This is a genomic window from Providencia sp. 6390 (assembly GCF_058148425.1).
In genome coordinates, this window is record NZ_JBYVYL010000003.1 from 115,344 (window position 1) to 173,014 (window position 57,671).

A 57,671-nucleotide genomic window follows, 5' to 3' on the forward strand; every position below is an offset into this window, starting at 1 on the left:
CCACGGCTCCCATCACAACCACCGACTAAAAATACGTGGCGTAGTTTTTTCTGTGAAACTAAATCAATAACAGTATCAGCTGCACTTAATAATGTTTGGCGGCCAAAACCAACTGTAATTTTGTGCTCTATTTCTGTGTATGGAAAACCATTCATTGATAACGCTTGAGCAATCATTTCAGAGAAATTATCTCCAGTTAAATGTTTTGCTCCAGGCCAACCAACAATGCTACGGGTCCAAATACGATCTTTATACTGCCCAACATCAGGGTCAATAATGCAGTTTGATGTCATAAGTACAGGGCCTGGAAATTTAGCAAACTCCACTTGCTGATTTTGCCAACCGCTACCGTAGTTCCCTACAAGGTGAGAATACTTTTTAAGTTCAGGGTAACCATGTGCAGGTAGCATTTCACCGTGTGTATAAATATTGATCCCAGTTCCTTCTGTCTGCTCTAGTAGCATTTTCAGATCTTTTAGATCATGTCCTGAAATAAGAATACATTTGCCTGCAACAGGACGCACATTCACTTCTGTAGGTACAGGATGACCAAATTCTCCCGTTTCACCTGCATCCAAAATTTCCATAACTTTGAAATTCATCATGCCAATCGCCATCGCGTTATCAAGCAGCTCATTCATATCTGCAGGTAATGTTCCGAGCCATGCCATTACTTGGTGGTACTGCGTATAAATTTCATTGTTATATTGTCCTAAAACATGAGCATGCTCCATATAAGCGGCAGCACCTTTTAGTCCATATAAACAAAGCATACGTAAACCATGGATATCCTCACCAACCTGCTCTTTATCAATATCTAATGAAAACTCCTCAGCTTGATTTTGCAGTGTTGCAATATCATTTCCCTTTAATTGAAGATTAATCAATGGGTGATTAAATACGATTGCCCCATTTTTAGCTTGGCATTGCTTAATTAATTTATCACGTAGATAAATAGCCTCTCGTGCATAACCAATAATGCGTTCCGAATCAAAGTTAACATTGGTTAGTGTCGAGAAAAATGCACGAGGAGCAAAACTATCTACATCATGATCGATAATCTCCAATTCACGTGCTACCACCGCGCTAGCGGATAAACTTTGTAGTACAGCAACTAATAAATCTTGCAGGTCAGATGTTTCAGCTGTTTTACCGCACATACCCTGCGCGTATGCACAGCCATTACCAGCTGGAGTTCTAATTGTTTGTTCACATTGCACACAGTACATGTTTATCGCCTCATAAGTTGCATTTGAAATACAACATTAAGATTAAACCTTTTTGATTAATAAGGAAGTGAGATTACAGACTATCAGCAGATTTATTGATCTAAATTAATATTCTCTTTTAATGAGAATCATTCACAGTTATCTACTTAATAAAATTAGATAAATTACTTTTATCAGCGTGCATTTAAAAATATCGACACAACCAGTCATCAAATTAATACTTGCATAATTTGATTTATTGAATTGATAATACCAACGCGCAACTTATTTAGCCGCGCAAAACATCACTTATTTAGTCAATAGTTTCAAGGATTTCTCATTATGAAGCGCAATATCCTTACAGTTACAATTCCAGTATTAATAGCTTCTGCCACCGCAAACGCAGCTGAAGTTTATAATAAGGACGGAAACAAATTTGATGTATATGGGCAAATTGATGTTCGACATTATTTTGCAGATGCCAAAAGCGGTGAAGATGGTGATGACTCAAGAGTTCGCCTTGGTTTTAAAGGTGACACACAAATTACAGATCAATTAATTGGCTTTGGGCGATTTGAGAGGGAAACGCCTACAAATAAATCAGAGAGTGATAACGAAACACAAAATCGTCTAGCCTACGCAGGTTTAAAATTTGCAGATTATGGTTCAATTGATTATGGCCGTAACTATGGTGTGATCTACGATACCAATGCTTGGACCGATGTATTACCGCTTTGGGGCGCTGATACCATGGATCAAGAAGATACCTTTATGATGGGGCGCAACCGAAATTTATTAACTTATCGAAATAATAATGCATTTGGCTATCTTGATGGGCTCAGTTTTACCTTGCAGTACCAAGGGAAAAATGGTGATCAAAATAAATCAACGGGTGAAAGTGTATTAGATAATAATGGGGATGGTTATGGCTTTTCAACAGCCTATGACCTTGGTTGGGGTATTTCGATCGGTGGCGGCTATGCAAACTCATCCCGTACACCAAGTCAAAATAACTCAACAACAGGCGCTACAGGCAAACGAGCTGAAGCATGGAACGTTGGCAGTAAATTAGAGCTTGATGATCTCTACTTGGCAGCAATGTACGGCCAAACTCTGAATACCACTCGCTTTGGTGATGATGACCATGAAACTACAGCCAATAAAACAGAGAACCTTGAATTAGTGGCGCTCTATTCATTCGATATAGGTTTAACTCCCTCTATTGGATATAACCAATCTAAAGGTAAAAACTTAGCTCGTTACGGTAGCAATGATTTAGTGAAATATGTTGCTGTAGGTGCAGCTTATGACTTTAATAAAAATATGTCTGCCGTTATCGATTACAAGATAAACTTGTTAAAAGATAATGAATTTACTCGTGATTACGGCATCAACACAGATAATGTGCTTGGTTTAGGTTTAATTTACCAATTCTAAAATAAATCATACATTCACCTCATTATAGAAATATGATGAGGTGAAATAAATTTACTTATAGGCGATAAGACATTATTACTGAACCATCACAATAAGCTTTGTTATCCTGCGATAACGGAATTAGCCAAGCTAAATTTGGAATAATATTTTTAGGTAATTGATCCACTGAGAACAAACGCACAACTTCTTTTTCAACTGTCTTTACCTGACTAAAATTTTCACTATAGGTGCAAAACATATACACACGATAGTTATTGGGGTTAGTTAAAATAAAAAAGCATCTCCAGTCTGTCAATTTCGTTATTACACCTGTTTCTTCAAGAAACTCTCGGCTCATAGCATGGCTAGCACTTTCCCGAGGCTCAATTTTCCCCCCCACGCCATTAAATTTTCCCTTTTGCCAATCAGGTTTATTTTTTTTTATCAGTACTACCTGCGAACCATCAGGTGAATACATAAAGCCTGTTACATAATTGATCATATTACTCACTCAATTCAGTCACAAATAATCGTTTTTTCTCTATCTGCACCATATGAAATATAACGAATTTTTTTATTTGTTTGCTCTTCAATAAAAGATAAAAAAACATTTAATGATTTTGGAAGTTGTGTTCTACTTTGATAGTATTCATTTAATAGGGGCCAGCCTGAAAATTTACGATATATTGGTTTCACTTCATCAAGGTTTAATAATGCAGTCTCACAGGAAACTGATTGGCCTTCTACCATATAGTCTACCGCAATATAGACATCCTCAAAGCCTGCCAATACGTCGACATTTGTTATTGCTAGTTCTGTAACACCATTAAGTTCTACCGCTTGTTTGACTAAATTTAAATCTAGCCAACCACATCGCCGTGGGCGCTTAGAAACTGTACCATATTCGTGCCCTTTTTCACGGAGTGTATCTGCAATTTCATTATGCAACTCCGTTGGAAATGGCCCATTTCCCACTCTTATCATATAAGCTTTCATAACACCTAGAATATGAATAGGAGAAATAGGGATCCCAATAACTGAAAAACAACTTTGAACTAATGTTTGATAAGCGACTGTATAAGGATAAGAACCGAATGCATTATCTAAAAATGTTGCCTGTGAGGTCTCAAGTAATACATCTTGGTTTTGATTGACTAGCTGACGAATTTTCCTATCAGTAAAAGATAGGAAAGGTTTTATATACTGACATTGTTCATACAGCAATTCAACCGTTTCTTCAAAATTTAAAGTTATCTTACCACTAAAGACATATTTGATTTGTCTTTCTCGTAATTGCCATAAAAAAGCTAATTTTTCTCTTAAACGATCTTTATCAAGCGCATCACATAGCCGGATTCCATGACGATTGGATTTATCTTCAAAACAAGCACCTATACCAACCCCAACTGATCCTATTTTTCTTTTACCTTTAAAATATTCAGATGCATGATTTAATGATGCATGAATAGGTAAAACAATATGACATCGATAGTCAATGAAAATAGAAGCATCCTGATATTTTCTTTTAACGCGTTCTATTTCACTAATTAAAATTTCAGGACTAATAAGTGCACCTTGGCAAACAAATAGATTACGATGATGCAAAGTAGCTGGCAGCTGAGAAAACGACTGACGTTGATTTTTAACTTGAACACTGTGCCCTGCATTTGCTCCACCATTGAACCTAGCAATATTGTTTATTTTTGTAGAAAGATAATCAACAAACTTGCCTTTTCCCTCATCTCCGAATTGTAATCCTATAACCGCATGTAACATATCCCCCCCTATTCAAATAATTTTCTCTGCTAATACTGCAGCTTCTACTAATGAATTAACAACATATGCACCTGTTGTTAATAGTTTTTCTTCACTATGTGTCCCTCCGGTATAAAGAATTGACTTAGCTCCAACATCAAATGCTGATAGTGCGTCATCAATAGCATCACCAATGACAATACAATCTAAAGGGGATATATTTAGTTTTTCAATATGCAATTCTAATTGCTTTGATTTCCCTGATTTCAATAATTTAGAGCATCTTCCATCAATTAAATTAAAATATTCACCTACCTGAGTATCATGTACACTTAAATCAAGATCATCTTGCTCCATTAGTGAGCAAACTGATTGAGTTAAATTTCTTTTTTTCTGATACTGTAAAGCATTGATAGCATCTTTACATAGTTTAGCTTTTTTGATTCCTGGTTTATAATAATAATTAAATATATTTCCAATATTCGTCCATTCATATTTTGTTGGGGTTCGCCCTAAGACACTACGATAAAAATCTTGAATTGGAATTGAATAATGTTGTCTATATTCATATAAAGTTAGTGGCTTAACACCTAAATGAATAAATACTTGATTGGCAGCAAAAAGCGAAACATTTACATCATCTAAAAGGGTACCATTCCAATCCCATATAATATGTGTATTTTTCATAATTCCTCTTTTATTTCGATAACTCTCTAAGTAAGATAAATTTTTCTAGCAATGCTAAAAAAACCTTCTCTTCTGGGAATACTTTATGCAATATTGATATGATCCCTGATGAATAGTCAACCCAATCTTTTGTTGAGATTCCAGAAATATTCAAACCGTTCTTTTCTTTGTTTTTTAATATATTAATAAATTCAAAATGCCTAAAGCACCATGGTGTTAATTCAGTGACATCATTTAGGCTAAATATTTTATCTTGATGCTTATATACCTGACATCTGAAAAATTTTTCCCAATGTAACTCCGTTGCATACGTTGAGACAGAACAATCAGTCACTGAATTTAAATATTGCTTGGCTTTATTTAGGGTCATTCCACTACCACAATTATCGTCAATCAATAATATATTCCCTGAATCTCCCCAATTTTTATATAGTGGTATTGGTTTATCTATATTTTTTTCATCATAATAAGAAACCTTTATTATACTAAGTGGTTTATTTAAATAACAACTTGCTATTGCTGCGCAACTAATTCCCCCCAATGCAATACCTACAACATAGTCATACTTATTCTTTAAACAACTTACTGATGTTAGAGAGATAAAATGGTTATCTGCTTCAATCTGTTCTCTTGGATATTTCACTCCTAAGCTAAATTCAATCGCAATACCCTCTAACTCATCTGTATATTTAGGCAAAGCATTTCCATGAAAAAAGTTTATAATTGTACTAGCACACCAATTAATGGCTTTAATATAGTTAGAAACAATATTATCAAAGCCATTATTAACCCCTATGATAAAATCCACTAAACGAACTAACTTAGAAAATATATGATCAACAATAACATATTTTATAACTCTTTCCGCTTCTACATAAGGAACCATCAAATATTTATTTTTCAATATTTTTATTTGATGAACAATTTGATTACAATTTAATTTATGATAATAGTTCTTCCCCCGGCTATTAAGCATACCGTTCTTATAATAAAACAACTCAGGTAAATATCTATATGCTTTATAAAATAGCTCATTATCTACAGGATAATATAATGCGCCTAATAGGCTTATATTTTCCATTTTAATAGAAAATAATTTTTCCATAAGTGCACTCTTAGTCAAGAATTAATCAAATTATCGCTAATACACTAGGTATATTTATTATTTCAATATGAAGTGCTTGCCCAAGTATAACCCCTTCAATACCTAGATTACGCATGCAAGATAACGTTCGAATATCGTCTAAAGATGAAACACCACCACCTGCAATAATGGGACTATCAGTTTTAGCGCAAACTTCTGTTAATAACTCAAAATTAGGTGTACTAAGCATCCCACCCTTTTCAACGTCAGTGACGACATAACGTAAACAACCTAACTGATTTAGTTTATCTAAAACGGGCCACAATACACTACCATTTTGTCCCCATCCTCGGCTTGTTAGATGGTAATCTCCATTAATTTGTTTAACATCTAAAGCTATCGCTATTTTATCGCCATATTCTTTAATCACCTTTTCACACCACGCCATATTTTCTAATATAGCAGTACCTATATTGACTCTCTCACATCCTAAATTCAATGCTCGTTCAAGCGTTCTGTCATCCCGTATACCACCGCACACTTGAGCATGAACTTGTGAGCTTAATATTGCCTCTTTCACTACTTGATAATTATCACCTTTACCTGCTGCAGCGTCTAAATCAACAATGTGTATCTTTTTTGCACCATCATCCTGCCACTTTTTAATGACTTCCGCTGGAGTTCCAAGAATGGACTTACTTATGTTAGATTGGTCACAAGCCTTTCCTAGCGTCATTTTTATCGCCGTTTGTGAAACCATCGCAAAACCAGATACGATATCAATTGATGGGTAAATATCGAGTGGAGTGCTCATGCTTACTCCTTATTGAAGCTAAATATAGGCATTAGATATTAAACACTGATTATTTAGCTTACAAACTCAATAAAGATCATTTTCTATTCATTATTATCGCTATTGAAATAACTTATACCCCATATACAAATAATTAGGCTTATCTGTGGCAGCACTTTAAAATAAAAATCATATTTCAATAGTTACAAAGTGCCTAAGTTTAATTTTCAATTCATTTTACTTCTTAAATAAAGTACCTATTTATATTTTTATGGTATGGTTTGCCTTATTCTTTGCTATGCTAGAATTATTGCCGTTTATCGTTAATCAAAAATAGAGAGTCATAAAGAGATGTCTGAACAAAGCCCTATTAGTCAATCCGCGATGAAGTACCGTTTCGGAATACTCAGACGATTAAAAGAATCCAATAAAACTCCGCTTGCAATCCTATTATTGGCCGCTTTGATTGGCGCATTTGTTGGTCTTGTAGGTTCTCTCTTTGAATTAGGTACGACATGGGTCAGTAACTATCGTAGTACTACAGTCAGTCAATATGTCACTGATCAATGGCTAATCATTCCAGCAATGTTTGCTGTATCGGCAATACTCGCCATGATCGGTTATTATCTGGTTAAAAAAATATCACCTGAGTCAGGTGGTTCTGGAATACCTGAAATTGAAGGTGCTTTACAAGATTTACGACCAGTGCGTTGGTGGCGAGTGATCCCTGTAAAGTTTTTTGGTGGGTTGGGCGCTTTAGGCTCAGGCATGGTACTTGGTCGTGAAGGACCAACTGTCCAGCTAGGGGCTAACATCAGTCAGATGTTTTATGATATTTTCCGCGTTAAAAATAATGAGTCGCGACATACCTTACTTGCTGCTGGCGCAGCAGCGGGTCTATCAACCGCCTTTAATGCGCCTCTTGCTGGTATTTTATTTGTTATCGAAGAAATGCGCCCTCAATTCAAATATAGTCTTGTTTCCATTAAAGCTGTGTTTATTGGCTCCATCACTTCAACCATCGTGTATCAATTAATCAGTGGCCAAGCAGCGATCTTAAATGTGGGTCATTTTTCATCTGCACCATTGAATACCCTCTGGCTCTATCTGATTTTAGGCATGTTATTTGGCGTTATCGGTATTTGTTTTAATAATTTCCTACTTTACTTACAGACCAAATTTCTCGCCTTCTATAAAGATAAAGTTTATAGATTTGTTTTAATGGGTGGGTTAATTGGTGGTTGTTGTGGAGCGATTGGTGTTTATATGCCAGAAATTGTGGGCGGCGGATTTTCAGTAATTCACCAAATGATGGCAGGAAGTTTTACTGTCACTATCCTACTGCTATTTTTTGCTCTGCGTTTTTTAACTTCGACAATTAGCTTTAGTTCTGGTGCACCGGGTGGAATTTTTTCACCTCTTCTCGCATTAGGTACGCTTTTTGGTGGAATTTATGGTTACTGCATACAAGAAATATTCCCTGACTATTCTATTGAAATCGGCACTTTCGCCATTGCAGGTATGGGGGCTTTATTTGCTGCAACAGTCCGAGCACCGCTAACAGGTTTAGTTTTAGTACTTGAAATGACTAGTAATTATCAACTGATTTTGCCAATGATTATTACTTGTTTAGGTGCGACTATGGTTGCACAGCTACTCGGCGGTAGACCGCTCTATTCAGTTTTATTAGAGAGAACGCTACAAAGAAGCGCACAACAAAAATCAAGTGACCAAGCAAAAGCAACAAACCAAGCTTAGCGATTAATTAACGGGATACTCACGTATCCCGCAATGATTTTATTTTTTCTTCGCAATCAACGTCGCAAAGTTAAGTTTGATACGGTTGCCATTCGCATCTGTTCGATGTAAATGCCCTGGATCTTCGTTGTATTTTAAGATATCCCAATCTTGATAATACTCTTTCAGCTCACCAGCTTTAAGAAAACATTTGAATGGGATCAAATCAAGTGGCGCATCAGCTGTTTCAACGGGGCAAACGATTAAATTAATACCACCAGCTAATGTATGCGCCTGCATATCAGCAATAACATTAGCAATGTTCTCTCGTTGTAAAAACATGAGCACAACCGTTGATATAATCAGATCATATTCACCTTTTATTTGATGACTATTGATATCATAAACAGCTGTCTTGATATTTTCGATCTCTGCTTGTTTTTTTACGAAATCGATAGCTTGAATATGTTGTGGATTGATATCTACAGCGGTTACATCATAACCTTTCAGCGCAAGATAAAAACTATTGCGACCTCGGCCTGAACCTAGATCAAGCGTTTTACCTGGTTGAGATAAGTTATTTTCACATAAAAATCTTACTTCCGAATGTGGAACGGTCAAACCATATTCTTTATAAAATTTAATATCTGGGTGACATAAAAAAGAAAGCTGACATTGCATATCATCACTACAGGCTGCAATACGATGCCAAACTTGTGGGGCAATAAGTGGCGGCTGATTATTCACATCAAATGTAAATTTTTGCTCACTACCATCATCAGCAAAAATGACAAAATCAAGTGTTCCTTTTAAAACACGAAGCTGAGCATAGGTATCTTCCTTCGTGTTATGTCTGTCTTGAAACATCAACGGGAGAGATACTTTATCCCATACTGGCATTGTTTTATAACAAACTAACTCATTCATACCATCACCTTTAAGTTGCATACTAAATGCATCTTATAGTTTTATTTAATACGCTGCAAAGATTTCATGATGTGATAAATACTGATTTGATTAAAATCAACCTTCTAGCAACCTAGAAGGTTGATCTAAAGAATTTAATAGCCTAGCTGCTTTGCAGATAGACCTAAAAAATCAAATGGCTTGCTATCAACATAGTCTTTGGTGGCGTCACCTGAAAAAATATGATCTTGCTCTACACCTAAATCTAATTTTTTAACTTTCCCAGTCTCTACTGAGAAATCAATTTTTTTCAGATCAGTCCAAAAAATGTTTGGTGTTAGCGCTGATTCAAAAAAGTAGAGTTGACGCTTGTGATCAACAAGAGTCCGCCAACGCGTTGATGAAATTTCAGGGGAATTTTCTGTTGTTAAACCATATGGAACTGAGACATTACGGATAACACCAAACACACTGGCTACAGCTTTATTTGGTGTTGTATGTTGTGGAATGGCATTAATATAGAACTGGGCTCGAGCAAACCTATCTGCTGAACGATTAGTCCCCGGTAACATGACAGTTCCACCAATTCCTTGCCAATATTCTTGCATTGCTAGCTGTTTTTCATAAATCGGCGAGTTTGTCATCACCTGATATTTACGGTTGTGGTGAATAACTTGCTTACCATCAATATATTCAATAATCGCACTATCACCGCTCGCATCAGATAATGATAAATGTAATGTCGCTAAACGGTCTTGCCCTGGCACGTTATCGGTCATGACGACTAAAGGCGTTTTCTCAAGTGCTTCTACAGCCTCAGCAACAGAAGCATAATTATCAAGCATATATTGTGCCCACAAAGAAATAGATAATGCAGGCTGCTTATTATCGGCTTGTGGATACTTAGATTCTGCTAACCATAAAAGATTCGCAACTAAGCCTTTTTCGTTAACACCATCGGTTGTAGAAATATCATAGCCAGAAGCAATCACACTGCCATACTTCGACTTCCACTTAAGGGAATTAGGCCCAGCAACACCATCTCTTTCCATACCGCGTGGAAATATCCATAAATTAGTCCCGATATCATATTTCCAGTCCATCGTTCTTGCTGTCATTGTTTGCTGATCATCACCTAAATAAACCACTCGGGTACAAGCTTGAGTGACGACAGAAGGAATATATACCGCGGCTGCTGTTAGCAGAGCAACCATACTTTTCTTAACAAATGACATCCTACCTCCTCAAGAAAATTCAAATTTATCATAATATTATAAAGATAAACTAATACAATATGTTAATTTTAATCAATTAAGAGACTTATCAGCTTACCCATAGAATTTAACACTGAAAGTATAGAAGAATTACTTAGCTTGCAAAGCGACTTGAAACATTCAATAACAATAAAACACTATTTTGACATCAAATGAGAGGAAGGAATAACCTGAGACCTATTAAAAATGGAGCCTTAGACTGCTGGCAAACGTATTATATACGACAACCACCGTTACGTTTTTTTGAAATGGCCTAGAAAAATCAATCTATTAGATTTCGGCTGATAACTCATGGAGGAGGAAACTACGCTTGTATCCCGCTCAGCCAACAATAGCAGGCCCCATTAAAAATGGAGCCTGCTATTTGCAACTATTGATTGGCACTTGAAAATAAGGATCTTAAAAAAGCTGCTTTTTGTTTATTATCAGGCATGGCAAGAATGTGGTCATAGAAACTAATAGAAATACGGCAAGTCAATGCAGGTTTTTGTTTCGCTTGCTCTAAATTTGCCAGTAATTGAGTTTCATTACCGTACTGTGTAGCCAGTTTCTCTTGCAGACTAGCTAAAATCGCCATCCGTTCTTCATTGGTTAGCATTGGCTGTTTTATATTCGCTTCGCTTGAAATAAGCAAGTCATTGGTTGCAGCTAATTGCTTAAGCAACATTGCATGGCTTTTCTGTGGTGGGATAACAGCCGCAGAATCACGTAAATAAGGAAATAGAGAGTAGAAACAAGTTTGCCCTGTCGGATCCGCATCTAATAACACTTTCAGATAGTCATTCACTTTATTTGTGAAGTTAATCACTGAATCATCCGTGGCATAAGGCATACGTTCAAGCACTAACTTCATAACGCTAGCAACGACTTGATCGAACATTTGTCGAGTCAGTAGCTCATTTGAAGGGTCATACTCACGCACAATTTGTTCAAGACTCTGATAAGCTTCAGGGCTCATTTTTTTAATCGTTTCAATAACAGGCATCTGCTTTTCTAATTTCGACAATGCTTCTGCTTGAGTCACGCTCAATGGTGCCGCTAAAATGTCTTCTTGAACTTCAGCATTTGTCTGTGTTGATAATGTATTATCATCTTTGCCTAACCAATAGAATCCGATAGCAAATGCAATAAAAATAACAACAACGATAAGTGCTGTTTTGCGTGAGTTTTTTGTCTCCAAGGGAATTACCTTTATAGCTAGATATCTGTCAATTTTTCAATTAGCACACTTCAATAAATTTAATTTATAGAAGCCATTTGATTTTAGACTCATTCTACCTTGTTATAAAGTTCTCAAGCTATAGGAAAAAGGGAAATTAATACCAATAAATACAAAAAGCCCTAATACACAATGTATTAGGGCTTATATCAATGAATAACGATTATTTGTCTTGAACGCCTTCAACGGAAATCAGCAATTCTGCTTCTTGTGATTTTGGCCCAAGATCAGATTTGATATTAAAATCTTTCAGCTTAATATTACCTTGGGCTTCAAAACCTGCACGGTAGCCGCCCCATGGATCTTTACCTTCACCCATTAGTTTTGCATCTAAAGTAATTGGTTTTGTGACACCATTTAAAGTGAAATCACCAGTGATCTTGTAAATTTCACCTTCTTTTTTCACTTCGGTTGACACAAATTTCGCTTCTGGGAATTTTGCTGCATTCAGGAAGTCACCGCTGCGCAAGTGTTTGTCACGCTCTGCATGGTTAGTATCAATACTGCCAGTTTTAATAGTGACTTCAACTTTATCTTTTGCAGGATCTTTTGCATCATAGGTAAAGCTACCATCAAAATCTTTAAAGCTACCGTAGACCCAGCTATAACCTAAATGTTGGATACGGAATTCGATAAATGCGTGCTGACCTTGTTTATCAAATTTATAGGTTTCTGCTAAAGCGGAACCTGCGGTTAAAAATAATGCTCCAGCAGCCAAACCAAGAACTGTTTTCTTAAACATATCTATCTCCACGTTTATTTATCAGGATTAAAACCCAACATTCTTTTTAAAGTAATATCACCATCAAAGAAGTGATGTTTAAATGCCGCAAAGGCATGCAAAATTGATAACAAAACAACGGCCCAAGCTAAGTACAGATGAATATCACCTGCGGTATCAGCCTGCGTTGCTGCACCAGTAAATAAAGCAGGTACTTCGAACCACCCAAAGACACTAATTGGCTGGCCATCAGCAGTTGAAATTAAATATCCACTGATCAAAATACTAAATAAGATGATGTAAATGAGAATTTGTGCAATTGCTGAACTTAATTTAGTTAAGCGGCTATAACTCTCAAGAGGTTTAGGGGGTGGCGAAATTAAACGCCAAACCACACGAAAGACCATAACGATAAATAATAAAATACCTATACTTTTATGAATTTCGGGAGCTTGGTGATACCAGCTATCATAATAACCAAGTGTCACCATCCATAAACCTAATGCGAACATTCCATATACGACGATCGCAACCAACCAATGTACGAGCAGAGAAATATGCCCATAACGTGTGGCACTGTTTTTCCATTGCATATAAATAACCTTATAAATTAAAAGGTAATTGAGTGTTTTAATAAACTACTGCAATCATAAGGGTAATCGATAATTATTCCTATCCCTAACTTAAACAAATATTTTGTTGAAGATATTCAAATACAATCACTGTTTTCAAGATTTTATATAAATAATGATTTGTCGAGCTTAAAATATTCAATATTAATAAAAGTATCTTCAGTTTTTGTAAGTAAACGAAACTATTTATTTTTATTACTCTTACTACAATTAATATTTTGGTTATATCTTATAATTAAAAAATATAGACTATTAATCATTCTTTTGTAAAAAAAACATTTGTAGACCCACTAAAACACCTTTAGATTGTTAAATTCGTATCACTTTTGTTCTCGTTTCTCATTCTCAGACCTATCACGCTACGGAGCATGTGACTATGTACAAACTTTGGATAGCCAATAAAAATTACTCCTCTTGGTCTTTACGTCCTTGGATCCTACTGAAAGCACTTAATATTCCTTTTGATGAAAATATCTGCTATTTCGAGGTGGGAATTGGAAAAAGTAGCCATGACAAATTTAAAAACTTTTCTCCATCTGGCTTAGTTCCCTGTTTAGTCGATGGAAAACAAACCATTTGGGATTCTCTAGCGATTAGCGAATATTTATATGAAGAGCACCCACAAGTTTGGCCTACAAATAAAAGTGCACGTGCTTGGGCCAGATGCGCTAGCGCAGAAATGCATTCTGGTTTTTCGACGCTTCGCCAAACCTGCCCAATGGATCTCACTCGACAAGCCCCTCTTGAAAAAATATCAAGGGAATTACAGGCTGACCTTAATCGTCTTCAACAATTATGGCAGGAAGGTTTTACCACTTTTGGCGGACCTTGGCTGGCCGGAGCACAATTTACTGCTGTCGATGCATTCTTCGCACCGGTTGCATTTAGAATTCGTAGCTATCAATTACCTGTGAGTAATGCAGCTCAACAATGGGTTGATCGCATGATCGCTCTACCTGCCATGCAAGAGTGGTATCGCTCAGCGCTCGAAGAACCGTTAGTCGAACACATTTAATGATTTCGATTTGCTAGCAAAGCGGAATAAAATCACTTGATTCTCCCCCGCTTTGTTAGCGATTGTGATATGAAAAAATCACCTGCACGTGCATCAAAATTATTTTTAAGCAATTTGACTAAGTTTGCAGCATTCCCAATTATAAATTAGCATCCCATGGATCAGCAGTTATCACATCGCCTTGTGGTGTATGTAAAGTCACTTTATCGTTTTTAAACCACTCCGCCAGTGAAAAGCCGCCTTTTGGTGTTTCTACATGAATATCAATACGGCATAACGGTGTATTCGCTTTAATCGCAAACTCAGCAAAATCTTCTTTTTTATGCGCTGTTGGACAACGAATAACAACATCCAAATCGCCATCTGATAGCATACTTTGAATATCAGTCACCAATGTATAAGCGCAACTCCCTGTCACCGCCCATTTCCATGGCCAATTATGTTGTGAAAGCAATAGCAGAACTTGTACTGGCGGTAGTACAATAAACATTGAACGCTGTAGCTCGCGCGAATTGCTGACAAGGGACTCAACATCCATAATATGTGTGATGGATGATTTATCAATCTGCGTAACAAAACGTTGTGTTGGCTTAATACCTCGGATCCCAACCGCAAGCTTATTTTCTGTGGTAGCATCTCGACGCACAACTAATGGCAATTGTTTATTCCATTGTGAGATCACCCACTCAGGTAATGTTTCCACAGGTAAATCATCAAGGCTATTGATCCAAACAAAATCATGTGGCTGCACTTGCATTATATGTTCCTTGTTTTCAATCTAATTGCATGCTCTAGGCTAAGCTTATTATGCATTTTTAGGTCACAAAAAAATACCATTCAACACATTTACGCAAAAGCGATGACTTATTGTTTATTTTCAAGCGATTTGATTGATTCTGAACGATAATTTTATAATTATGTTAGTATAAAATCATCTTAATAAATAATAACTTATAAAACCTATTGCGAGCATCTTTTTATGAGGAAAATTCCAGCAATCAATGACGGGCTCATGTTTAGTGGCTGTATGCTGCTAAGTGCTTTAGTCGCATTTGCCATCATGGATGTACAAGCTTCTATGTGGGCGGCGTTCTCAACTTTATATGCATTTAACCTATTTAATGCAGCTAAAGAATACAAAAATTATTTTTATACTGCTTTTTGGCTTGCCATGATCCTCGTGGCTATTTTTATCGGTGACACTCTACGCTTAGGTACAGCCTTCTATATTTACCTTGCAGTCTTTTCTTTTGTTTATTATCAGCTTTACGGTACTGACCCTGTTATGGATCTGACAATGAAATTTATGATTATCATGTCAACCATTGGCACTATCTTGCCTGATATTTCTAAAAGCTTAGCATTTGGGTTTATTATTGGCAGCAGTGTTACCTTAATGGCCTGTTACCTTCTGAGTAAAAAAATGCACCGCCGCTCCATTATTACGGGAAGTCTAGTTGAGCAAAATTTATTTACTTTGCGTAAGCACATCATTCCCCGTGCAATGACCTATGCTATTGGACTGATGCTGTCATTAACCATCCCACTGATGCTTGGCTTAGGACATTTCTATTGGACACTGCTTACCTTTGTATTTGTATTGCATCCAAAGTCACAGAGTATTATTCAAATCACCTTACAGCGTGTTGCCGGAAGCTTACTCTCTGTTTTACTACTTTATTTCCTCTTTAATACCCCTTTGATGCCTTATATCGGGTTAGCAGCAATTGTTGTCTTCGCATTTCTCATGCCAATGAGCTTCCATCATGGTTATACCTTTATGACATTTATTGTCACGAGTTTGATTCTCTCAGTGCTTGAACAAGTTATTTATTGGCGACATCCCGCCTATGTATTGTTATTCGATAGAGTGTTAGAAACTGCATTGGGTGGAGCGATTGCAATCGTTACTAGTATTATTCTCAAACTATTTAGAGATGCAAAATAGCTTGAATTAGCCCTTCCGGGCTAATTCATTCACCATGGAAGTGGTGCTTTTTCGCCATTACCGTGCTCACCATAGTAGAGTGATGGTAATAAACGTGAAAGATAGCTAAATTCATTATAACAATGGCGCATTAGCCCAAAGCCGATTTCATCAGGTAACTTCGATTCAGGTTCAGCGAGTGAAGCCCCAAATACAAAGCGACTACGTAGAACACAGCCAAACTCAGTATCACGCGCTAAATGCATCATTTTACCATCAATCGGGAACCCATCAGCGTCCATAATTATGTTCTCACCAAAACCGATAGAAGCACATATTACCGCTGAAATATGATGATTTTCTATCGCGTGAGATAACTTTTCTGCATCAAAAAAATCGCTTGGTTGCCTAAATTTCAATTTAGCCGCAACAGGAGGAATATCACCTAAGGATTCAACGGCATGAATTGAAGCACCAATATAGCTGTGCCCTTTAATCCACTTGTCATCCCACCCTCTATGTTCAACATGATCATGTGGATGCCACCAGCGAATATGCTGTGTTGTCTCAAAAAAAGTGAACCACCACTCCAACATCCTGCCTTTACATCCATGTAAGTCCGTTCTGACTGCGACGGTTAATAAACCTTGATCATCTCGCTCAATGCCCATTTCCATCCGCAAAGGCGCTGGTAACAACAATTGATTGATATCTTCTACTGCCCAAGTTTTGCACTTTTTCATTTTACCACTCATTTAGGAAACGTAATTTGTTTCCTAAATATAATTGGTGTAAAATAAGACAATGTCAATAATAAAAATAGCGAGTCGCAATTTATGTCTAATAGCAAATTGGTCCGAGGCCGCCCTAGCGTGCCAGAAGAAATATTAAAAGAAAAAATCACTCAAGCAGCTCTAACTTTGCTTATTGAACAAGGTTATCCAGCAACAACGATTGACAACATCGCCAAGCAGGCTGGAGTCGCGAAAAAGACGATTTATCGATTTGTAGATAACCGCGAAAGCTTAATTGAGTTAGTTGTTTTAAGTTGGACTGACAGTTTTGTTCCCTTATTTGAACAAACCGCTTCAAACCCCGATGAATTTTTTGAATTACTGACTACAAACTTGCAGGCTATCGCCCAAAAAGTGCTAACTCCTGAAGCTGTCGGTTTATTTAAATTATTACAAACTGAATTTAGCCAACGTGATGTGTTACTCGATAAATATCAAAAAAGTGGGATTGAGAGGAGTCGAGCTCTATTGCAAGATTGGTTAAATAAACACCATCAACAACATATTATTGCCAAACAAGATTTTTCTGTGATCAGTGATTTTATCCTATCGATGGCAATTGCGGAGCCATTGCGCCAAATGGCATTAGGGTTACTCACAACTGAAAATAATACTGATTTAAAACTGCGTATTGAGCAAGTTGTCAATTTTTGCAAACCCGCGTTGTTGCAATAACGTTCTTCTTTGCGAAGCGGCTCGTAATGAAGAGTAAATTCCACTACGTTGATTAACATTACGTTATACTCAGAGAGAACTCGCTAAAAATATGACTAATTAAAGTTACATAACTGAATGAAATACTCCCCATCATTCAAGGTACAGTTAGGTAAAAAACCTTAGACTCATCATTGGGTTAACCTAACACCGTGGTGCGAGTGATGATGAGTATAATTAACTTGCGGAGCAAACAATGAAAATATCCATTATTGGAGCAACTGGTTTTGTAGGCAAGGCACTCGTTAATGAAGCACTGCTTCGTCATCATCAAGTTACGGCTATTTCTCGCCATAGCAATCAACTCCCACAACATGCCCATTTAATTACTGCTGCTGGGGATATTACTGACACCTCTTGGCTAACGGCTCGCTTAAGAGGACAAGATATTGTGATCAGTGCCTTCAATGGCGGTTGGCAAAATCCTAACTTATACCAAGATACCGTGACAGGTAACCAAGCTATCTTACATGCCGTTCAACAGTCAGGTGTTAAACGCTTTATTGTTGTTGGTGGTGCTGGTAGCCTTGAAATAGCACCGGGGATTGATTTGATTGATTCACCTGATTTCCCTGCAGCTATCAAACCTGGTGCACAAGCGGTCAGGGAGTTAAAGCAAACCTTACAGACTATACAGGATCTTGATTGGACGTTTGTCTCCCCTGCCGCAGTACTTGAATCAGGAGAACGGACAGAAACGTTTAGAATTGCAGGCAATCAACTGCTAATGAATGGTAATGTTCCCGCTAAGATCTCAGTGGAAGATCTTGCTGTCGCCATTCTTGATGAAGCTGAGAAGCCCAAATTTATTCGCAAACAATTCACAGCAGCTTACTAATCAATGTGGTTTGCTCCTAGGAGCAAACCGCTTTCACTCTCACTATAAACCAAACTTGCCTTTTAGCTTATCCAACATTTGTTGTTGAAAGAGCTCAAATTCAGCTTTCGGTTGCTGTAAGCCAATAAAATCTAATAGTGGATCTTCAACTTCAGTTCGAATGCCCACCATTTCTTCAATCACCGCTAATCCACAAAATGGCACATAAGCTTCCGAGTAGCCACCTTCATGAACGATAACCAGTTTTCCATCACATAATCTATCCGCTGCATCCATAACCAATTGGGTCATTTCACGAAAACTTTCGCTATGTAGCTGCATTCTCGCAAGTGGATCTAATGCATTTGCATCATAGCCACTAGCAACAATAATCAATTCAGGTTTGAAGCGTTCTAAGGCAGGTATAACAATCTGTTTCATTGCATAGATATAGCTATTATGGCCTGCACCAGCGAGTAATGGGATATTTAAGTTATATCCTTCACCTTCACCACCACCAATATCATCTTCACCGCTATACCCAGGAGGAAAGCACCCATCTTGATGCAAAGAAATGGTTAAAACATCTGAGCGATCCCAAAAAATATGTTGAGTTCCGTTTCCATGGTGAACATCCCAATCAATAACAGCAACACGCTGTAAATTAAATTGTTGTTTTGCCCGCTCAATGGCTAATGGAATGTTAGCAAGGAAACAAAATCCCATTGACTCATCAGGTAAGCAATGATGTCCCGGTGGTCGAGAAAGACTATATGCATTATCCAATTCACCACTAAGTACCGCATCAACAGCAGCACAGGCTAACCCAACTGATAACTTAGCAATTTCATAGCTACCCGGCCCTAAAGGGGCTTCTTTGCCTAATAGCCCACCGCCATTATCGCTAACTAGTTTAAAACGAGTGAGATACTCTTGCGGGTGGATTTTAAGAAGCGTTTCTTCACTTGCAGGTTCAGCAGAAGATAAAACAAGAGAACGGCTTAGCCCTGAAACATCCATTAGGCTCTTAAGTCGCCTTTTGGTTTCAGGGGATTCCGCATGTGAGGCTCCTGCTGGAGGCTGCACCCAACCGCCGACGGGTAACGTTGTTGCATGTAAGCCAGTACTGTGCCAAAAACAATGCTCATCAAAGAAAAAACCTGTTTTATGCTTCATTCCTACCCCACTCATCATGTTTTGTTTACATAAAATTAACACAATGAACACATTCAAACAGATTAACATGTTAATAATGTGATTGGCGTAAAATTAAAAATGCATTAACTGCATTGGTAGCTAGTAAAATCCAATACTATTAATATGGAAATAAAAAAGCCAGCAACGAATTGCTGGCAAAGTCTAGATAACAGATTTTGGTTTTGGTTTCGGTCTATACTCTCAATAATTCAAGGTACAACTTGAAGTATGATGAGTATCAATACTACTTTTCATCACGATGCTTGGCGGCATACACTTCACTGTTTACCCAATTATGATCTTTCTCCCACGTAAAGAGCCATTTACGTGTTGGTCCAGCCATAACATTCAAGTAATAGTTATCGTATCCTGCCATTGTTGCCATTGGATGGTAGCCCTTTGGCACCATTACCACGTCTTTATTATAAACAGCCATACACTCATCTAATTCACGATCATCGGTGTAGACGCGCTGCATACAAAAACCTTGTGATGGGTTAAGACGATGGTAATAGGTCTCTTCCAGATAAGTTTCCGCAGGTTCATTATCAGTATCATGCTTATGACTTGGATAGGAACTGGTGCACCCCTCATCTGTAAACACTTCAACCACTAGCAAGCTATCTGCTGATTTATTATCCGGAAGGATGTTATGAACATAGCGTTTATTGTTCCCGTGACCACGTTGCTCAGCATCGATATCTTCAGGCCCAATCAAACGCGTTGGGTAAGTACCTTTACCTTTCGCTTGGCATACCGCTAATTCCAATGCTGTTTCAGCTGTCACTTCAATCGCTTCTTGTGCTGTCACATAAACGGCATAGGGCTTTTTGCGCTCAAAAGGATCCATGCGATCACCGATATTGGAAAATGTTTGCTTTGGTGTTTTGACTGTCGCTTTACCAGCAAATAACACTAAGCACACTTCATTCTCAGATGCAGGCAAGGAAATAGATTCACCCTGTTTTAGTTCATACGCATCAAAGTGAACATACCCCCATTTGGCTGATTCAGGCGTAATATGCTGTGTACGCTTCTGCTCATCTGGCGAATGATACTTTGATAATAATTTAGACATATCGCTTACCTCGGCCTCTAACAGAACATTTTAAGCTGCGGCTGTATGCCGCAACTCAAATTACTGACTTCACTACCACTGTGACTTAAATCAGACCTGCATCTTTGGCAAATTTATGCAGGTTATTATAGCCCAGTGTTGCATAAGTTAATGGGTGAGCAATAGCAGGATCCTGCTCTGCTTCAACCACTAGCCATCCATTTTCATATTGGCTATTTTTTAATACTTTAAATACCGCAGGATAATCGACACAACCATCACCAGGAACGGTAAATACCCCTGCCAATACCGCATTCAAGAAACTTGTTTTGCGATTCTTCACATCTTGCAGTACATCAGCACGGACGTCTTTACAGTGAACATGGTTGATACGTTTTGCCCAACGTTTAGCAACTTCAACAGGATCTGCGCCAGCAAATGTTAAGTGCCCTGTATCTAGCAGTAAGCCCACTTCATCACCAGTATATTTCATTAAATTATCAACATCTTCTGCGGATTCAATCACTGTTCCCATATGGTGGTGATAAGCAATTTGTACGCCTTGTGACAAGGTGTACTTCGCGAATTCAGTCAGTTTTTTACCGTACTCTTCCCACTGATCTGCGGGGAAAAGTGGACGCATATGAACAGGTTTATCTTGATCGCCATGAATACAGTTGGTCACTTCAGCGAATACCATTACTTTTGCACCTAAATCACGCAATAATGCCAAGTGGCCTTGAACAGCTTCAATTTCCTCTTCGACGCTGCGAGTCAGTAACTCACCTGAATACCAGCCAGAAACTAATTTAAGATCATGTTGTTCTAAAATTGGCCCTAATATTTCTGCTTTACGTGGAAATTTATTACCTAACTCAAAACCGACAAACCCTGCCTGACGGCCTTCAGTTAAACATGTTTCTAACGGCGTTTCTGCGCCGAGTGTTGGTAAATCATCATTGGTCCATGTCAAAGGGTTAATACCAAGTTGGATTGCCATGATGAAGCTCCTGTGTATAGGTAAGAGTAATATTATTTACGTTGACGCCATAAGGCGATCAGACCGTGGTAATTGGTTTTAATTGCTTGAACTAACGCATCATCATCAAGTTCACCCTTCATCCATGCTAATGATGGTTTACCAAATAATGTGCGGCCAACTGCAAACCCTTTTACAACGGATTTCCCAGCAGCGGCATTGAAACCTGCTTCTAATTCAGCTTGTGGTGCATCTAGGCCCAGTAAAACAACACCGCGGCAATACGGGTCACGCTCTTGGATCAGCGCATCGACTACATCCCAATTTTCAGCTCGCAGTGGTGGTAGCTTCCACCAATCAGGCTTGATACCTAAGTTATAGAAACGTTTGATTGCACGTAGATAGAGCTCATCATTACGCTCCATATCTGCTGGCAAAATGATTTCAAGTAATAACTCATGTCCAGATTGGCAACATGCGTTATAGACTTCTTGAACTGTTTTTTCCTGCTCTAAGCGCAATGGGTGATTGTCTTCTGGATGGAAGAAAACTAAACATTTCACAATGTGCTCTTTTGGCCAGCTAACTAGCTGTGAACCAATATTGCCATGCTCTAAACAAAGTGGTCGAGAAGCAGGCAATTCAATCGGCCGACCAATCCACCAACCTCTGCCAGTAACATCATTCAGCACATCTTGACCGAAAGTACTGTCGCACAATAACCCTGCTTTGCCTTGTAACCCTGCTTCTTCAGCAACTTCACGGCTAGCACGGAATATCAGTTTTTTCAGGTAAGGAATACATGAAATATCTGCGCCAGCGGTTCTTGCCATATCAACAAATTGAATACGATGGTCGAAAGCCATTACACACAGCTCTTCCCATTGTGTTCCACGCGTTGTCACACGATGCAAATGATTCAACATGGGGTCTAAGTCTGGACGAGGCACTGCTGCCGCACGCTCAAGATAGTTATCTAACTCAACTTTACTTGGCATAGCTGGCGCACAACCATGGCGCGATACCACGAGAGCACCACAGGCATTTGCATAAGCACATGCTTTTTCCCAACCTTCGCCATTCAGATAGCCGCGCAGTAAACCTGACATAAAGGCATCACCAGCACCTAATACGTTGAGCACTTCAACACGCACACCTTTTACGGTAATTCCTTCGTCTAATGTTTCAGGAATAGCTTTAGTAAATACTGAACATCCCAGTGCACCACGCTTACAAACTAATTCCGCATCAGTCAATTGACGTACATTTTTTAGTGCCTGAATAGTATCCGTCGAGCCACCAGCAATATGGAATTCTTCTTCTGTACCCACAATCAGATCAAATAGTGACAATACTTCTTGTAGCTGTTCCGTCACTTTATCTGATTCAATAAAACGGGTTTCACCATCACCTAAAGAAGTCAGTCCCCAAAGTACTGGGCGATAATCAATATCAATCGCTGTTTTAACACCATTCTTCTTCGCGTATTCCAACGCCTTTAACACTGCGGAACGTGTTTTAGGGTGAGATAAATGCGTTCCAGTGATCGCTAAGCAACGCGCTGAAGCGATAAAATCTTCGCTGAAATCATCCGCCGTGATCGCCATATCTGCACAGTTTTCACGATAGAAAATCAATGGAAATGTATCTTCGTCTTTAATACCTAAAATCACTAAACCTGTTAATCTGTCTTTATCAGTGATCAGATGACTAGTGTCACAACCAACACGTTGCAGCTCTTCACGAATAAAGCGCCCCATGTGCTCATCACCAACTCGAGCTAGCATTGATGATTTCAATCCTTGTATTGCAGTACCGTATGCAACGTTACCTGACGAACCACCTAAGTACTTAGCAAAACTACTCATATCTTCTAGACGCGAACCTATCTGCTGCCCATAAAGGTCAACGGCAATACGCCCCATGCAGATAACATCTAATTCCTTCTGCTTATCCATTAATCACCTCTTAAACAGAATTAATTGATTTCAGTAACTTTAACCCAACGCTGTTCTTCATAAGAACGTGCGATGGCATCAAGAATGCGTGACACTTTCCAACCTTCTTCGAAGTCAGGCCACATATTTTCATCCATTGCGACACCATCAATTAAATCGCGGATTTCAACTGTTTTTTGGTCGTTAAACCCAATACCGTGCCCCGCACCATTACAGAATGGCGCATAGTCTGGATGCTCAGGGCCCACTAAAATGGTTTTAAAACCTTGGCGGTTGCTTGGTTCATCGTGTCGATACAGTTTCAATTCAGCCATGCGTTCTTGAGTGAAAGACAAGGTGCCTTTTGTGCCAGTCACAACATAGGTAAGCCCCATTTTGCGACCTGAAGCAATCCGAGAGGTTTCAATCACGCCCATCGCCCCACCAGCAAAACGTACCATCGCATGTGCCTGATCTTCATTTTCAACATCAACCATGACAGAAGAACCTGTCTTTTCGGGACGTTGCTTAATGACAATTTCCATATCACCACATACTGTTTCAATATCGCCGACTAAGAATTGAGCCATATTAATAATATGGGCTGATAAATCACCAAGAGCCCCTAAGCCTGCTTTATCTTTGAAGCAGTGCCAATGAATTGGCGCTTTAGGATCCGCCATATAGTCTTCATTATGAGTGCCATAGAAATGGATAACGTCACCTATTTCGCCATTGGCAATAATTTCTTTTGCTAATTGCGCGGTTGGGTTTTTCATGTAGTTAAATCCAACCAGTGTTTTTACGCCTGCTTTTGCAGCTGCCGCGACCATTTCTTTAGCATCTTGCGAATTCAATGCTAATGGTTTTTCGCAATAAACATGTTTACCTTGCTTTATGGCTTCCATAGCCATTTCTTTATGTAGAAAGTTTGGTGAACAAATATCAACAACATCAATATTTGGATCAGCCACCAATTTACGCCAGTCATCGGTTGAACGATTAAAGCCCATCTCCTTTGCACGAGCTTCGGCTAACTCGGGGGTAATTTCCGCAATCATTTCACGAACAAGCTTACCTTTTAATGGGAAAACGGTTGGTGCCTGAGCATAAGCAATCGCATGAGCGCGACCGATATAACCAGTACCTATCATGCCAATACGGATTTCTTTCATTCTGTACTCTCCCTTCGTGCAGCTTATCTTATGTAGCGCAAGCTCAGCCGATGTCTGTGCCTGATGTTTTTATTTGATACTGATGTTATACGGAATATTTATTTCATTTTCAACAAAACAAGAAATATTAATTTCATTATGTGATCTGGCGTTAATTTTTTGTATAATTCATTAATATACAAGGAAATAAAATTCACAACTGAAGTGTTAATCCACTAGAAATGAAATAAAAAATGAAATAAAGGAGGAATTAATGAAATGAAATGCGATTTATTTCACATAATATTGAAGTGTATTACTGGCTACCATTAGAGTAGCCAGTAATACAGACCACAAACAAACGCATTTTGTTTGTCTATGATCATTAAGGTTTTTGAAAAAACTAGGAAAATCAATTTATTGATTTTCGACTGATAACACGGAGCGGGAAAAACCACGCTTTTATCCCGCTTCGTCAACAACCTCTATTAATGGCTACCACTAAGGTAGCTATTAATACTTGATCAACGATGCAGAATACTCAAAAACTCTTCTTCACTTGATGTCAGCGATAATGCATTTGAAATAAATTCGTCACTGAAAATCAGTGCAATCTCTCTAAGTACATCGATGTGTTCTCTCGATTTGGCAATAACACCAATCGCAATAAACATGACATTAGTTCTATCCCAGATCACTCCATCAGGAAATTGAAATATCTCAACACCGCTCGTCACAATAATATCATTTGCCGATTTTGGTAAGTGTGGCAATGTAATACCATTACCTAAAAAAGTAGATATCTGTTGCTCTCTTTCATTAAGAAAGTGAACACAGTCCTGATTAACATAACCTTTCTTTTTAAACTCATTACCTACCATTGTTAAAACTTCAGCTTTGTTTCTTGCTTGGCAACCTAGATGTAGGTTATTTGCTGTAATTTTCTCTATCATATATCAACCTCTTTGCTGATAAATAGGACTAGTCATACCCTGTATAATGATCCATTACATAGATGAAAGTTCTTCTTCCAACTCTTCCAATGATTTATTTGATGTTTCTGGTAGGAGCTTTGTCACAAAGAGTATGGCTAAGTAGTTTATCACTGCAAGGATCAAGAACACTGGGCCCAATCCAAGCTCAGCTTGCATCAGTGGGAATAGGTAGCTGACGATGGCATTCATGATCCACATAAAGAAAACTGAGATCCCCATTGATAGACCACGTATTTTTAGTGGGAACAGCTCCGCCAATACAACCCATGTTAAAAAGCCCATTGTACCTTGCATCACACCAACAAATATCGCTCCCAGTAACCAAATCAATGTTGCTTTAACATCACCAGTTAAGAAGTAATCTGCTGCGGCAATTAACAAGTGGAGCGATGCCATCAAAGCAAAGCCAGACACTATTAATGTTTTACGTTTAAAACGGTCAACTAAGAATATAACCCCAATCAACATGCCGCCAACAGAGAAGACACCATTTAAAACGTTAAATATCAATGAGGTTTGTTCAGAGAAACCAGCTGTTTTCAAGATCTCTGTACCATAGTACATGATCACGTTAACACCTGTTGTTTGTTGTAGCGCCGCCCAAACGATACCAATGAGTACCAGTTTAAAAATCCATGGAGTGTGAAAAATGAGAGCTAAGTTTTTCTTGTTTGCGTGTGGATTTTTTTGCGCTTCAGCAGCTTCAACGTCGAGAAGAGTCACGATGTCTTCATATTCTTGTAATGCTCTTTTCTCTGGTCTAATTTGTTTTAAGATGTTGAGGGCTTCTTCACGACGATTTTTGCTCATCAACCAACGTGGGCTTTCCGGCGCACGCCACATACCAAACAGTAAGCATAGCGCAGGTACTGCTTGTACTAATAACATATAGCGCCAAACATCAGGTAAGTGCCCCCAAATAGAACCAATGATTGCGTTGATAGCAAAAGCAGCAAGCTGACCAATAACAATAGCAACCTCATTCAACCCTGTAAGTTTCCCCCGCATTTCTGTTGGTGCAACCTCAGAGATAAATGTTGGCGCTGTTACGGATGCACCACCAACCGCAAATCCTAGTAGGAAGCGGGCAACAAGAAGAATTTCGATATTTGGTGCAGCAGCAGATAAAAAAGCACCTGCCAGAAAAATAAAAGAGAGATACAACAGATAGGTACGGCGACCTAAATAATCGGAGAAACGACCACCACAGATACTACCCAGTGCGGCTCCAACTAACAGAACGCTCATCACTAAGCCTTCTGTTGTTGGCGTTAACCCCATATTTTCTTTTAATGAGGAAAAAGCACCATTAATAACACCAGTATCATAACCAAAAAGTAATCCGCCAAAAGTGGCAACTAATGTAATTTGGTGCAATCTTTTCCTTTGTTGCTCATTAAGATTCATTGTTAATGACATAATTTTACCTTTTATCTGAATCACTATGCCGTGCAAAAAAATACAATGTATTATTTTTTAAATAAATGATGAGTGTTTTTTTGACACGCTGATTTGAATCACTAGTTAGATTGTTAAATCCTGAGATAATTAACTCTTCAAAAAGTTAACGTCATTTAATTCTTTAATGAACCAAGACGATATATGTAAAACATATTGATTGGAATGAGAATGCGAATTCCTCTGGATTACACCTTTATATGGATATAAATTGTCTGCATACCTTTGCATAAATTGTAGAGCCAGCATTGTTCCTCCGAACTTCTTATTTTTGTCATTGGAGAGAGTTTAATTATGTTCAGGCTTTATAAGAACGAGAACTTTAATTCTCGTTCTTTATTTTTATAATCGAATTTAATTTTTATTTTATAGCTTAACTTCTTTACCTGATTTTAATGATTCAAGCGCTTTATCTGCTAAATAAAGAGCCAATTCACCATCAGTACCCGTCGTTTCTGATTCTGCTCGTCCTGCTAAAATATCAACAAAGTGGTTCCACTCTGCTTTATAAGCTTCGTGATAACGTTGTAGAAAGAAAAACTCTGGTTTTGCGGATAAACAACCTACATCACTTAAAAACTCAACACTGTTTTCTTTTATATTACCCGCAGTTAATAAACCTTTTTCACCATGTAATTCGATGCGCTGATCGTAACCATAACCAGAACGACGACTGTTGGAGATGGTTGCCATCGCACCTGAAGGGAATTTCAAAATAATAAATGCCGTATCAATATCCCCTGCTTGCCCAATTGCAGGATCAACAACATTGCTACCTTGTGCATAGACTGAACATGGGTTTTCGCCAATCATAAAGCGCGCCATGTCAAAATCATGGATCGTCATATCTCTGAACATACCGCCAGATACTTTTACATATTCAGCAGGAGGTGGTGATGGATCCCGGGATGTAATAATTAAAGATTCTGCTTTACCAATTGCGCCTTGTTCGAATAAATTTTTCAGGTGACGGAATTGAGGATCATAACGGCGGTTGAAACCAATAAACAGAGGTACCTTGTGCTCTTTAACACTTTTTAGACACTGTCTAACGCGTTCTAAATCTAAATGTACTGGCTTTTCACAAAAAATAACTTTTTTGTTTTTTGCAGCCAATTCAATTAAATCAGCATGTGTATCGGTTGCAGAAGCAATCAACACACCATGAACGTTAGGATCTTGCATTGCCTCGTCGATTGACTGAACCTTCGCTTGGTACTTTTCCGCCAGCGCTACCGCATTAGGTTGGTACGGGTCAATCACAGAGTAAAGTGCGGTTTCTTTGTGGCCGGCAATATTGACAGCATGAACCTGTCCGATACGTCCTGCGCCAAATAGTGCTATATTGAACATTGAAATGCTCCTTGAGGCTATAAATCCACTATTAGGATATTATGAAATATAACAAATAAAACATTCATTTCAATTTATAATTAATTGAAAATTATGTTTTTGAGCGCTAGGTAACAATTGTTATATTAAAGTGGATTTTTAGTGTTAGTTCGATCACAAAATAACAATGTAAACTCAATCAATTAGGATAAAAAGAGGTTAACCCATCACAAGATGAATGGTTTTATATCAGGCAGGAAGTGATATCATCGCACAATTTGAAACAAATGTTTCATTTCTATATTTTTTGTCACAACTAATCTTGTTTATAACTACTCAATTTTTATACGAGCAGGATCCACTCTAACCCACATCAAAAAAGTTCTGGGCAGCCACTTATGGCTCTAGCAACCTATACTCGTCATACTTCAAGTTGCAACGCTTTTCGTTGAGGTATAAGTGACGCCACTCACTCGCACCAATCACAGTGTTTTCTATGCTCCAAGCAACTCATTGACTTGTCGCCTAGCAGCACCACGAATGATTTAGAGTATACAATTATATTGGATTAAAATTATAATAAACTTATACGCTAGTTAGCTAATTAAAAATCAGACCAATATCATTATGCTTCACAATACCCTATTTGCTAAATCTGTTAATCTTTTAACGGGTGCTTGACCCTTTTGGGTTTAAGCATTAATTAACAGCCCAAAACGGAAAAGCCCCGATGATTGAGTGTTTATGTTCAACCACCGGGGCACAATCTCCAACCGAACAATTGGGATTTTGCCTCTTAACAAATAAGAGGTCAAGAGGAAATGACCAAGTATGCAGTCATATCGCTAATTGCCATCTGTATCACTGTATTAGGTATTTCGTTGTTGATACATGATAGGGTATGTTCAATTAGCTTTAATAATGGCAGTACAACCGTTAAGGCAACCCTTTTCTACGAAGAAAGGTAATGCCGAGTGAGGGGATGGTATTTCCCCTCACCTTTTCCTCTTATTTTATTGTTTGGTTGTGGAAACAAGCACCTATTTATTAATCCCTCTTTTACTATAAAGAGGGATTATTTTTAATTAGATTAATTTTAAATCATGACAAATTCATATATTAGTTAGCAAATTAAATATCAGACCAACTTCATCATGCTTCACAATATTATATTTGATAGTCTTTTGGCGGGTGCTTGACCCTTTTGGGTTTAAGCATTAATTAACAGCCCAAAATGGAAAAGCCCCGATGATTGAGTTTTTGTGTTCAACCACCGAGGCACATCCCAACCTCAACAATTGAGATAGTGCCTCTTAACAAATAAGAGGTCAAGAGGAAATGACCAAGTATGCAGTCATATCCCTAATTGCCATCTGTATCACTGTATTAGGTATTTCGTTGTTGATACATGATAGGGTATGTTCAATTAGCTTTAATAATGGCAGTACAACCGTTAAGGCAACCCTTTTCTACGAAGAAAGGTAATGCCGAGTGAGGGGATAGTATTTCCCCTCACCTTTTCCTCTTATTTTATTGTTTGGTTGTGGAAACAAGCACCTATTTATTAATCCCTCTTTAATATTAAAGAGGGATTATTTTTAATTAAATTAATTTAAAATCATGACAAATTCATATACTCGTTAGCCAATTAAATATCAGACTAACTCTATCATCCTTGCAAACTTCCTGATAAATCATACTTAAATAAATAGCGAGAAAGCGTAAAAACGCTTTCAGCCATTTACCACCGCTCTCCCTACAGAGCGGTGTGTTTTAGTACTGGCGTGCCTTATTGGTTACCATATCTTTGATTTTATCTGCCGCCGCAACAATTTTAGGTTTATCAGCAACTTGAGCCGTACCTGTACGCCACCATGCTTCGTAGCCATTTGTCATCGTCTTCGGAAGTACTTTTATGTCGATCAATACACAACCCGAATGTAATTTTGCATCCTCAATAGCAGCTATCAACTGCGCTTCATCATGCACACGATAACTTTTACAGCCATAGCTTTCTGCATTTTTAGCAAAATCAACTTTCACTAATGGCCCATCCATTTGCCCTGTTTTAGGATTACGATGGCGATTTTCTGTGCCAAAGCTGCCCATTCCTTGGCTCATTTGTAAGTTATTAATGCAACCAAAACCTGCGTTATCAAATAGTAAAATAGTGATTTTTAGGTTTTCTTGGATCGCCGTTTGCAACTCACTATGTAACATTAAATATGATCCATCACCAACCATGGCATAGACGGGCTGGTCTGGGGCGGCAATTTTTGCCCCCACTGCCGCGGCAATCTCATACCCCATACATGAATAACCGTATTCAAGGTGATAAGTATCAGGTTGCTTAGGTAACCAAATACGCTGTAAATCTCCCGGTAAGGAGCCCGCAGCACCAACAACAATCGCATTATCTTCCATGTGTTGTTGCATTAGCCCTAGCACTCGAGTTTGTGCTAACTCCGTACCCAACACCTCACGATACTCAGCCAATTTGTCATCCAAGTGCCCAGCAATTTCTGGAACAAAATCTAATGGTTTATATTGAATTGAAAATAGTCTTTCTAACTCAGCTTGCCATTGTTGCTTAGCTTGTTGAACTTGTTCGCCCCACTGAGCTTGATAGCCACTGCCCTGCAGTTGGTTATCAAGTGCCGTCAATCCCTCTTTAGCATCTGCAATCAGTTTTAACGCATCTAATTTACCCGCATCAAACTCCGCAACGTTAATATTTAAAAATTGCACATCTGGATGACTAAATAATGATTTAGAAGCCGTCGTAAAGTCAGTGAATCGAGTACCAACACCAATCACAAGATCCGCTTCTTTCGCCAGTAAGTTGGCCGCTAATCCACCTGTTGTACCAATCCCACCCACATTTAGAGGATGGTTCGCCACAATCGCACTTTTACCAGCCTGTGTTTCACCAAATGGAATTGCGTAGTGTTCAGCAAATTTTTGGAATGCATCATGTGCTTCTGAATAACGAACCCCACCACCACAGATTAATAATGGTTTTTTCTTAGTACGAATGAGTTCTACTGCTTCGGATATACTGACTGTTGTTGCTGGGCGGCGTTCAATACGGTGAATGCGTTTAGCAAAGAAGTAGTCAGGATAGTCCCATGCTTCACCTTGAACATCTTGAGGCAAACAAATGGTTACCGCGCCAGTATCAGCAGGATCAGTAAGAACTCGCATGGCATTGATCATCGCAGCCATCAACTGTTCTGGGCGAGAGACACGATCCCAGTAACGTGAAACTGGGCGGAAGCAATCGTTGGTGCTAATTGTTCCATCACCATATTGTTCAACTTGCTGTAAAACGGGATCTGGCTGGCGTGTCGCAAAAGTATCACCAGGCAGTAATAACAGAGGGATACGGTTAGCGGTTGCTGTTGCTGCCGCAGTTACCATATTTGCCGCTCCCGGCCCAACAGAGGAAGTGACAGCACAAATTTGCTTACGTTTTTTTTGCTTTGCAAAACCGGTTGCAATATGTGCCATTCCTTGTTCGTTACACCCTTGATAAACCTGTAGGTGTCCAGGCGCTTGTTCTAGCGCCTGCCCTAAACCTACCACGTTACCATGGCCGAAAATGGTAAATATTCCCTGAATAAACGGATACTGCTCACCATCAACTTCAACATATTGCTGGTTAAGAAACTTAACAAGAGCTTGAGCCGTGGTCATTGTCTGCTTATTCATATGGGTCTCCATTTATTCCATTGTTGGCATCGTAAAGCTACTTTCATGATGTTCTAAACGAACACTTGCAGGCCAACGACTGGTGACTGTTTTCATGCGTGTATAGAAACGGACGCCATCATTACCATGTACGTTTAGCGGCCCAAAAATGGAACGTTTCCAGCCACCAAAGCTGTGGAAAGCCATAGGAACTGGGATTGGAATATTGATCCCCACCATACCTGCCATCACATTTTCTTGGAACTCACGAGCCGTTTCCCCATCACGGGTAAAGATCGCCGTACCATTACCATACTCATGTTGATTGATCAGTTTCAAACCTGTTTCAAAATCAGGTACACGCACAATTGCAAGTACAGGACCAAAGATCTCTTCTTTATAGATAGTCATCTCAGGCGTTACATTATCAAACAGAGTCGGTCCAACAAAATAACCGTTTTCAAAACCAGCTACTTTGAAATCACGACCATCAACCAGCAGTTTAGCACCTTGTTTTTCACCACTTGTGATGTAATCACAAATTTTCGCTTTATGCTGTGCTGAAATTACTGGTCCCATATCATTTTCTTTGCCATCAACAATACCTGGCCCTACAGTCATTTTAGCAATTTGTTGCTCAAGATTTGCAATAAGGGTATCTGCCGTTTCATCACCAACGGCTAGAACAACAGATAGTGCCATGCAACGCTCTCCGGCAGCGCCAAACGCAGCCCCCATAATAGCGTTAGTCGCCAAATTCATATCAGCGTCTGGCATTAAAATACAATGGTTTTTAGCACCACCCAATGCTTGGCAACGTTTCCCATGTTCCGATGCTGTTGTATAAATATATTCAGCAATAGGTGTTGAACCAACAAAGCTAACCGCCTGTACCTCAGGTGCACGTAGTAATACATCAACAGATTCTTTATCGCCTTGAACCACATTAAAGACACCATCAGGAAGACCCGCTTCTTTTAACAGTTTAGCGAGCTCAAGTGCTAATGAAGGATCTTTTTCTGATGGCTTAAGAACAAAAGTGTTCCCCGTAGCTAAAGCAACAGGGAACATCCACATTGGAACCATCGCTGGGAAGTTAAATGGTGTAATACCTGCACAAACGCCCAGAGGCTGCATCAGTGAATGACTATCAACACCTGTGGCAACATTAGCAGAGTGCTCACCTTTTTGCAGATGAGGAATACCACATGCAAATTCAACCACTTCTAAGCCACGAGTTAATTCACCCACTGCGTCCGAAAAAACTTTACCGTGCTCTTTAGAAATTAAACGAGCCAAGTCATCCATATGTAATTCGAGTAGTGCTTTAAATTTAAAGAGGATCCGAGCACGTTTTAGTGGTGAAAGTTTTGACCACATAGGGAAAGCTTTATGAGCAACCTCTATTGCCTTTTTAGTTTCAGCAGCGCTGCTCAATACTACTTGAGCGATTTGTTCACCTGTTGCGGGGTTATATACGGGTGCAAAACGCCCACTTTGGCTAGATACCAGTTCACCGCCAATGAAATTCTGAATCTGTTGCATGTTGCCTCTCTTTAGCTGATAGAGTTACCTTGTTGCTAAAGATATATGAAATATTCATTTCATTTTCAACTAAAACTGAAATAACATTCAATTTATGTGATCTAGCCTGAGTTTTTATGAAATTGTCGACTGAAGATAAAGACACATGTTTCAAAAATCGTTCTAATCTGCCATCGGTACAACAGGCAATATGAATTAATTATTCCATTTAGTCAGGTGAATTTTTCAAAAAGATTCGACTAACGGCTGAAAATAACTACAATCAAAGGCCTAGTCACGGAGGTTTTATGTCAACTGCATCGAATTTGAATGAGTTTCAGGAGCAAGTTCGCTCCCGCTACGATGAACTAAGTAAACGGCTACAACAAGTGGCGCGCTATGTATTGGATAATACCAATAGCGTGGCGTTCGATACTGTCGCTGTCATCGCAAAAGAAGCCAATGTACCGCCATCAACCCTGATACGTTTTGCTAACGCATTCAATTTCAGTGGATTTAACGAAATGAAACAATTATTTCGTATGAATTTAGTCGAAGAAACAGCTAGCTATACTGATCGTGCGCGTTTATTCAGAGAAATGGATAGCGAGCAAGAACTCAGTGATGATCCTGCTCAGATTTTAAAAGAATTCGCTCATTCTAATGCACAAGCACTACAACAGATGGCAGCTCGTACTCCAGCAGAAGATCTTGAAAAAGCGGTCTCCTTACTGGTTGAAGCCGATAACGTATACATTATTGGACTGCGTCGTTCATTTAGTGTCGCGACCTATCTGAGTTATGCACTCAGTCATTTAGAATGTCGCCCACAACTTATTGATGGTCTCGGAGGAATGTTCAAAGAGCAAATTAGCCGGATTGGTGAAAAGGATGTCGTTATCTCGATCAGTTTTACGCCTTACGCTGAAGAGACCATTATGGTGAGTGAAAAAGCAGCCCAAACTGGTGCCAAACAGATTGTGATCACAGATAGCCAAATTAGCCCACTAGCTAGTTTCAGTGATGTTTGCTTCGTGATCAAAGAAGCACAGGTAGATGCATTTCGCTCACAGTCAGCAACATTATGCCTTGCTCAATCACTTACCGTTGCCTTAGCCTATCGCCAAGGTAGCAAACTAGTTTAATTATTATTTATTTGGGCTTTGCCTACAAACACCTCCGTGTGGCATGGCCCTTACCAAACAATCCTCTATCCCCATCACTCAATTCCATCAGCCATACCAATAGCGTTAAAATTGTGATGTCAATCAGAAAATAAGAATTTCAATAAAAATACTAATGAAATTATTGTTTCGCACTGATATGTTGAGATAATGTAAATATTCCTCTGTCTCAATAATTCGAGTTGCAGTTAGGCGACAAGTTAAGATAGGTAGGAAGCATAGAGCAACTATGTAGTCCAACTCGCTGAGTATAGTCACCACACCTTAACGACCAGCCCTGCTACTTGAAGTATGACGAGTATATAACCAAGACTTTGTCGTGGAGCTCTAATAATGAATGCACATTTTCTCTACTTATTTGGTCACCTCCGCTTACTTGAAGAGCAACACAGTCTTATCTCCCTAAATAAAACAGGTATAGGTCTAATTGGCAGTTCAACTCATAATTCATGGTATGTAGAAGCAATATTACACAGCCAACATCATTGCGAGTTAAAATCTGTTTGTAGCCTAGATTTTCCCACCCACTCCGCTAGCTATTTTGTTCGCCAAAAAAGAAAGATCGAACAGATTATTGAAGATGATGCTGTAGATACCGTTATTGTCACATCTGTATATAACGACGAATTACTTAAATTTATTATTCAAGCTGCCGTTAATGAAGGTAAACATATCTTAGTTAATAATGTTCCAAATTATGGAACAGATGAACTCACAGAACTCCTTAAATCAGCTCATGATAATGACGTTAATATCTGCCTAGATAATGCACTTTATTTTTCATCCCAATATGATGACATTAAATCGCTATTATCCAACAAAAATACTCTCGACACTGGTTTATTACGTTTATCAGCTCACCGACAAATCAATAAAAATGATTATCTGCCCCATGATAAATTACGTTCATTAATTTCAGGGAAAATATCACTACTCCTATCAACTCTCCCTAATTTTAAATTTGAGTCGGTTTCTATTCAATATTCACGACCTTTTTCACTTATTGAAGATGGAGATGTTCTGATTATTAACCTGAAAAACAAAGCTGGCTTTCTCGTTTCAATAGAGCTCTTTTTTAATACAGGTAATACCTCAGATAAATTATCTTTAAAGCAATGTCAGCATGATCTTCAATTTGAGAACTTTCTAATTTTCAATAATCAAAATTTAATAGCTGATGAAAACTCTCTTATTATAAAGCAACTTGACCATTTTATATTAAACTTACATAAAACAAATAAAATAGTGATAACTTCACAGTTAATACACATCAATGCAATGACAGAGTCAATTTTAAACCACCTTAAAATTGATGGATTCATTTAGGCTGTATAAATTAACTGATACTAATCAATAATCTTGTTAATTATAACTTCGATGATTATTTTTAGTAAAAACTAAGTGTTACAACTTCACGTAGTATTACTTAACTAATATTACCTATTCAGAATCAAGCCCGGAAGAAGCAAGTTACAGATGCAGTAACCCTGCAATTTCTTCCGGTCCGATTAAATTGCTCATAGTATCTCGCTATGTTTTTTAGTGCTTTAACTAACAAGACTGACAAGATAATAGTTGTTCTTCCTTGGTTTTAATCGCCTTTTAATGGATGGTACAACGAGTTCCAACATTAACGTTAACAACACCATAAAGAAACGTTGTTGGCTCCAAGTTAAATAAGCAAGCAAACTGGAATAAAGAATCAACATCAATACAGCTTTCACCGCTTTCAAAACGATTCATCTCATCCTCTGATACACCTATCAATCTAGCTGTTTGTTTCAGCGACATTTTGTGACTCTCTCTTTGCTGGCGAATTTTAATACCCAGCATTTTTGCAATATTGTCTTTGTGCATAATAAACTCCTAAAAATATAATCAAAGTGAAGTTAGTTTTAACGATGCGTAAATTAACATTCTCATTCCATAATTTAATTGATTTAAATTAAAAAATAGCGCTAAAAAAAACAATCTAATTACGAGTATCCTAAAAAGATCATAAACTAACAAAAAACACTAACACATTGAATAAAAATAAAAATAAAAATATTATTCTTTTTACTACCTAATTGTGTATTGTGACACTAATCACAAAAAAAATGTATCCTAACTTCGAGTTACTCGAAGGATGAACTTCCTTTTATGATAATAAATAACTAATTTAATAGGTTTTATTAATTTTCACAACTCAATTTTAGTACTATTTTGGGAAGTGACTATAAGATTATTTCTATATTATCAGCAAACAAAATAAATTTTATCGTTAAGAATCATGACATTTTATGTCTATTGATTTCGGACTATTATTTTTCTTAATAAAAAAACATTTAATGTCATATTTTAATTTTTAAAGTCTAGTATATTATTGAGGATAATAAATATAAAAACATAAAAAATAATTATCATTATTAGATTAAAAAACATCGTTAAATGATTGTATCAGTAATTTACGATGATTGAATATTTCAGATCAGGGTAACAAGTGCAAATCTAGATTTTTAAATAACACGTTACCCTAATTAAAAGAAAAACCTGAAATTTTAATAAGATACTCTGAATAATCCAAGATACGACTAGCCAACAGTGAACGCAGTCACCATACCTCAACGCAAAACGTTGCGACTTGAAGTGTGGCGAGTCTTGAAATATCAACGAGTATATACACCAACTGGGGATCCTTGAATAACTGCTTGTTTATTTTGGAGAGTTCTAAGGTATGTCTCATAATGATATGAATAGTATGATGATGCTTGCGCGCCATTTGCCTCAAAAAGCCGTTGCTTTAATATTAGCGGGGGGCAGAGGTACACGTCTTAAAGATTTGACACTCAAACGTGCCAAACCCGCTGTTCATTTTGGCGGTAAATTTCGTATTATCGATTTTGCATTATCAAATTGCCTGAATTCAGGGATCCGGCGTATTGGTGTTATTACTCAATATCAATCTCATTCTTTAGTCCAACACATTCAAAGAGGATGGTCATTTTTTAATGAAGAAATGAATGAGTTCGTTGATTTACTTCCCGCGCAACAAAGAGAAATTACCGACCATTGGTATAAAGGCACTGCCGATGCCGTTTACCAAAATATGGATATTCTTCGTAATTATAATGCAGAGTATATTGTCATTCTTGCAGGTGATCACATCTATAAAATGGATTATTCACGCATGCTGCTTGACCATGTAAACAATGATGCAAAATTTACTGTCGCTTGCATTAAAGTAAAACAAGAAGAAGCCCACCAATTTGGCGTGATGGAAATTGATGATAACCGCTGGGTCACGCAGTTTCATGAAAAGCCAGAACATCCGCCAGTCTTAAAAGGAGATCCTGACCATTGCTTAGCCAGCATGGGGATCTATATTTTTAACAGTGATTACCTCTATAAAATGTTAGAGGATGACAATATTTTCCCTGAATCCAGTAATGATTTTGGCAAAGACATTATTCCTCGAATTGTTGCGCGTGGTGAGGCACTCGCACATCCATTTGAATACTCTTGCGTAACAAGTAATGTCGATGTTCCTCCCTACTGGCGAGATGTTGGAACACTCGAAGCCTACTGGTCGGCAACATTGGATCTCGCTTCAGTAACACCTGAGCTAGATATGTATGATCGTAATTGGCCTATACGCACTTATATGGAGCCACTACCTCCCGCAAAATTTGTGCAAGACCGCTCAGGAAGCCATGGTATGACCATGAATTCACTGGTTGCGGGGGGCTGTATTATTTCAGGCTCAATTGTGATGCGCTCGGTCTTATTTCCGCGGGTCAGAGTGAACTCATTTTGTAATATCGAGTCTTCTATTTTATTACCGGGTGTTAATGTTGGCCGTTCATCACGCTTACACCGATGTATTATTGATCGAGGATGTAATATTCCTGAAAATACTGTGATCGGTGAAAACCCAGAAGAAGATAGCCAACGTTTCTATCGTACAGAACAAGGGATCGTTCTGGTCACAAAAGATATGTTAGAGAACATAAATAAAAACAAGGAATAAAACAGTGAGCTCTCATTTTGTTTATGAATGCAATTCGCCTTTAGTGACCCATGAAGCACTAAAGAACTCTATTATCTATAAACTAAGATTTGTGATTGGCAAAGAACCCTATATTGCAACGCAGCGCGAGTGGTTAGAAGCGATTTTATTAGCTGCCCGTGATCGGATTGTCGACCGATGGATGACGACAAACCGTGCTGAATATTCACAACAACTCAAGCAAGTTTACTATTTATCAATGGAGTTTTTACTTGGCCGATCATTATCCAATACATTGATTTCAATGAATATGTATGATGACCTCACCGAAGTTGTCACTGAGCTTGGCTTTGATTTTGAAAAACTGTTGGAACAAGAAACAGATCCAGGTCTTGGTAATGGTGGCCTCGGACGGCTTGCTGCTTGTTTTTTAGATTCTCTTGCAACCATGAACCTCCCCGGTTGTGGTTATGGCATACGCTACGAATATGGTATGTTCCGTCAAACCATCCGTAATGGCCAACAAATCGAATGCCCTGATGATTGGCTGGCACACGGAAATCCTTGGGAGTTTCCACGTACGGAGAGCCGTTATCAAATACAATTTGAAGGTCATGTCATTGAAAAAAATGGGATCCAAGAATGGGTTAAAACCAATGATATTATTGCTGTAGCTTACGACCAAATCATTCCTGGTTATAAAACTCAAGTGACAAACACACTGCGCCTATGGAGTGCCAAAGCCAGCGACGAATTTGATCTGCAAATATTCAATGACGGTGAGTATTACTCTGCCGTCAAGAAAAAAAATGAGTCTGAAAACGTTTCACGGGTTCTCTATCCTAACGATTCAACCTATTCGGGGAAAGAATTACGCCTGAAACAAGAATATTTCCTAGTTTCGGCATCAGTACAAGACATTCTTTACCGACATTGGCTGGTTTATAAAACGTGGGATAACTTAGCCGATAAAGTTTCCATCCATTTAAATGATACTCACCCTGTTTTAGCGATCCCTGAATTAATCCGCCTTTTAATTGATAAGCATCAGGTCAATTGGCAAGATGCACTCTCATTAGCAAGTAAAATTTTTTCATACACTAACCATACCTTAATGGGAGAAGCCTTAGAAACATGGCCGGTAGAGATGATCCGTAAAATTTTACCGCGTCACCTGCAAATCATTTATCAAATCAATGATGATTTTCTACAACAAGTTGTTCAGTTATTCCCACACGACTATGAATTACCTCGCCGAGTATCCATAATTAATGAAGACTATGGTCAACAGGTAAGAATGGCTTGGCTCGCGGCGATCGTATGCCATAAAGTGAATGGCGTTTCTAAGCTACATAGCCAGTTAATGGTAGATGCACTATTTGCTGATTTTGCGCTGATCTTCCCAAATAAATTCTGCAACATCACCAATGGTGTCACACCAAGGCGTTGGCTAGCAGTTGCTAACCCTGAACTCACCGAAGTGATAGAAGAAAGTATTGGTCAACAATGGCTGACGGATCTGCCGCTTTTAGCTGAACTTAAACAATGGGTGGATTACCCACAATTTTTAGACAAGTTACGACAAGTAAAACTGCATAATAAACAAAAATTAGCCATTTTTATTGCCCAAACACAGGGGATTGTCATTAACCCTGAAGCATTGTTTGATGTACAAATTAAGCGTATCCATGAATACAAGCGGCAACTATTGAATTTGATGCATGTGATCACTCATTATAATCGAATTCTAGCTAACCCCGAGAAAAATTGGGTGCCACGAGTAGTTATTTTTTCAGGTAAAGCAGCCTCTTCATACAGTGCAGCGAAAAAAATTATTCACTTGATTAATGATGTTGCAAAAGTAATCAATAGTGATGAACGTATCGGTGCCCTTCTTAAATTGGTGTTTATCCCTGACTATGGTGTGAGCTTGGCTCAAAAAATCATTCCTGCAACCGATCTTTCAGAACAAATTTCACTTGCAGGGACAGAGGCCTCTGGCACGGGAAATATGAAATTTGCTCTTAATGGCGCCCTCACTATTGGTACATTAGATGGCGCAAACGTTGAAATACGTGAACATGTTGGCCATGACAATATTTTTATATTTGGCCATACCACTGAAGAAGTGGGGATGATCAAGCAAAACTACTATTACCCACGTTGGTATTATGACAATGACGCTGAACTGAAGCTGGTAATAGATCAGATAAACAATGGTTATTTTAAACCTGAAGCACCTACCTTTTATCATGACCTTACCCACAGCCTATTAGATGGCGGTGATCAGTACCTATTATTTGCTGATTATCGCAGTTACATAGATACCCAAGAGCAGGTAGATAATCTCTATCAAGATCCATTGGCATGGCAATCCAAGGTAGCTCAAAATATTTGTAATATGGGTTTCTTCTCATCAGATAGGACAATTAAAGAGTATGCTGAACAAATTTGGGATATAAAGCCTATCAATTTATGAGCATATCCTTTAAATTAGGCTAGATATTTAGGTTAAGATTACCTTCAATGGTAAAACTTACCTAACTTCACAACAATTTAAAAAAACTCTCAGTCGGTATGCTATTCTGCAACCGACTGAAATGTGCTTTTATCTAGTAACAAGTCCAAAAACGTAGCAAATCTTATTTTATACCTTGGACCAAGCCGATTTAAAAGGGTAACTATGCTTCAAGAAAGTGTTATCAGAGAAATTATTCTCTGGATCGAGAAAAACTTAGAGTCTCGCCTATCTTTAGATACTGTTGCCGAAAAATCCGGATACACTAAATGGCATTTTCAACGTTTGTTTAAAAATCAAACAGGCCTTGCTCTTGGCTCTTATATACGAGCTAGGCGTCTGTCTTGTTCTGCAGTTGCACTTCGATTAACCAATGACAGCATTATGGATATCTCTCTGCGCTATCGTTTTGATTCGCAGCAAACATTTTGCCGTGCCTTTAAAAAACAATTTAATGTCACCCCTTCGGAATACCGTAAACGCGCAGGTTGGAAAATAGAAGGTTTTTGTTTACCGCTTAGGGAAAGCAAAGAATTCAGTGTTGAGGTTAGCTTAGTTAAATTAGAGCCGATAAAACTCGTCGGTAAACAACATCGCTATACTCAAGGCATCAATGAGTGGAATTTTAAAACAGAAGAGTTGCGCCGTTATTATTGGCGTGATTTCCTTACTGATATCCAATATGTCACCACTAACCTATATGCGATCAATGGTGTCGATACCGTAGATGCTCAGGAAGGGCAATTTTGCTATACCACTGCGCTCGATGAGCGAGATATTGACCCTGTTCCACCCAATCCCAAAATCATGACATTACCAGCAGGTGATTATTTACAAATAAAATTTACCTGTGATGAGCTCCATGGTATCGATTATAACGATATTATTTATACCGTGTATGGGAAGGTACTTGCCAGTATGGATATTGCTCGAGGTGAAGGTTCGGACATCGAAAATTATGTTTTGAAATCAAAACCTAATTACGAACAATTTATTGAAAATTCTAGGCTTTACCTTAAAGAATTGAATTATTATATTCCTGTCATTGTCTAATTTTCCTGAAGAAAAACTGGCTATTTTTTAGTTGGTTTTTCTTTATTTAAAACCCAATATCATTGAATTTCTCTTCCGAACACTAATTTCCTTTTTTAATCTTTCATTAATAAAATTAAAATTAGATACTCATATATTGATTAAATAAGAATCACTCTTTTTGTAATAGAATGAAAATTACCCTTCATTATCCTTTACCTTCCGACTGATTTCACATTGAAAGCAAATGAATATCGCGCTAGCATTAATTTGAATTATGTGTCTTTACGTATAAATAGCAGGATAGATCATTTAATTTTACTATCAAGGATCAATGCTAATGGTAGAAAAAAATCAATCAACCAACCTCATGGTTATCTTTGTCGGCTTACTCGCAGCACTAGCGGGTCTCTTTTTTGGCCTAGATACAGGTGTTATCTCTGGGGCACTTCCTTTTATTAGTAAACAATTTGATATTTCTGCAACTCAGCAAGAACTCGTTGTCAGTTCTATGATGTTCGGTGCTGCCGCCGGTGCAATTATCAGTGGTTGGCTATCATCTTTGGGAGGACGTAAAAGAAGCTTATTGATTAGCTCTATATTATTTATTATTGGCGCATTAGGCTCCGCATTTTCACCAAATGCAGATGTTCTTATTGGCTCTCGCGTAATATTAGGTCTAGCAATTGGTATTTCGTCTTTTACAACACCCGCCTATTTATCCGAAATTGCCCCAAAAAAGATCCGTGGGGGAATGATATCGATGTATCAACTGATGATCACCATCGGTATTTTACTGGCATTTATATCTGATACTGGATTTAGCTATGATCATGCATGGCGTTGGATGTTGGGGATCACTGCAATCCCTGCTGTTCTGTTATTTATTGGCGTCACTTTTTTACCGGAAAGCCCACGCTGGCTGGCAAGTAAAAATAGATCTGATGATGCTAAAGCGATCTTATTAAAACTCAGAAACTCAGAAAATGAAGCAATCCAAGAATTAAACGATATTTTTAATAGTCTAAAAATCAAACAATCTGGTTTTGGCTTATTTAAAAATAATAGTAATTTTCGTCGTAGCGTTTTTTTAGGGATATCACTGCAATTTATGCAGCAATTAACGGGTATCAACGTCATTATGTATTATGCCCCTAAAATCTTTTCATTGGCTGGTTTCGAAAGTACCGCTCAGCAAATGTATGGCACAGTTTTGGTTGGATTAGTTAATGTTATTGCGACTATTCTTGCTATTTCCATTATCGACCGCTTCGGTCGTAAAAGGTTATTAGTCTTTGGCTTTAGCGTTATGGCTATAAGTATTGGCCTACTCGCCTACTTATTATCTTTCGATGCACATACTCTGCTAATTCAATACGCCAGTATTGCATTTCTACTTATTTTTATTATTGGCTTTGCTGTCAGTGCTGGGCCGATTATGTGGGTGCTATGCTCTGAAATCCAACCTCTTAAAGGGCGTGATTTTGGTATTACTTGCTCAACCACAGCCAACTGGGTTGCCAACATGATAGTCAGTGCGACGTTCTTAACGTTACTATCAACATTAGGTGATACCCATACATTTTGGCTCTATGCTGCACTTAATGCGGTATTTATTTTAGTCACACTCTATTTTGTGCCAGAAACTAAGAATGTTTCTTTAGAGCATATAGAAGAAAACTTAATGAACGGTAATTCATTACGCAATATTGGTCGTTAATCATTATGCTCCCCCCCAATAATGGGGGGGAGCATGCCTATTAGAAAGTTACATTCATTTTCGCCCAGAATGTCCGACCAGGTTCATTCACTGGTTGATTAGATGAATAACCAAATCCACTGTTGCCCGCTAAGTTCAGGTGCTCGCTATAGTTCTTATCAAATAAGTTATCCACACCGGCACTTAATTTCATATAGTCATTAACACGGTAAGCGGTATTTACAGAGAAAATGGTGAATCCAGCACTACTGCTGAAATCTTTACCAACTACGTTACCATCATTAATCGCAACACGATGCTGACTACTCACGACTCGCATTAACCCTGTTGTCGTCCAATCATTCTTTTCCCATGACAAACCAAAACGCGTTTCTAACGGTGGCATTTGAGGGAGTGGCTGCCTATCACTACGGTTTTCCCCCCATGAATAAGCAAGACTGGCATCGGCTTTCCACTCGTCAGTTAGCTTATAAGCCACCCCCATTTCTCCCCCCATAATCATCGCATTTACGTTTTCCACTTGGCTTTCGCGTGAATTATGGGGGTTATAACGGAATAAAATAAAATCATCAACACGACCAATATAAGCGGAAACCCATGCATTCGTTTTTTCGTTACTGTATTTAGCACCGATATCTAACTGGGTCGTTTTCTCTGTTTTGAGATTATCAAACACATTGGTGGTGCCATCAGGACCATAAGTCGGCGAGAACAATTCCCAGTAATCAGGGAAACGCTCAGTGTAGCCTACCCCTGCGTATAGCATCACTGGCATATTAGAAAGAGCATGTTCATAACGTACAAATCCAGCAGGCATTACGGTATTGCGCCCTGAAGAACCTATATTAGTCTCATTATCAACCAAAACTCTATCTGCTCGAGCCCCTGTCACAACCTTACTGTGTTCATTCGCTTCCCACGTTAGCTCACCAAACACACCATAGTCTTGAAATTGCGCATCTTTGTTCCAACGATTATTTGTTTCTTTACGGTGGGTATTACTTTGCATATCGGCACCAGCACGCAGCTCATAGTCAGTCCACATCCATGTTCCCATCACCCTACCACCAACAGTTTTACGATCCACACGCATTTTCATTGGCATATTCATCATACTGTGACCACTGCCCATCATATGGCCTGAACCGCTTCCCATTGAGCCACTGGTTTCACGCAATGAATAGTTATCCATGATGTGATCGGCATAGTTGTAGTAAACATTTGCTTCAACTTTATCAAGCACAGTACCAATATTGGTTTTCTCAAAACGCATGCCTAAACTTTCACGTTTAAATTGGGAGCCATCCATCCCTCTTCCTGCATAGCGAGCCTCGCCATCACCTTTACCCGCGGTTAGCTCTAATAACGTATACTCATCAGGTGTCCAGCCAACCGCAAAGTCCGCATTCCACTTGTCCCATTTTGATGGCACTTTATTGCCATCACCATCTTTATAATCATTAGAGCGTGATTTATTACCAATCAAACGTAAGTAACCTTTTTCACTGCCCATACTGACATCAGCATTGGCATCCCAACGCTGATTAGAAGCGGTTAATACACTCGCGTTTCCTTTAATACCTGCTTTATCAAATAATGGCTTTTCACGTTCAAAGCGGATCGTTCCCGCAGAGTTACCCGGCCCCCATAATACCGACTGAGGCCCTTTGATCATGGTGAGAAGATCGAAGTTTTCAGGTGAAATATACGATGTCGGTGCATCCATGCGCGATGGACAAGCACCTAGCATCTCGCTGTCGTTAGTTAAAATACGCAAACGAGAACCGAACATACCGCGAAAAACTGGATCCCCGTTGGTACCACCATTACGGATCTGTGAAAAACCGGGAATGGTTTTCAAGTAATCAGAACCATCACTTGCAGGAACAGGTTGCCGAGGTGTTTTAGGTGATGTACTGATCGTCAAGGGTGAATCAACTGGGGCGGTAACGATCATGACTGAGCTATCGGAAAATAGACTTTGGTTTTCTTCTCCTGCCCATGTGCTATAAGAAACTAAAGCAGTCGTCACTAAAAGTGCAACTGGTGTGATTATAAATTTGTCTTTGTTCATGGTTTTACCTAATTCTTTTCTTTATGACGTAACAAAGCCGCCTGAATGGATGAACCAAATTCAAGATAGAGAACGGCTTATGCATTCAAAACAGCAAATGCAACATAGCTAATTAAAAATAATGAAATTATTAATAAGAAAAGTGTGTAGGTGGTGCACGCGCAAAGCGTAATAGCCATGGGCGGAACAAATATAAACGAACACAAGGTTCAAGGGGTAAACAGGTCGTCAGTATTGCAAATAAGCGAATAACAATGGCAATAAAGAGGATGATAAAAGGAAAATGAACTAATAACTGGCAGTAACCACATGCAATGTCTTCCATGGGTGATAACCCTACCCCAGACATCAAAAGGTGGTTCATGGCGCCCCCGTTCTCACATTCTTCAGGCAATGACATATCCTGATGCGAATGATGCATCGAATGGGCTGCCATGCCATCCACTGGTGAGCAATCAGCCATTTGCATCATTGATTTGGAGACCAATGGCGCAATAAATAGCATTGCTACGGCAAGAAGGGCAAGATAAGCGGCAAATTGTTGAAATTGAGCGTGCAGGCGCAACGTTAATCCGTATATCTGTTCTTATTTTATTGCGCGAAAGTGTATCCTATTTGCATCTGTGTTGTTATCGTTTTTTGTCAGTTATGTTACTCCCACCTTGGTTTTACACCGAATACCAACAACTTTATTTCGCTAATGTGTTGGGTATTGAAAATACCTTCATGACTTTTACTGCTCACTTCAAATAAAACGCGGTAATAGCCATAGACTATTACCGCAAAGTCGAACATAAAATAACAAAGGGTTCCTGCTTAACTAGGCTAGTAAATTAGCCGGGTTATCAATACATAAGCGGTTAATAATGGCTTTATCAACCCCTTTTTTCGCGAGAAGTGATAAAAAGACATTTGGCACAAAGCCCCAGCCATTACCACCATTTTTTGCCCACATCTGTTTTAGAAAGACATCATGGCTTAATACAATTTGGTTGCTATAGCCTAATTCAATCAATGTATACACTGCATCAACAGTTTCCGTGACGGTTGGCGCTACGCCTTCTTTAGGGAATGAAATATCTAATCCTATCATATCGAATTCAAGCCATACGCCTCTGTCTAACATACGACGTTGATAATCGATATCTTTTCCTGACGGATCAGAATGTGCTAGCGAAATTTTAGCAGGATTAACGCCCATTTCTTTAATTAAAATATCTAGCACTTCGTCGCCACGACGTTGCCAACCTGGCATGTGAATATTCATTGATACATGGTCGTTAGCGAGCTGAGCAACCGATGCTGCTCTGAGGCTATTTTTTTCACCTTCAGTAAAAAAGGGGGATACGCCTATTTCGCCAATCATACCAGCGCAAATATCCGTTCCATCAATACCCACATTCAGCTCGTCATCGATCATTTTTGCCATGGCATCGATATTATTAACTAATCGTTCGCCTTCGAATTTTTCAATATAGAGCCCCGATGAAGCGACAACATTAACCCCAGTTTTAATAGCCACTTCACGTAACTGACGTACATCACGACCAATCGCTTCAGAGCCGGTGGCATCCACCAATGTTCTACCACCCAGCTCTTTAAAGTTATTCACTTCATAAATCACATCTTCGATCGGTTTTTTATCCATATTGTCGCAGCAGCAATACGGATCATGTTTAAGCCCCCATTGGATATCTGCACTGACTTTCTTATCGACTAAGACATGTGAGAAATCATAATAAGGCTCATCGACTACCGTTGATAAATCGTTAAATAAGTGTTCATGTGGAAGGGTTAACCCCATATCTTCTTTTTTAACGGGCCCTGTAACAGTCTGAATATAACCTTTCATTTTTACACTCCCGCTGTTTTCGCAGCTTTTGCTTCTTTAAATTCAGGGATGGTGGTGATGATCGCCCCTACCAGCGCAAATAGTGTACCAATGATGGTGACCAGATAGACGGTATTGCCTAAAGATGGTAATAGCAGGTCAATTAATACTGAACCTAATAACTGCCCAGCTGTTGATGCAACACCTAACATTAATAGACCCAAACCACGCACTAAGATCGCCATCAATGCAATTGACATTAAACCTAGCGGACCACCTAAATACATCCACCATACGCCTGGTAGTTCAAGGGTGATATGACCTAATGCCATACGAATAACTAATGCGATAGTTAACACGGTGAAACCAACAATAAAGTTCCATGTGATAGAAACCATCATAGAGCCTGTCGCTTCAGCAACTTTAGAGTTGCCCGCGGGTTGCCAGCCTGCCAATAAGCCCGCTAAAAATGGTAGGATTGCTAAATAAATCGCTGATGTAGAATGCCATTGTGGCGAAACCACAAACAGTGTTGCGATAACAGCAAATACAGCACCCATCACACGGAATGTAGTAAACGGTTTTTTCTCGTCAATACCAATCCCAAAGCGGTCACACAATAAGCCAGATAATAATAACGCTGAAATCAAGGCAGTTTGGAAGGTTGCAATACCCAGTGCGCTAGCAGAAGCGCCTTCAGAGAATACAACCATCGCGCCACACAGGCCTGCAAACCAGTTCCATAAAGGAATTTTACGTTGTTTGATTAAGCTAGGAATAGCTGCAAATTGTTGGCGAGTTTGTTTTTTGGCAATAATAATAAAGAACATCACCACAAGACCGCTCGCGAATGAAATTACCGCGCTCGCATTACCATCTTTTAATACATCCCCTAGTTGCCCATTAACGGCTGATTGCATTGGCGATAACATACCGGCTAAAACCGTTGCTATCATCAGTAAAGGTGTAGAATAATTTTTTGTACTCATAAAATATTCCTTTTGGATTTTTGACTATGAGTCATTATTTTTTGTAATCGAATAATCGGATGATCGGATAACAAAGTGCAGGAAAGTACCCCGCACTTATTTTTTATTTTTACTATTTTATTTTTACTATTTTATTCTTTGCTATTTATACTCTAAATAATTCGAGTTGCAGGTAGGCGACAAGCGAAGATAGACGATGAGCATAGATAAACTATGTGATTCGGCTAGCTGAGCGTAGTCAACACCCCTGCAACTTGAAGTATGACGAGTATATACTTACTTGGATATTTGCTTTAAGATATTTACCCACATATCGGAGTAATGTTCCCAAGCCATAAACTCTTTACTTCCCCAGTGTGGCGAGCAGTCACTCATAAAGCAGGCTGTTTTACCTTTTTCATATTCTCCAAAGACTAATAGTGGGTCATCACCAATATTCAGTACGGTTTGGGTATTTTCTTTGGCAAATACTTTGTTATAACCTAAGAACATCGGCCAATTATCAAAACCTTTGATTGAGCAATGTGCAGCATCAACTGCGGATGCAAATACCCCTTCCGGTGTTTCAACGCGGTCATCACCATCAAGCATTTCAACAGGTAATACATCTGCGAGTAATGTATTTTTGTAATTAGCTTTAGCTTCAATACCCATAAAGGATAAATAACCACCAATCATTAATAACCCACCACCATTAATCACATATTGTTTAATTAATTGCAGTGAATTTGGTAATACTTTCATATTATAGAAAGTATCGTTTTGCAGTAAGAAGGTATTTGCGCCAATATCACTAATCACAATAACATCGTATTTTTCGAGTTCTTCGACAGTTTTTGGAAATGACATTTGCACAATATGTGCAGGCATATAATCAACCTCAACACCTTTATTTTTCAAGCAGCTTAATAAAAATGTTGCACCTTCTTCATATTTACTCGATGTAAAGCTATCGTAGCCTTTTGTGTGGATCATATGAATGTGCCATGATTCACCAATAAATAAAATTTTCATTTTTATTCCTCTTTCAGAATAGACGTTATTCAGGAGATTGAGTCACAACCTGAGAGTAGGTTGTTTGATTAATACGATACATCACATTAATATCTTCAGGCATTTCTGAAGCGTTACTGGTTTCAACGGCAAGAGATGAAAATGCAGAGGCATAACGCAATGCGTAAGAGAATTGCTTCCCTTTTGCTAACGATGCCGCCAATGCACCATTAAAAGCATCCCCTGCACCTGCCGTATTTTTGACAACCGCAGTATAGGCGGGTGAGTAAATAAACTTATTGCCATCATAGGCAAGAGAACCTTTACTTCCCAATGTAATAACAATTTTTTTAACCCCTTTGCGATAGATAGCTTCAGCCGCTTGTTTTGCGGTGTCTAAATCCACCACATTAATATCGGATAGTAAACTCGCTTCGGTTTCATTTGGTGTTAAAATATCAACTTTTTCAAGTAACTCTATCGCAATATCATTGTAAGGTGCTGGGTTTAAAATAATCGGAATATTGTATTCATTACCTATCGCAATAATTTCTCTTAGTGCTTCAATATTGGTTTCAAGTTGCAGTAAGATAATATTTGAGTTAATGATTTTATCTTTCTGAATTTTCACTTCATCAGCGGTAATATCCATATTAGAACCAGGGTAGATGGAGATAATATTTTCACCACTATTTTCTGAAACAAAAATAGATGCAGTACCTGTTTGAAATTTTTCTGTTTGGTAAATGGTTGAACTTTTTATTTTTGACGATGAAATAAAGTTCACCGCGTAATCGCTAAATTGGTCAGTACCAATTTTAGTAATAAAGTGTACTTGTGAATCTGAATAACTGGCAGCAAGGGCTTGGTTACAACCTTTTCCACCCGGTGAAAAAATAAATTTGTTTGATAACAATGATTCACCCGCCTCAGGAAGGCGAGGCAAATAACTAATCATATCAACGTTAAATGAACCTAAAACACACACTTTGCCGATCACTGAATCATCCTTATTTACTGTTTCATTAAGGCTTTCATTGCACTCAAGAAATTGTATAATTTCTTTTTTGGCAACTTTATCTAGGGTTTCAAATTCAATGAATGCGCCACCGTGGCAACGGCTGATAATTCCTTTTTTTGCCAAAGAATTTAAATCTGCTCTGATGGTTTCTTTAGTGACATTAAGTTCTTTCGATAAAACAGAAACTTTTGCTGAGCCTGCATTTTTTAAAAAACTGATTATTTTTTTATGTCGTTCTGCTTTCATGCCATTTTACCTCATGGCATTTACTCTAATTTAGATATTGTTAGTTTAATGTGATAATAATCATATGTTCCCGAAGCAAAGCAAAAAAAAGCAAAAAAGACAAAAATAAAAACAAAAAAAAGCAAAAGCATATTACGTTAAGGTAAATTTATCTTTTAATACCAAATAAAATAGGAAATCATTAATTTATTTAATTATCATTTAACTTAAAACAAAAAAGCAGCGACATTATTTATAACATAAAAAAAAGATTTAAATAAAATTTAATAATTTTTTCAGTTAATTACAAAAAACAAAGCCAATTTATCATTAATAATTAACTATAAAGAATTACAAATAAATAAATTACTTAGTTTTTAGTTTTAATTACATAAATTAAAAATTGAATCGATTCAATTTTTTGCATTTTAATTCACCTTGCTTTTTTTCCTATAAACGTAATCAGCATACTCAAGAAGATCAGCACCATTCCAATCAACATCATGTAAGAAATTGCCTCATCAAGAAAATAATGAGACAACACGACACTAATTATCGGTGCGACTAACACTGCATAAGAAGACAATTCAGCACCGCCTTGTTCTATCATGTAAAACCACAGCACAAAAACGACTACACCACCCGCGACTCCCATAAACAGGATAGGGAAATAGATGTCTTTAATGTAGTGAATATGCTCCTGTTGGTAATCAAATATGTTTAAATCGGATGCAATAAACGGTGTGATCAGCAAGATAAGAGAAAATGAGATGATATTTTGATACATCACTTTAGAAAGTAAATCTAACCGAGTAGGGATTTTTTCCGCTAAAAATGTCCCTAATGCCCACATAGCAGCACTCAGCAGTATAATCATTTCACCTAAACCAAAGCGACTCAATGAAGTAAAAACAAACACGCCAGTTAAGCAAAGCAATGAAACCACTACTGAATTCAGTGTGACTCGTTTGTTGGCAATCATCATGATTACCGTGGTCATTGCTGGCATGGTATAGATCAGCACAGATGCTTTAACTGAATCCGTATACCCCAAGGCAATATTATTGAGAAGAGTTACTAAAAAAACATTTAAAAAACCCAATGGAATACAGATAACCAGCCCATACAGGCTAAGCTTTCGTCTATAAACCACTAGAACTAATAAAGTTAATACCACAACTGATGTCAGCGTTGAATAAAAACGAAAAGGCCAAGCCCCTATTTGTTCAATAGCAATTTTGGATATAGGGAAACTACTTCCCCATATCAATGAAATACAAATAGCAAAGCAAATGATTTTAATATTGTTCATATGAATAATACTATACTTTAAATAATTCGAGGTGCAGGTAGGCGACAAGCGAAGATAGCTAGAGAGCATAGATAAACACTGTGACTCGACTAGCTGAACGTAGTCACTTATAACTCAACGAAAAGCGCTGCAACTTGAAGTATGACGAGTATATCGTTATATAAGGAAACACAGATCTTACAGGATAATAAATTAACGAGCTTATATCACTTACCCTTTCTAGTTATTTTCTTGCTATTTGATATTCTTTCATCAGTGATAGAACAAAAATGGGAGCCTAAGCTCCCATCTTTACTTATTTTATCAACTAAAAACAGCCCGCTACTTAGCGGCTTTTTTCTCATGTACCATCATCAAAGCTTGTTCGATACTACGCTCAATCACCATGCGACGCTGATCGTTTTCAGGTAATAATTTCAACATCATTTGCCAAGCAGAAATCGCTTCTGCATAACGCTCTTGCTCAAAGGCATTAAACGCAAACATGCTAAGCGCTTTAACATTGGTGCGGTTTTCTGCAATTAATTTGCGTAATAGCTCCCCGCCCTTGCGGTTATCTTCCGGATCAGAAGAGCGCGTTAACACTTCGGCATAGCCTAATGCGACATTGTCATCGTTAGGTTTGAGACGATAAGCGCGCTCGTAGGCATCTGTCGCCATCGTTGCATTGTTGAGTACCATGCCGATACGACCTAACATCACCCATGCATCAACATTTTGCGGTTCGTCTTGCAAACGGGTACGTAACCCTAACGCAAGGCGTTCCATTTCTTCATTATTTAGTGGTGGCTCTGAAGCATCTAGTGCCCTATCAAGTAGTGCAGGAGCTTGCTGGTAAGCGGTATCCCAATTGCTCACCTTGCTATAACTACCCACTTGATAATAAGCCGTAATAGCAACACCTAACGCAATCACTACACCGGGTAAATATATCCAAGCGCTAGAGTGCGTTGCAGCAGGTAGTTCAGCTAATGAGTCGCTTTCGTCAATAACTTGCTTAAGACGTACACGCTTTTTAGAACGGGCAAAAATAATCCATCCACCAACAATAATTGCTGCAAATGGTAGACCCCATAGTAATACGGTTAATGGCGTTAATGGTGGGTTATAGGTAACAAAATAGCCATAACGCGCCACCATATAATCAACGATTTCATCGCGGCTTTTGCCTTCTTTCATTAACTCATACACTTTTTGCCGCAAATCTAAAGCAATCATTGAGTTTGAATCTGCAATACTGTTGTTTTGGCATTTCGGACAACGTAGTTCTTCTGTTAATTTACGAAATTGCTGTTCCTGCTGTTCATTATCAAAGGTAAAGACCTCTGTTGATGCAAAAGTAGTGGTTGCACTTACAATTAACATCAAAAAACCAAGAAGGTATTTCATTGATTGGCCTCCTTGTTGTAACGCTCCCATAGCGGTTTAACTTCCTTGTTCCACACTTGCTCGTCCATCGCGCCTGCGTGGCGATAACGAATAATGCCATTACCATCGATTAAAAACGTTTCAGGAGCTCCATAAACACCAAGGTCGAGTCCTAACATGCCTTCACCATCAAAGAGGCTCAATGCATATGGATTGCCTAATGTACGTAGCCAAGTAATCGCTTTTTGTCGATCATCTTTATAATTTAGACCAACCACGCGAACGCCTTGTGCAGCAAGGCTGTTAAGATACTGATGTTCAGCACGGCAGGTTACACACCATGTCGCCCAGACATTAAGTAAAATCGGTTTGCCTTGGATCAGAACATTGGACTCATAATGTTGTCCAGGGTTTTCCAATGACTCCAATCGGAACACCGGAACAGGTTTCCCTACTAATGCAGATTCAAGCGAACGAGGATCATCCCCTTCTGCATTGCGCATTAATTGCCATAGCAAGACAACAGCGATCGCCGCAAAAATTATCAGTGGGATCAAAAATACTTTGCGATTCATGCAGCCTCCGCTTGCATTTTGCGACGACGATAACGCGGGTCAATCAAGCAACACAGTGCACCCATCGCCATAAAAATACCGCCAGACCAAATCCAACGTACAAACGGTTTATAGTAAAGACGCATTGTCCACACATCTTGACTGATTTCTTCACCAAGAGCCGCATATAAGTCGCGTGTGATACCACCATCAATTGCCGCTTCTGTCATCACAGCACGGCTGGTGTTATAAAAGCGTTTTTCAGGCTGTAATTTCGTCAGCAGTTTACCGTTTTCAGTAACATCAATATTACCAATCACACCTTGGTAGTTAGGCCCATCGGCTTCATGCACACCTTTAAATACAAAGGTATAAGCACGAATGGTGACACTATCACCCGGTTTCATTTTAACATCACGTTCAATGCTATAGTTTTGGCTAAATGCGATACCTACAATCGTTACCGCGAGACCTAAGTGAGCCAGCACCATTCCCCAATAGCTTGATGTCATTTTAATTTTTTTACTGATGCGGACTCGCATTTCGGCAAACGCCAATATTGCAATCCAACAGGCCATCATCAGACCAAGCACAGTGAGCGCGGCTAATCTGTCTTGCATTAACCAAGGCAGAAGGAATGATAAAATCAGCGTCACCACTAAAGCTAATATCAATAATTTGCGGATCGATGCAGGACGATCACGCCCCCAACGCACCAGCGGCCCAATGCCCAATAGCAAAGCAAATGGCACCATCAAAGCAATAAACATAGTATTAAAGAAAGGTTCACCAATGGAGATGCTACCTAAACCAATTTGTTTATGAATCAATGGCAATAAGGTACCTAATAGCACCACTAACATGGCTGCGGTTAAAATCACGTTATTTGCCAACAACATTGACTCACGTGACCACAGCGCATTGTTGACTCTGGAACGAACTTTATGTGCCCTGACAGCAAATAGCAGTAATGAGCCGCCGATCACCAACACCATAAAGGCTAAAATAAACAAGCCCCTTGAAGGATCAGAAGCGAAGGCGTGTACAGAAACTAGTACCCCTGAGCGCACAAGGAAGGTCCCAAGCAAGCACAGTGAAAAGGCAAAAATAGACAACAATAGCGACCATGCTTTAAAAGTAGCCCGCTGCTCTGTCACGGCCAATGAGTGGATCAGCGCCGTTCCAACTAACCAAGGCATAAAGGAAGCGTTCTCGACAGGATCCCAGAACCACCAGCCCCCCCAACCTAGCTCATAGTAGGCCCACAATGATCCTAACATGATGCCTAATGTTAAGAAAAACCATGCAGCCATGGTCCAAGGACGAGCAAAACGAGTGAAAGAGCTGTCTAATTTACCGCTAAGCAAGGCTGCGATAGCAAAAGCAAACGCCACAGAAAAGCCCACATAGCCCATGTACAATAATGGTGGATGGAAAATCAAACCGGGATCTTGCAACAGTGGGTTTAAATCACGCCCTTCGATAGGAAAAGAGGGTAGCGTTCTAGAGAATGGGTTGGAAGTGAAAATAATAAATAGCAAGAAGCCAACACTGACCATTCCCATCACCGCCAACACGCGAGCAACAATATCCAACGGCATGCGATAACTACACAATGCAACTGCAAATGTCCAGCCACTCATCAACAATACCCATAACAGCAATGAACCTTCGTGCGCCCCCCAAGTCGCAGCCACACGATACCAAACAGGTAATTGGGTATTTGAATTATTCGCAACATAAGTGACAGAGAAATCATTTACCACAAATGCATTCACTAACACTAAAAAGGCACCCACTACGCAAAGAAAAAGTAGCCATGCAAGAGGGCGAGCTGAGCGCATCAGACGTTTATCGTTACGTGATACACCCCATAATGGGTAAATCGATAATAACAACGCCACACCCAACGCCAAACATAATAATAGGTTTCCGACCTCTGGGATCATGACGCGTTATCCTTATACATCGCAGCTGGCCTGCGGTGGTTCTCTTGCATCGCTTGCTCAACTTCAGGTGGCGTATAGTTTTCATCATGTTTGGCTAAGACTTCCTTAGCGATAACATGGTGATTTTCTGCGAGTTCACCTTGGACAACGACTCCCTGACCTTCACGGAACAAGTCAGGCAAAATACCTTCATAGCTCACATCGACTTCCGCTTCCGCGTCATATACTGTAAATGTGACTTTTAATGAATCAGGATCACGCTGCACGGTCCCTGGCATAACCATTCCACCAACTCGCAAACGTTGCCCGACTTCAGGGATTTGCTGTGTCTCTCGCTTGCCATAAATGATTTCACCCGGCGTATAGAATAAATCAATACTTGAACGCAGCGCGTAGAGCAGTAATGCAACCGTCAATGCGACACCAATCAAGATCGCACTGATCAGCCATAACCGATTTTTACGACGAATATTCACTCTGCCTCCCGACGTGCTCGTGCTGCTTTCTGTCTCGCTTCTCTTTCTTGCTGCACAATAATTGAATTTATAATTATTTTTCGTTGTAATTTAGTCTGAATGCACAGCAACAATAGCGGTATTAATGTCAAGGCAACGGCCAACCATACATAGAATGCATAGCCTCCCATTGCAAAAAAATCTGCCCAAGATGCAAATGCGCTGGTCATTATTTGCCCCTCATCTTATTAACAATATCAAGTACCCAAGGGCGATTACGTTCTAGCAGTAATAATTGGCTGCGCAAACGCACTAATGTTAGAGAAATAAACAAAAAGAGATAACCGAGGATTGCCAGACGTAAAGGGGTACGCATTGCTGGGTTGATGCTTTGCTGCATACGTGTTGAAGGCTGATGTAAGGTATTCCACCACTC

51 protein-coding genes (2 of these 51 cut by a window edge) are annotated in these 57,671 nt (G+C 38.8%); 14 read left to right on the forward strand and 37 right to left on the reverse strand.

The window, feature by feature from the left end; all coding sequences use genetic code 11:
• Positions 1–1,229, reverse strand: partial view of a hydroxylamine reductase gene (gene hcp, locus AC3Z9T_RS07925; RefSeq protein ID WP_490125655.1) — the 5' portion only. It extends 424 nt beyond the left edge of the window; 1,229 of the gene's 1,653 nt are visible here — the first part of the coding sequence; the start codon lies at positions 1,227–1,229; its stop codon lies off the left edge, out of view.
• A 321-nt stretch (positions 1,230–1,550) separates the two neighbouring features.
• Between hcp and AC3Z9T_RS07930 the strand changes: the two genes are divergently transcribed.
• Positions 1,551–2,645 (forward strand): porin, encoded by a 1,095-nt coding sequence (locus tag AC3Z9T_RS07930; protein WP_490125656.1) that lies wholly within the window; start codon positions 1,551–1,553, stop codon positions 2,643–2,645.
• A 55-nt stretch (positions 2,646–2,700) separates the two neighbouring features.
• Here AC3Z9T_RS07930 and AC3Z9T_RS07935 read toward each other — a convergent pair whose 3' ends face one another.
• Genes AC3Z9T_RS07935 through AC3Z9T_RS07955 form a run of 5 tightly spaced genes read right to left on the reverse strand, consistent with a single transcriptional unit; the run spans position 2,701 to position 6,964 of the window.
• Positions 2,701–3,126, reverse strand: coding sequence for an NUDIX domain-containing protein (locus AC3Z9T_RS07935; protein WP_490125657.1), 426 nt, complete (start codon positions 3,124–3,126; stop codon positions 2,701–2,703).
• A 14-nt stretch (positions 3,127–3,140) separates the two neighbouring features.
• The gene (locus AC3Z9T_RS07940; RefSeq protein ID WP_490125658.1) at positions 3,141–4,400 is read right to left on the reverse strand and encodes an adenylosuccinate synthetase; all 1,260 of its coding nucleotides are present in this window, start codon (positions 4,398–4,400) and stop codon (positions 3,141–3,143) included.
• 12 nt (positions 4,401–4,412) lie between these two features.
• Complete coding sequence (locus tag AC3Z9T_RS07945; protein ID WP_490125659.1) at positions 4,413–5,066, reverse strand: HAD family hydrolase; 654 nt, start codon at positions 5,064–5,066, stop codon at positions 4,413–4,415.
• A 10-nt stretch (positions 5,067–5,076) separates the two neighbouring features.
• Positions 5,077–6,171 carry a phosphoribosyltransferase family protein gene (locus tag AC3Z9T_RS07950; protein ID WP_490125660.1) on the reverse strand — a complete coding sequence of 365 codons (1,095 nt, stop codon included), beginning with the start codon at positions 6,169–6,171 and terminating at the stop codon, positions 5,077–5,079.
• A 25-nt stretch (positions 6,172–6,196) separates the two neighbouring features.
• A complete protein-coding gene (locus AC3Z9T_RS07955) occupies positions 6,197–6,964 on the reverse strand; it encodes a HisA/HisF-related TIM barrel protein (protein ID WP_490125661.1) in 768 nt (255 codons plus the stop codon).
• A 330-nt stretch (positions 6,965–7,294) separates the two neighbouring features.
• On the opposite strand from AC3Z9T_RS07955, the gene clcA reads away from it, so the two are divergent.
• A complete protein-coding gene (gene clcA / locus AC3Z9T_RS07960; protein WP_490125662.1) occupies positions 7,295–8,701 on the forward strand; it encodes a H(+)/Cl(-) exchange transporter ClcA in 1,407 nt (468 codons plus the stop codon).
• Positions 8,702–8,740: 39 nt separating this feature from the next.
• Here clcA and tehB read toward each other — a convergent pair whose 3' ends face one another.
• The 5 genes from tehB to AC3Z9T_RS07985 form a co-directional block, all read right to left on the reverse strand.
• Entirely contained in the window at positions 8,741–9,628 is an 888-nt protein-coding gene (gene tehB / locus AC3Z9T_RS07965; RefSeq protein WP_490125663.1) for an SAM-dependent methyltransferase TehB, read from the reverse strand.
• A gap of 113 nt (positions 9,629–9,741) precedes the next feature.
• Positions 9,742–10,821: a linear amide C-N hydrolase gene (locus AC3Z9T_RS07970; protein WP_490125664.1), complete on the reverse strand. Its 1,080-nt coding sequence runs from the start codon at positions 10,819–10,821 to the stop codon at positions 9,742–9,744.
• Positions 10,822–11,230: 409 nt separating this feature from the next.
• Positions 11,231–12,040 (reverse strand): topoisomerase IV, encoded by an 810-nt coding sequence (locus AC3Z9T_RS07975; protein WP_490125665.1) that lies wholly within the window; start codon positions 12,038–12,040, stop codon positions 11,231–11,233.
• Positions 12,041–12,242: 202 nt separating this feature from the next.
• A complete protein-coding gene (locus AC3Z9T_RS07980; RefSeq protein ID WP_490125666.1) occupies positions 12,243–12,821 on the reverse strand; it encodes a YceI family protein in 579 nt (192 codons plus the stop codon).
• A gap of 14 nt (positions 12,822–12,835) precedes the next feature.
• Positions 12,836–13,393, reverse strand: a complete 558-nt coding sequence (locus AC3Z9T_RS07985) for a cytochrome b (RefSeq protein WP_490125667.1) — start codon at positions 13,391–13,393, stop codon at positions 12,836–12,838.
• Between the two features lie 415 nt (positions 13,394–13,808).
• Here AC3Z9T_RS07985 and AC3Z9T_RS07990 point away from each other — a divergent pair, with 415 nt between their 5' ends.
• Positions 13,809–14,447: a glutathione S-transferase family protein gene (locus AC3Z9T_RS07990; RefSeq protein ID WP_490125668.1), complete on the forward strand. Its 639-nt coding sequence runs from the start codon at positions 13,809–13,811 to the stop codon at positions 14,445–14,447.
• A 139-nt stretch (positions 14,448–14,586) separates the two neighbouring features.
• Here the strand turns inward: AC3Z9T_RS07990 and AC3Z9T_RS07995 are convergent, their stop codons facing one another.
• Entirely contained in the window at positions 14,587–15,204 is a 618-nt protein-coding gene (locus AC3Z9T_RS07995; protein ID WP_490125669.1) for a malonate decarboxylase holo-ACP synthase, read from the reverse strand.
• A gap of 222 nt (positions 15,205–15,426) precedes the next feature.
• Between AC3Z9T_RS07995 and AC3Z9T_RS08000 the strand changes: the two genes are divergently transcribed.
• Positions 15,427–16,395: an FUSC family protein gene (locus tag AC3Z9T_RS08000; protein WP_490125670.1), complete on the forward strand. Its 969-nt coding sequence runs from the start codon at positions 15,427–15,429 to the stop codon at positions 16,393–16,395.
• Between the two features lie 29 nt (positions 16,396–16,424).
• Here AC3Z9T_RS08000 and AC3Z9T_RS08005 read toward each other — a convergent pair whose 3' ends face one another.
• Positions 16,425–17,117, reverse strand: a complete 693-nt coding sequence (locus AC3Z9T_RS08005; protein ID WP_490125671.1) for a DAPG hydrolase family protein — start codon at positions 17,115–17,117, stop codon at positions 16,425–16,427.
• 93 nt (positions 17,118–17,210) lie between these two features.
• Between AC3Z9T_RS08005 and AC3Z9T_RS08010 the strand changes: the two genes are divergently transcribed.
• Positions 17,211–17,843, forward strand: coding sequence for a TetR/AcrR family transcriptional regulator (locus tag AC3Z9T_RS08010; RefSeq protein ID WP_490125672.1), 633 nt, complete (start codon positions 17,211–17,213; stop codon positions 17,841–17,843).
• A gap of 235 nt (positions 17,844–18,078) precedes the next feature.
• Positions 18,079–18,720: an NAD(P)-dependent oxidoreductase gene (locus AC3Z9T_RS08015; protein WP_490125673.1), complete on the forward strand. Its 642-nt coding sequence runs from the start codon at positions 18,079–18,081 to the stop codon at positions 18,718–18,720.
• A 42-nt stretch (positions 18,721–18,762) separates the two neighbouring features.
• On the opposite strand, the gene AC3Z9T_RS08020 is transcribed toward AC3Z9T_RS08015, so the two are convergent.
• The 8 genes from AC3Z9T_RS08020 to iolG form a co-directional block, all read right to left on the reverse strand.
• Positions 18,763–19,875 (reverse strand): class II histone deacetylase, encoded by a 1,113-nt coding sequence (locus AC3Z9T_RS08020; RefSeq protein WP_490125674.1) that lies wholly within the window; start codon positions 19,873–19,875, stop codon positions 18,763–18,765.
• A 265-nt stretch (positions 19,876–20,140) separates the two neighbouring features.
• Positions 20,141–20,974 (reverse strand): 5-deoxy-glucuronate isomerase, encoded by an 834-nt coding sequence (gene iolB, locus AC3Z9T_RS08025; protein WP_490125675.1) that lies wholly within the window; start codon positions 20,972–20,974, stop codon positions 20,141–20,143.
• Positions 20,975–21,059: 85 nt separating this feature from the next.
• Positions 21,060–21,953, reverse strand: coding sequence for a myo-inosose-2 dehydratase (gene iolE / locus AC3Z9T_RS08030; RefSeq protein ID WP_490125676.1), 894 nt, complete (start codon positions 21,951–21,953; stop codon positions 21,060–21,062).
• A 32-nt stretch (positions 21,954–21,985) separates the two neighbouring features.
• Positions 21,986–23,890 (reverse strand): bifunctional 5-dehydro-2-deoxygluconokinase/5-dehydro-2-deoxyphosphogluconate aldolase, encoded by a 1,905-nt coding sequence (locus tag AC3Z9T_RS08035; protein ID WP_490125677.1) that lies wholly within the window; start codon positions 23,888–23,890, stop codon positions 21,986–21,988.
• A gap of 20 nt (positions 23,891–23,910) precedes the next feature.
• Positions 23,911–25,044, reverse strand: coding sequence for a Gfo/Idh/MocA family protein (locus tag AC3Z9T_RS08040; protein WP_490125678.1), 1,134 nt, complete (start codon positions 25,042–25,044; stop codon positions 23,911–23,913).
• A 503-nt stretch (positions 25,045–25,547) separates the two neighbouring features.
• On the reverse strand, positions 25,548–25,976 hold the full coding sequence (locus AC3Z9T_RS08045) for a PTS mannitol transporter subunit IIA (RefSeq protein ID WP_490125679.1): 429 nt from the start codon (positions 25,974–25,976) through the stop codon (positions 25,548–25,550).
• 54 nt (positions 25,977–26,030) lie between these two features.
• On the reverse strand, positions 26,031–27,437 hold the full coding sequence (locus tag AC3Z9T_RS08050) for a sugar porter family MFS transporter (RefSeq protein WP_490125680.1): 1,407 nt from the start codon (positions 27,435–27,437) through the stop codon (positions 26,031–26,033).
• 405 nt (positions 27,438–27,842) lie between these two features.
• A complete protein-coding gene (gene iolG, locus AC3Z9T_RS08055) occupies positions 27,843–28,829 on the reverse strand; it encodes an inositol 2-dehydrogenase (protein WP_490125681.1) in 987 nt (328 codons plus the stop codon).
• Between the two features lie 800 nt (positions 28,830–29,629).
• On the opposite strand from iolG, the gene AC3Z9T_RS08060 reads away from it, so the two are divergent.
• Complete coding sequence (locus AC3Z9T_RS08060) at positions 29,630–29,776, forward strand: Hok/Gef family protein (RefSeq protein WP_490125682.1); 147 nt, start codon at positions 29,630–29,632, stop codon at positions 29,774–29,776.
• 370 nt (positions 29,777–30,146) lie between these two features.
• Positions 30,147–30,293 carry a Hok/Gef family protein gene (locus AC3Z9T_RS08065; protein ID WP_490125682.1) on the forward strand — a complete coding sequence of 49 codons (147 nt, stop codon included), beginning with the start codon at positions 30,147–30,149 and terminating at the stop codon, positions 30,291–30,293.
• 288 nt (positions 30,294–30,581) lie between these two features.
• Here the strand turns inward: AC3Z9T_RS08065 and iolD are convergent, their stop codons facing one another.
• Together iolD and AC3Z9T_RS08075 are read right to left on the reverse strand one after the other, a co-directional pair.
• Positions 30,582–32,519 carry a 3D-(3,5/4)-trihydroxycyclohexane-1,2-dione acylhydrolase (decyclizing) gene (gene iolD / locus AC3Z9T_RS08070; RefSeq protein WP_490125683.1) on the reverse strand — a complete coding sequence of 646 codons (1,938 nt, stop codon included), beginning with the start codon at positions 32,517–32,519 and terminating at the stop codon, positions 30,582–30,584.
• 12 nt (positions 32,520–32,531) lie between these two features.
• Positions 32,532–34,043: a CoA-acylating methylmalonate-semialdehyde dehydrogenase gene (locus tag AC3Z9T_RS08075; protein ID WP_490125684.1), complete on the reverse strand. Its 1,512-nt coding sequence runs from the start codon at positions 34,041–34,043 to the stop codon at positions 32,532–32,534.
• A 287-nt stretch (positions 34,044–34,330) separates the two neighbouring features.
• Here AC3Z9T_RS08075 and AC3Z9T_RS08080 point away from each other — a divergent pair, with 287 nt between their 5' ends.
• Both AC3Z9T_RS08080 and AC3Z9T_RS08085 read left to right on the forward strand, forming a co-directional pair.
• Positions 34,331–35,167 (forward strand): MurR/RpiR family transcriptional regulator, encoded by an 837-nt coding sequence (locus AC3Z9T_RS08080; RefSeq protein WP_140182838.1) that lies wholly within the window; start codon positions 34,331–34,333, stop codon positions 35,165–35,167.
• 372 nt (positions 35,168–35,539) lie between these two features.
• Entirely contained in the window at positions 35,540–36,532 is a 993-nt protein-coding gene (locus AC3Z9T_RS08085) for a Gfo/Idh/MocA family oxidoreductase (RefSeq protein ID WP_490125685.1), read from the forward strand.
• 276 nt (positions 36,533–36,808) lie between these two features.
• Here AC3Z9T_RS08085 and AC3Z9T_RS08090 read toward each other — a convergent pair whose 3' ends face one another.
• On the reverse strand, positions 36,809–37,063 hold the full coding sequence (locus tag AC3Z9T_RS08090; RefSeq protein WP_490125686.1) for a helix-turn-helix domain-containing protein: 255 nt from the start codon (positions 37,061–37,063) through the stop codon (positions 36,809–36,811).
• 859 nt (positions 37,064–37,922) lie between these two features.
• Here AC3Z9T_RS08090 and glgC point away from each other — a divergent pair.
• The 4 genes from glgC (at position 37,923) to AC3Z9T_RS08110 (ending at position 44,464) form a co-directional block, all read left to right on the forward strand.
• Positions 37,923–39,215 (forward strand): glucose-1-phosphate adenylyltransferase, encoded by a 1,293-nt coding sequence (gene glgC / locus AC3Z9T_RS08095; protein WP_490125687.1) that lies wholly within the window; start codon positions 37,923–37,925, stop codon positions 39,213–39,215.
• A gap of 4 nt (positions 39,216–39,219) precedes the next feature.
• The gene (glgP, locus tag AC3Z9T_RS08100; RefSeq protein ID WP_490125688.1) at positions 39,220–41,673 is read left to right on the forward strand and encodes a glycogen/starch/alpha-glucan family phosphorylase; all 2,454 of its coding nucleotides are present in this window, start codon (positions 39,220–39,222) and stop codon (positions 41,671–41,673) included.
• A gap of 204 nt (positions 41,674–41,877) precedes the next feature.
• Positions 41,878–42,765: a helix-turn-helix domain-containing protein gene (locus tag AC3Z9T_RS08105; protein WP_490125689.1), complete on the forward strand. Its 888-nt coding sequence runs from the start codon at positions 41,878–41,880 to the stop codon at positions 42,763–42,765.
• Positions 42,766–43,084: 319 nt separating this feature from the next.
• Positions 43,085–44,464: a sugar porter family MFS transporter gene (locus tag AC3Z9T_RS08110; RefSeq protein WP_490125690.1), complete on the forward strand. Its 1,380-nt coding sequence runs from the start codon at positions 43,085–43,087 to the stop codon at positions 44,462–44,464.
• A gap of 40 nt (positions 44,465–44,504) precedes the next feature.
• Here the strand turns inward: AC3Z9T_RS08110 and AC3Z9T_RS08115 are convergent, their stop codons facing one another.
• The 13 genes from AC3Z9T_RS08115 to AC3Z9T_RS08175 all read right to left on the reverse strand — a co-directional run.
• Positions 44,505–46,538, reverse strand: a complete 2,034-nt coding sequence (locus AC3Z9T_RS08115; protein WP_490125691.1) for a TonB-dependent copper receptor — start codon at positions 46,536–46,538, stop codon at positions 44,505–44,507.
• Positions 46,539–46,668: 130 nt separating this feature from the next.
• The gene (locus AC3Z9T_RS08120; protein WP_490125692.1) at positions 46,669–47,103 is read right to left on the reverse strand and encodes a DUF2946 family protein; all 435 of its coding nucleotides are present in this window, start codon (positions 47,101–47,103) and stop codon (positions 46,669–46,671) included.
• 255 nt (positions 47,104–47,358) lie between these two features.
• Positions 47,359–48,390 (reverse strand): phosphotriesterase family protein, encoded by a 1,032-nt coding sequence (locus tag AC3Z9T_RS08125; protein WP_490125693.1) that lies wholly within the window; start codon positions 48,388–48,390, stop codon positions 47,359–47,361.
• Positions 48,391–48,392: 2 nt separating this feature from the next.
• Complete coding sequence (locus AC3Z9T_RS08130) at positions 48,393–49,358, reverse strand: DMT family transporter (RefSeq protein ID WP_490125694.1); 966 nt, start codon at positions 49,356–49,358, stop codon at positions 48,393–48,395.
• 276 nt (positions 49,359–49,634) lie between these two features.
• Positions 49,635–50,405 carry a glutamine amidotransferase gene (locus AC3Z9T_RS08135; RefSeq protein ID WP_490125907.1) on the reverse strand — a complete coding sequence of 257 codons (771 nt, stop codon included), beginning with the start codon at positions 50,403–50,405 and terminating at the stop codon, positions 49,635–49,637.
• On the reverse strand, positions 50,398–51,618 hold the full coding sequence (locus tag AC3Z9T_RS08140; protein ID WP_490125695.1) for a ribokinase: 1,221 nt from the start codon (positions 51,616–51,618) through the stop codon (positions 50,398–50,400). Before AC3Z9T_RS08140 ends, AC3Z9T_RS08135 begins: the two co-directional genes overlap by 8 nt.
• A 412-nt stretch (positions 51,619–52,030) precedes the next feature.
• Entirely contained in the window at positions 52,031–52,909 is an 879-nt protein-coding gene (locus tag AC3Z9T_RS08145; RefSeq protein WP_490125696.1) for a DMT family transporter, read from the reverse strand.
• Positions 52,910–53,230: 321 nt separating this feature from the next.
• Entirely contained in the window at positions 53,231–54,298 is a 1,068-nt protein-coding gene (locus AC3Z9T_RS08150) for a cytochrome c-type biogenesis protein CcmH (RefSeq protein WP_490125697.1), read from the reverse strand.
• Positions 54,295–54,852 (reverse strand): DsbE family thiol:disulfide interchange protein, encoded by a 558-nt coding sequence (locus AC3Z9T_RS08155; protein WP_490125698.1) that lies wholly within the window; start codon positions 54,850–54,852, stop codon positions 54,295–54,297. Before AC3Z9T_RS08155 ends, AC3Z9T_RS08150 begins: the two co-directional genes overlap by 4 nt.
• Complete coding sequence (locus AC3Z9T_RS08160; RefSeq protein WP_490125699.1) at positions 54,849–56,780, reverse strand: heme lyase CcmF/NrfE family subunit; 1,932 nt, start codon at positions 56,778–56,780, stop codon at positions 54,849–54,851. Before AC3Z9T_RS08160 ends, AC3Z9T_RS08155 begins: the two co-directional genes overlap by 4 nt.
• Positions 56,777–57,256, reverse strand: coding sequence for a cytochrome c maturation protein CcmE (gene ccmE, locus AC3Z9T_RS08165; protein WP_490125700.1), 480 nt, complete (start codon positions 57,254–57,256; stop codon positions 56,777–56,779). The genes AC3Z9T_RS08160 and ccmE overlap by 4 nt, the downstream gene beginning before the upstream one ends.
• Positions 57,253–57,465, reverse strand: a complete 213-nt coding sequence (gene ccmD, locus AC3Z9T_RS08170; protein ID WP_490125701.1) for a heme exporter protein CcmD — start codon at positions 57,463–57,465, stop codon at positions 57,253–57,255. The genes ccmE and ccmD overlap by 4 nt, the downstream gene beginning before the upstream one ends.
• Positions 57,465–57,671: the end of a heme ABC transporter permease gene (locus tag AC3Z9T_RS08175; RefSeq protein ID WP_490125702.1), read on the reverse strand. Its footprint extends 531 nt past the window's final position; 207 of the gene's 738 nt are visible here — the last part of the coding sequence; the start codon falls outside the window, past its right edge — the gene reads right to left on this strand; the stop codon is at positions 57,465–57,467. The genes ccmD and AC3Z9T_RS08175 overlap by 1 nt, the downstream gene beginning before the upstream one ends.

Bases quoted from the DNA above. Each gene is read 5' to 3' on its own strand.
- AC3Z9T_RS07930 (WP_490125656.1), top strand. From the start codon at position 1,551: ATGAAGCGCAATATCCTTACAGTTACAATTCCAGTATTAATAGCTTCT.
- AC3Z9T_RS07935 (WP_490125657.1), bottom strand. From the start codon at position 3,126: ATGATCAATTATGTAACAGGCTTTATGTATTCACCTGATGGTTCGCAG.
- AC3Z9T_RS07940 (WP_490125658.1), bottom strand. From the start codon at position 4,400: ATGTTACATGCGGTTATAGGATTACAATTCGGAGATGAGGGAAAAGGC.
- AC3Z9T_RS07945 (WP_490125659.1), bottom strand. From the start codon at position 5,066: ATGAAAAATACACATATTATATGGGATTGGAATGGTACCCTTTTAGAT.
- AC3Z9T_RS07950 (WP_490125660.1), bottom strand. From the start codon at position 6,171: ATGGAAAAATTATTTTCTATTAAAATGGAAAATATAAGCCTATTAGGC.
- AC3Z9T_RS07955 (WP_490125661.1), bottom strand. From the start codon at position 6,964: ATGAGCACTCCACTCGATATTTACCCATCAATTGATATCGTATCTGGT.
- clcA (WP_490125662.1), top strand. From the start codon at position 7,295: ATGTCTGAACAAAGCCCTATTAGTCAATCCGCGATGAAGTACCGTTTC.
- tehB (WP_490125663.1), bottom strand. From the start codon at position 9,628: ATGCAACTTAAAGGTGATGGTATGAATGAGTTAGTTTGTTATAAAACA.
- AC3Z9T_RS07970 (WP_490125664.1), bottom strand. From the start codon at position 10,821: ATGTCATTTGTTAAGAAAAGTATGGTTGCTCTGCTAACAGCAGCCGCG.
- AC3Z9T_RS07980 (WP_490125666.1), bottom strand. From the start codon at position 12,821: ATGTTTAAGAAAACAGTTCTTGGTTTGGCTGCTGGAGCATTATTTTTA.
- AC3Z9T_RS07985 (WP_490125667.1), bottom strand. From the start codon at position 13,393: ATGCAATGGAAAAACAGTGCCACACGTTATGGGCATATTTCTCTGCTC.
- AC3Z9T_RS07990 (WP_490125668.1), top strand. From the start codon at position 13,809: ATGTACAAACTTTGGATAGCCAATAAAAATTACTCCTCTTGGTCTTTA.
- AC3Z9T_RS07995 (WP_490125669.1), bottom strand. From the start codon at position 15,204: ATGCAAGTGCAGCCACATGATTTTGTTTGGATCAATAGCCTTGATGAT.
- AC3Z9T_RS08000 (WP_490125670.1), top strand. From the start codon at position 15,427: ATGAGGAAAATTCCAGCAATCAATGACGGGCTCATGTTTAGTGGCTGT.
- AC3Z9T_RS08005 (WP_490125671.1), bottom strand. From the start codon at position 17,117: ATGAAAAAGTGCAAAACTTGGGCAGTAGAAGATATCAATCAATTGTTG.
- AC3Z9T_RS08010 (WP_490125672.1), top strand. From the start codon at position 17,211: ATGTCTAATAGCAAATTGGTCCGAGGCCGCCCTAGCGTGCCAGAAGAA.
- AC3Z9T_RS08015 (WP_490125673.1), top strand. From the start codon at position 18,079: ATGAAAATATCCATTATTGGAGCAACTGGTTTTGTAGGCAAGGCACTC.
- AC3Z9T_RS08020 (WP_490125674.1), bottom strand. From the start codon at position 19,875: ATGAAGCATAAAACAGGTTTTTTCTTTGATGAGCATTGTTTTTGGCAC.
- iolB (WP_490125675.1), bottom strand. From the start codon at position 20,974: ATGTCTAAATTATTATCAAAGTATCATTCGCCAGATGAGCAGAAGCGT.
- iolE (WP_490125676.1), bottom strand. From the start codon at position 21,953: ATGGCAATCCAACTTGGTATTAACCCTTTGACATGGACCAATGATGAT.
- AC3Z9T_RS08035 (WP_490125677.1), bottom strand. From the start codon at position 23,890: ATGGATAAGCAGAAGGAATTAGATGTTATCTGCATGGGGCGTATTGCC.
- AC3Z9T_RS08040 (WP_490125678.1), bottom strand. From the start codon at position 25,044: ATGAAAGAAATCCGTATTGGCATGATAGGTACTGGTTATATCGGTCGC.
- AC3Z9T_RS08045 (WP_490125679.1), bottom strand. From the start codon at position 25,976: ATGATAGAGAAAATTACAGCAAATAACCTACATCTAGGTTGCCAAGCA.
- AC3Z9T_RS08050 (WP_490125680.1), bottom strand. From the start codon at position 27,437: ATGTCATTAACAATGAATCTTAATGAGCAACAAAGGAAAAGATTGCAC.
- iolG (WP_490125681.1), bottom strand. From the start codon at position 28,829: ATGTTCAATATAGCACTATTTGGCGCAGGACGTATCGGACAGGTTCAT.
- AC3Z9T_RS08060 (WP_490125682.1), top strand. From the start codon at position 29,630: ATGACCAAGTATGCAGTCATATCGCTAATTGCCATCTGTATCACTGTA.
- AC3Z9T_RS08065 (WP_490125682.1), top strand. From the start codon at position 30,147: ATGACCAAGTATGCAGTCATATCCCTAATTGCCATCTGTATCACTGTA.
- iolD (WP_490125683.1), bottom strand. From the start codon at position 32,519: ATGAATAAGCAGACAATGACCACGGCTCAAGCTCTTGTTAAGTTTCTT.
- AC3Z9T_RS08075 (WP_490125684.1), bottom strand. From the start codon at position 34,043: ATGCAACAGATTCAGAATTTCATTGGCGGTGAACTGGTATCTAGCCAA.
- AC3Z9T_RS08080 (WP_140182838.1), top strand. From the start codon at position 34,331: ATGTCAACTGCATCGAATTTGAATGAGTTTCAGGAGCAAGTTCGCTCC.
- AC3Z9T_RS08085 (WP_490125685.1), top strand. From the start codon at position 35,540: ATGAATGCACATTTTCTCTACTTATTTGGTCACCTCCGCTTACTTGAA.
- AC3Z9T_RS08090 (WP_490125686.1), bottom strand. From the start codon at position 37,063: ATGCACAAAGACAATATTGCAAAAATGCTGGGTATTAAAATTCGCCAG.
- glgC (WP_490125687.1), top strand. From the start codon at position 37,923: ATGTCTCATAATGATATGAATAGTATGATGATGCTTGCGCGCCATTTG.
- AC3Z9T_RS08105 (WP_490125689.1), top strand. From the start codon at position 41,878: ATGCTTCAAGAAAGTGTTATCAGAGAAATTATTCTCTGGATCGAGAAA.
- AC3Z9T_RS08110 (WP_490125690.1), top strand. From the start codon at position 43,085: ATGGTAGAAAAAAATCAATCAACCAACCTCATGGTTATCTTTGTCGGC.
- AC3Z9T_RS08115 (WP_490125691.1), bottom strand. From the start codon at position 46,538: ATGAACAAAGACAAATTTATAATCACACCAGTTGCACTTTTAGTGACG.
- AC3Z9T_RS08125 (WP_490125693.1), bottom strand. From the start codon at position 48,390: ATGAAAGGTTATATTCAGACTGTTACAGGGCCCGTTAAAAAAGAAGAT.
- AC3Z9T_RS08130 (WP_490125694.1), bottom strand. From the start codon at position 49,358: ATGAGTACAAAAAATTATTCTACACCTTTACTGATGATAGCAACGGTT.
- AC3Z9T_RS08140 (WP_490125695.1), bottom strand. From the start codon at position 51,618: ATGAAAGCAGAACGACATAAAAAAATAATCAGTTTTTTAAAAAATGCA.
- AC3Z9T_RS08145 (WP_490125696.1), bottom strand. From the start codon at position 52,909: ATGAACAATATTAAAATCATTTGCTTTGCTATTTGTATTTCATTGATA.
- AC3Z9T_RS08150 (WP_490125697.1), bottom strand. From the start codon at position 54,298: ATGAAATACCTTCTTGGTTTTTTGATGTTAATTGTAAGTGCAACCACT.
- AC3Z9T_RS08155 (WP_490125698.1), bottom strand. From the start codon at position 54,852: ATGAATCGCAAAGTATTTTTGATCCCACTGATAATTTTTGCGGCGATC.
- AC3Z9T_RS08160 (WP_490125699.1), bottom strand. From the start codon at position 56,780: ATGATCCCAGAGGTCGGAAACCTATTATTATGTTTGGCGTTGGGTGTG.
- ccmD (WP_490125701.1), bottom strand. From the start codon at position 57,465: ATGACCAGCGCATTTGCATCTTGGGCAGATTTTTTTGCAATGGGAGGC.